Origin of the sequence: Paenibacillus auburnensis (genome assembly GCF_927798115.1) — a bacterium.
In the GTDB taxonomy this organism is placed as follows: domain Bacteria; phylum Bacillota; class Bacilli; order Paenibacillales; family Paenibacillaceae; genus Paenibacillus_AQ; species Paenibacillus_AQ auburnensis.
This window is the reverse complement of sequence record NZ_CAKMMG010000018.1, coordinates 1-47,340: the sequence shown is the minus strand read 5'-3', so window position 1 is coordinate 47,340 and position 47,340 is coordinate 1. Positions and strand designations below refer to the sequence as shown.

Sequence of the window (47,340 nt, the reverse complement as noted above, 5' to 3'; positions counted from 1 at the left end):
CGGAAGGGTTCCACGCGTACCCATCCCGAACACGACCGTTAAGCCTTCCAGCGCCGATGGTACTTGGACCGAAGGGTCCTGGGAGAGTAGGACGCCGCCAAGCACATGAAGCCATTGTTGAGTCATCGACAATGGCTTTTTTTGTTGTCCATATGGAGATTGTGAAATGATCCTAATGTCCACCCCGTACGGACTTTCGTCCAAGAATTCGCTTACTCTGTGGCCTTTTTCTGAATACCTCCTCTGATGATGTAATATTCTTGACAGGCCAAAAAGCCTTTGCTAAGATGGCAATAATATATTTTTGGACAAGCATCTCAAACCGTAATTGAAGATCTCAATGTGCCTAACTTCGTTGTGATTGTCTGTGTCTATCGGATATGGACTTTAGCCGGAGTTTCTTCATTTATAAAGTTTGCGGACGTTTAGAATAAAGACATTCGAGGAGGAATGACCCAGGTGTGGGAAGATAAGTTTGGTAAAGAAGGACTGACTTTTGATGATGTGCTGCTGGTGCCGCGTAAATCCGAGGTACTGCCGAAGGAAGTGGATCTGTCTACAGTTTTGAGTAAAACAGTGAAGCTTAATATTCCGCTTATGAGCGCAGGGATGGATACCGTAACTGAAGCCGCAATGGCAATTGCAATTGCCCGTGAAGGCGGAGTGGGCATTATTCATAAGAATATGTCCGTAGAGCAGCAAGCTGAAGAGGTAGACCGCGTTAAACGTTCCGAAAGCGGCGTTATCACCAATCCTTTTTCCCTAACACCTGATCATCTGGTGTCCGATGCCGAACGGCTGATGGGCAAATACCGGATTTCGGGCGTTCCGATTGTAGACGATAACAATAAACTGGTCGGCATTATTACCAACCGTGACATGCGCTTCATTCATGACTATAGCGCTCCGATCAGTGAATATATGACCAGAGACAACCTGGTAACAGCTCCTGTAGGAACTACACTCCAGGAAGCGGAAGTGGTGCTACAGCGTCATAAGATCGAGAAGCTGCCGCTAGTGGACGATAATAAGATTCTTAAAGGTCTTATTACTATTAAAGATATCGAAAAAGCCATTCAGTTCCCTAACGGTGCTAAGGATGCCCAAGGACGTCTTTTGGTAGGTGCAGCTATCGGTATCTCCAAGGATTCACTGGAACGGACAAAAGCTTTGGTTGAAGCCGGTGTCGATCTGATCGTAGTGGATTCCGCGCACGGACACCATATCAATATTATTGAAGCAGTACGCAATCTGCGTGCCCAGTATCCTGACCTTACCATTGTGGCCGGTAATGTAGCAACAGGAGAGGCTACGCGGGAGCTGATTGAAGCAGGTGCTTCGATTGTTAAAGTCGGTATTGGTCCAGGCTCGATCTGTACCACCCGTGTTATTGCCGGTATCGGTGTACCGCAGATTACAGCAATCTACGATTGTGCAACGGTTGCCCGTGAGTATGGAGTGCCGATCATCGCCGACGGCGGGATCAAATACTCAGGTGAGATTACCAAGGCTATCGCAGCTGGTGCTTCGGCGGTTATGATGGGAAGCTTGTTCGCCGGTACCGAAGAAAGTCCAGGAGAATCGGAAATTTATCAAGGACGTAAATTCAAAGTATACCGCGGCATGGGCAGCATGAGTGCGATGAAGCAAGGCAGTAAGGACCGCTACTTCCAGGACGATGATAAGAAGCTCGTTCCTGAGGGGATTGAAGGGCGTGTTGCCTTCAAAGGATCACTGTCCGATACGGTTCATCAGCTGATCGGCGGACTCCGCTCAGGTATGGGGTACTGCGGTACGAAGACATTGACTGAGCTGCGTAACGATACCTCCTTCATCCGGATTACCGGTGCCGGACTGCGCGAGAGTCATCCGCATGACGTACAGATTACTAAGGAAGCACCTAACTATTCCTTATAATCGGCCAAATTCGCTAAATTACGGACAGACAGGGCGAAATTCGTCCTGTCTGTCTTTTTTTGCAGGTACCCCTGTGTTAGAATAGAACAAGCAATGGATATGAACCAAAGGAGAGTAGTAATTTTGAAGCACAAGCGGAAGTTCAGCAGTAAACAATTTGTGATCAAGACAGCGACAGTAGGTCTGCTTTTAAATATGTTAGCTTCTCCTGCAAGTTCAGTACTGGCCGATGCGGTGAAGACTCCGGCTACAACAGAAGCAGGTACTACTGCCACAGGCACTGCAACAGCCAAAGCAGCTGTAGCAAAAATACCATCTGTAGAATCGTTAGGACTTAACGTGAGTTCGGCAGTATTGATTGAACCTACTACCGGTGAGGTGCTGTTGTCTTATAATGCAGATCAAGCTCTGCCCCCGGCGAGTATGACGAAGATGATGACGGAGTATCTTGTAGCCGAAGCCGTGAAGAATGGACAGCTTACCTGGGACCAGAAGGTCATTGTGCAGGAGAATGCCTCCCAGCAAATCGGTTCCCGGATCTTTTTGGCACAAGGTGATGAACATACAGTTAAAGAGCTGTACATAGCTATGGCAGTGGGCTCAGCCAATGATGCTACAGTTGCTCTGGCGGAACTGGTTTCCGGTTCTGAACAGCAATTTGTGACACTGATGAACGAAACTGCCCAGAAGATGGGGATGAAGACAGCGTATTTCATCAATTCCACCGGTCTTGACCGGGCAGATATGCCGTCTAAGTACCGTCCGGAAACGGACCGCGAAACGGTTATGTCTGCGATGGATGCGGCTATTCTTGCGAAATATATTGTAACTGACCATCCTGATTTCACTGAATTTACAACCATACAGTCCTACAAATTCCGTGACCGGGATACCAAACCTATGGTTAACTACAACTGGATGCTTGAGGCCAATAAGGATATTGCCAACTTTAAGGCATACGCCTACCCGGGTCTTGACGGACTGAAGACGGGACATACTAGCAATGCCGGCAACTGCTTCACGGGTACGGCCGTGCGAGACGGCATGCGTCTGATCAGTGTAGTTATGGGTGCCGATTCAGAAGCGCATCGGTTTACCGAAACTAAGAAAGTGCTTGATTTTGGCTTCAATAACTTTGAGATCAAGCAGGTCGTGGCCGCTAAGTCGGTAATCACCGGCAATGAAACCGTACCTGTACAAAAAGGCAAGAACGAAAGTGTATCCGTGGTTACGGATGCAGGTGTAACTTTCATGGTACCTAAAGGAACGGTTACTCCACAAATCGAAACTGCCGTTACAGTTAATGATCCATCAACTCTAGTGGCTCCAATCCCCAATGCTACAGCAGTCGGTAAGGTAACCTACACTTATAAGGTTGAAGGCATGTCTCAGGTCCAACAGAAGACCGTTAATTTGATTACAGCTGAGGAAGCAGAGAAAGCCGGATGGTTCAAACTGCTGATGCGGGCAATAGGCGATTTTTTTGGTGATCTGTTTACAGGAATTAAAGATCTGTTCTAAAGGCAGCAATGACTTTAGGCAGACAGAAATCCGAGTAAATGGGTTGTATATATAACCGCCCTGCGGTAGAATTATTATTTAGATTCAGTCAGATTATTCGGGAGGCTTGGACATGGAAACTGGTACATCGAGAGTTAAAAGAGGCATGGCAGAAATGCAAAAAGGCGGCGTCATCATGGACGTCATGAATGCAGAACAGGCAAAGATTGCTGAGGCTGCGGGTGCAGTAGCCGTAATGGCTCTGGAACGGGTTCCTTCCGACATCCGCGCAGCAGGCGGTGTAGCACGGATGGCTGATCCTACAATTGTAGAAGAAGTTATCAAGGTAGTTAGCATTCCCGTAATGGCAAAAGCACGTATCGGCCATTATGTAGAAGCTAAGGTTCTGGAGTCGCTGGGCGTTGATTATCTGGACGAGAGTGAAGTTCTGACTCCTGCCGATGAAGTTTTCCATATCGACAAGCGTGAATTTACAGTTCCTTTTGTATGTGGCGCAAAAGACCTCGGTGAGGCACTTCGCCGTATTAATGAAGGGGCTTCAATGATCCGTACCAAAGGCGAACCGGGAACAGGCAATATCGTTGAAGCTGTTCGTCACATGCGTTTCATTAACAGCCAAATCCGCAAGGTGACTAACCTGTCCAAGGACGAGCTGTACCATGAAGCCAAAACACTGGGAGTTCCTTACGAGCTTCTGCTTGAAGTCCACGAGCTTGGCAAACTGCCGGTTGTTAACTTTGCTGCAGGCGGTGTAGCTACTCCTGCCGATGCAGCCTTGATGATGCATCTGGGTGCGGATGGTGTATTCGTAGGTTCCGGTATTTTCAAATCGGATAATCCGGAGAAGTTTGCCCGTGCGATCGTTGAAGCAACCACACACTTCACTGACTATAAACTGATTGCTGAAGTATCCAAGAACCTCGGCACCCCGATGAAGGGGATTGATATTGCAACTCTGGCTCCGTCAGAACGCATGTCGGAGCGTGGCCGTTAATAGAGAGAAGGTTTCCCGGATGAAAATAGGAGTGTTGGCGCTTCAAGGCGCTGTAACAGAGCATATTGTCAGTATAGAGAAAACCGGAGCCGAGGGCCTTCCCATTAAGCGCGTAGAGCAGCTTGAGGAAGTTGAAGGACTGATCATCCCTGGCGGAGAAAGTACTACGATCGGCAAGCTGATGCGCAAATACGGCTTCATTGATGCCATTCGTGATTTTTCAGCCCAGGGCAAGCCTATTTTCGGTACATGTGCGGGAATGATTGTGCTGGCGAAGAGAATTGCCGGAGGCGAACCTTCACATCTTGAGCTGATGGATATTACCGTTGCCCGGAACGCTTTTGGCCGCCAGCGGGAAAGCTTTGAGTGTGATCTGGATGTAAAAGGGATAAATGAGCCGGTACGTGCCGTCTTTATCCGTGCTCCGCTCATTAACGAAGTGGGCCCGGATGTTGATGTTCTGACGGTCTATAATGATGAGATCGTAACGGCTCGCCAGGACAACCTGCTGGTATCCTCTTTCCATCCGGAGCTGACCGATGATTACCGCCTGCATCAATATTTTGCCGATATGGTGAAGGCTAGTGTAGAAGCTAAACAATAGAACTGCATACAAGAACATCCTGACTCTTTCAATGCTGCACCAGCAATTTGAAAGAGTTTAGGCTGTTTTCAGGAGGGAAACTTTGTGCTAGATGTAAAAGTATTACGCAGTGATTATGCCAAGGTAGAAGAGGCGCTTAATAAACGCGGGAAATCACTTGATTTGATTGCAGGCTTTCCACAGCTTGACTTGCGCCGGCGTGAACTGCTGCAAGAGACTGAAGGGCTTAAGAACCGCCGTAACATCGTTTCCGGCGACGTGGCTAAGAAGAAAAAGAATGGCGAGCCGGCGGAAGATTTGATTGCTGAGATGCGTACGGTTTCCGACCGGATCAAGGAGCTGGATGATGAAGTCCGCGATCTCGAAGCACAAATCGATGAGCTGACCATGAGCATTCCGAACATTCCTCATGAATCGGTGCCAGTAGGCAAATCCGAGGAAGAGAACGTTGAAGTGCGGCGCTGGTCGCAGCCAAGAGAGTTCGGATTTACACCCAAATCCCATTGGGAGCTGGCACAGCAGCTGGATATCCTTGATTTTGAAGCCGCTGCCAAGGTTACAGGTTCCAGATTTGTATTCTATAAGGGTCTTGGCGCCCGACTGGAGCGCGCCCTGATCAATTTCATGATGGATCTTCACAGCGGAGAGCATAACTATGAGGAAATGCTGCCGCCATATATCGTAAATAAGGACAGCTTGTATGGTACAGGTCAGCTGCCGAAGTTTGAAGAGGATCTGTTCAAGCTGCGGGACACCGAATATTACCTGATTCCTACAGCCGAAGTACCGGTAACGAACTACTACCGTGAAGAAATTCTGACAGCTGCAGATCTGCCGAAATACCATGTTGCTTACAGCTCCTGTTTCCGTTCTGAAGCGGGTTCTGCAGGCCGGGACACCCGTGGGCTTATCCGTCAGCATCAATTCAATAAGGTAGAGCTTGTAAAGCTGACGACACCTGAGACTTCATACGAAGAGCTAGAGAAGATGACGGCTGATGCTGAACGCGTGCTGCAGCTTCTGGAGCTGCCGTACCGGGTGCTGGGCTTGTGTACCGGAGATATGGGCTTCACAGCAGCTAAGACGTATGATTTGGAGGTCTGGCTGCCTGAGAGCGGCATGTACCGTGAAATCTCCTCCTGCTCCAACACAGAGGACTTCCAGGCGCGCCGCGCTAATATCCGTTTCCGTAAGGAGCCTAAGGCAAAGCCTGAATTCGTTCATACCTTGAATGGTTCCGCATTGGCAGTCGGACGGACCGTGGCAGCTATTCTGGAGAACTACCAGCAGGAAGACGGCAGTGTGCTGATTCCGGAAGCACTCCAGCCATACATGCGTAATGTGAAATCGATCAGTCCGAAAATTTCTCAATAATATGCTTGCGTTTTATTAGGATCGTGTGATACAATTTCTAATGCATGTGAAATTTTGATGCACTGGAGAGGTACCGAAGCGGTCATAACGGGGCGGTCTTGAAAACCGTTAGGGTGCAAGCCCACATGGGTTCGAATCCCATCCTCTCCGCCATATCCTTTTAAACTAATGAATTGCAGATAGAAGCCGTCTTCTCCGGAAGGCGGCTTTTTTTTTTGTGCTCTTCTGCCCCTTCAAATATGCGAATATGGTTGGTTGTGGAGTATGTGACCAGCAAGCAGGAATAAAAAAACCCATTTCTCCGCAATGTATTAGGGAAGGAGGGTGATTATAACAATGAACCGAGAAATGCAATTGGACCAGAATAGTCTGGTATCCGCGTGGCAGGAACGTTTGCCTGCTCTGATGGACAACGGGGACAGCTTTAGCCTGCAGGGGGATGCAGCAGACCCGAAGAGTCTGTTGATTCATTTTAACGCTGCCGGCCATCAGGCCTATTCCCTTGATTTCCGTTGTACCTATGTGGACAGCCGTGAGGTTGCCGTAGATTTGGTTGATGTGGAGCAGGGAGGGCGCCATACTGACGAACGTACTGATGCTGTACAGCAGCTCGCCCAGCAATATACTAGACAGATTCATGAGTGCGCCCAGGCGTTACAGAATCTGACCAATCCATAGGAGGAATAGTGAGATGAGCAAACCCAAAAGTATGCCGGTTCCCGGCGTAGAGACTAACCATGAGCCTAGGGAGGAGCATCACTCCTCCGGGCCTAAACCATTATCCGGTTCTAAAAAGGTAAAGCAGGCTAACCATGTGGATCATCACAACCGGCAGGGATAAGATTGAAACCAGAGGCGCGAATGAAACGTAATGTTTCTCGTATTTGCGAAATGGTTTATCATTAGGAGGGGAAATAATTTCTTTACATGGGAGAGGAGAACAATAATGATTAAAAAATGGGGGTTGTCTGCTGCTGCATTACTGCTTACAGCTGCAGTTATTTTGCCCGGATGTGCCAGTAAAGAACAGGCGCCTAAGGAGGCGTTGAAGTCAGCTGCAACCAAAGCCATGACAATGACTTCTTATGAAATGCAGAGCAAGCTCACAGTGAATAATCTGACTATTGATGCACCTGCAGGGGAAACCGATGGAACTACGGGCATGGTGCTAAATATGCTGAAGAATGCGGATATTTCCGTGAACGGAGTTTATCAGGCTGATCCGAGGCAGACTGAATTAACACTGGTGCTGAATCTGAAGGGCGATATGGCAATGACCTTCAATATCCCGATGGTGATGACCGGGGAAACTCTGTATGTCAAAATACCTTCAATTCCGCTTTTACCGCTTCCTGAGACGATTGTAGGCAAGTTCCTGAAGATGGATCTGAAGGAGTTAGCGGAACAGGAAGGTGTAGAGTTCAACCCTGATTCACTGGATACTAAGAAAGCGCAGGATCTCACCAATGAAGTGCTGAGCACGCTCCTGGGTGAGTATGATGAGAAGACCTATTTTTCAGACGTGAAGCCTAAGGATGCCGCATTGCCTGAGGGTGTAGAAGCCAACCAGGTTGTCCGGTTCGAGGTGACTAATAATAACGTCAAAGAAGCGATCACAATTCTTGTGAATAATGCATTGCCTAAGATTATTGATATCCTGAGTAAAGAAGAATACAAAGAAATGCTGCAAATTGACGAGGCTGATCTGGCCAAAGCCAAGGAAGAGCTGCAATCCAGCGAGACCCGGGCAGAATTCGATAAAAGTTTGGCGGACCTGGGCAACTATCTTACAGTTAACAAGTTCCAGCTGAACACTGCAGTCAACAAGGATGATTTCCCGGTGTATCAAGACCTGCTGATGGACATTGTAGTTAAGGATCCGGAGCAAGGCCAGAATGTCAGCTTGTCACTAACCGGAAGCAATCAATACAGTAAGATTAATGAGAAACCAACCTTCACGATTGGTATACCTGAGGGTGAGAATGTTATTACAATGGAAGAGCTGCAGCAGCAGTTTGGCGGAATGAGCACTTACTAATCTTTTAAAATGAGAAAAACCTGCAGGAATGCGAACCGCTCGCACTCTTGTAGGTTTTTTGCGTGTTAAGGTTGAACTTTTTCTGCTAGGAAGTCGTCTGCCAGGATGGCATAGGTCCGGTGATCCTGCCATTCCCCGTTGATCTTAAGGTAGCGGCGGGCGATACCTTCAGCCTGGAAGCCGTTTTTCTCCAGCACCCGGCGTGAGGCATCATTGTGAAGCAGGATAGCTGCCTGCACCCTATGAAGCGCAAGGGCCCGGAAGGAATAGTCCAGAATAAGCCGGGCGGCAGCAGTTGTATAACCCTTGCCCTGGACGGTATGATCTATAAAATAGCCGAGGTCGCCATATTGTGCTACACCGCGTACGATATTGGAGATAGTGATCTGTCCGGCCAGTTGCCCGTCCAGCAGGAAGATACCAAACATATAGGCCCTATCCTGGTCTGCATCGTTCATACGCTGGCTGATCAGCAGTTCCTGGCTTTCAAGTGTAAAATAATCGGCTTCACGCAGCGGTTCATACGGCTGATGCTGTTCCCTGTTGCGCAGACGCAGCTGGAGCAGATCATTTGCGTCCTGTTTCTGCAGCAGGGCTAGGTAGATGCCCTGAGCATTATTGTACAGCTTAAATGACATGGTGAGCCTCCTTTTATCCGCAAGTGGCAGCGTAGATGATGGACTTTATAGCCTTTTGTACCAAAACAGGCTAGAGCTTCGACGGCCTCTGCCGCAACCGGCGGAAGAAGGAAGTCAGCAGCTCTGCGCATTCTTCCTGCAGGACACCTTGAATAACCTCGGTCCGGTGGTTGAATCTCGGTTCCTCCAGCAAATTCATAAGTGTGCCGGCGCAGCCCGCCTTGGGATCTGTGGTGCCGTATACAGTAAGCGGCAGCCGCGACTGAACCATCGCTCCTGCGCACATGGGGCAAGGCTCCAGCGTCACATACAGCTGGCAGTCAAGCAGCCTCCAGGAATTCAGCGCGATGCTGGCTTCCCGGATGGCCACCATTTCGGCATGTGCAGTAGAGTCCAGCGTAGTTTCCCGCAGATTGTAGCCGCGTCCGATAATCTCGCCGTGACGTACAACGATTGCACCGATTGGCACCTCGCCCAAGCTTTCAGCTTTGCGGGCTTCCGCAATGGCCTCTCTCATCCATAATTCATGAATCGCCAGCTCTTCCGCCGACAGTTCACCGGTTTGAATATTCAAGCTCATCTTCCCTTCTAATAACACTCTTTGTACAACGAACAAATATTCGTTCTTAACAAATTGTGCATAACTCTGTGGATAACCGCCGACTTATACACAATATTGTGCACATCGCCATTTAATAAATTGTTTATATGTGAATAGCCTGTGGATGGTTTTCACCTTTTCTTCTTGCTATTGTAGAGAAACCGCCTTTAAAATTCAATGTTTTATGGAGGAGAGCCGCATTTGAAATGTCTTTTCAAATGGTTAGGCAAAAGGTATGATATTCATGAACACTCCGCTTGATTTTTTTACCAGCGGATAAGAGGTGAAAAAGCAGCTTGTCCATAAAAACTAAATTATCAGCTATTATTTTTGGTTCGGTATTGTTAATCCTGGCGCTCAATTTAACGCTGAACCTTTATACAGCCCGTAATAACCTGCGTAGTGAAAGCGAAAATAATATGAAGATGACCGCTATGCAGATCGCGGTCTCTGTCGAGCAGAGCAGTTACAGCTCCAATTATGTACAGCAACAAATGGCCCAGAATCTTCGGCTGGCTGCCATACTTGCCGCTGAGGAGCTTGATCCGGATATCAAGAATGTGAATAACAACCAGCTGAAGAGCCTGGTAAAAAAACTTGGTGTGTCTAATATTTCCCTTCTTGTCAAAACTGAAGATGACATTGTAGTGGCTAAATCCTCCGATCCTGCCGAGCTTGGGCTGTCTACCAGGGGCATGGATTATTGGTATGTAGCTTTGCTTGAGCTGTTTGCAGGTCAAAGAGTATCGGTTAAGCAGGGCCAGACCCTTGAGAATTTCTGGTCAGGGCCCTTTGAATTCTCTACCTCCACTCCCAAATATATTGAGAAGTGGGGATATTACCGCGATCCGTCGAGAAACTATATCATCGATCCTTATATCCGCAGTACGGCAGTGAGTGACTATGTGAGAATTATGGAGCCCGAGGAACTCATCAAGCGCTCTAAGGAAGTCAATTCGGGACTTTTAGAGATCACAGGAATTAACCCCAAAAGCTTTGCTTCGGAGAGCATGCAGCCTGATGGCTCGGACAGTGTCAATTATAAGCTGCAAAACCGTCCGATTCAGTATGGAACCTATATTTATGGTAATGTTGAAGAAGATAGGGTGGCGATCATGACGGCGCTGAGCAAGGATGCCCCAGTTACACTGGATACAGAAGCGCTGGGCAAAAGAGTGCTCAAAAGCTTTATCCCGATCAGCCAACCCGGCATCGATGACTATGTCATATGTGTGGTAATGGATTATTCGGTAATCTCATCGGTAATCAAGAAGGAACTGGTAAATAATATTACGACCTCGGTGCTGCTGTTAGTCATCTTTTTCATATGCAGCTATGCACTGGCTGGCGTTGTCACCCGTCCTATTCAGCATATCCTGCGAAAGGTCAGTGATGTTGCTGTTGGCAAGTTTGAGTCCCCGCTGGATGTGGACAGCCGTGACGAGCTGGGGCAGCTGGCCAGCCGGATTAATGCCATGACCTCACACTTGCTTCAGCACACGAATCAGCTGGGCAAAACGCTCGAAGAGAACAGGGCGGTTAAAGAGCATCTGGAGTCGGTGATCAACGGCACTTCGGATGCGATCCACACCGTAGACATGGAGGGCCGGATCACTAGCACCAACAGGGCTTTTGAAGAGCTGTACGGCTGGAATGCGGCTGATGCACGAATTAAGATGCCTTATCTGGTGCCGGCTACGGCGCAGAAGCAGGAAGAAGCGAGGCTGCAGGAGCTGAAGAATGGAGCTGTTCTGCCACCGATAGAGACGTTCAGACTCAAGCGCGACGGATCGATTGTGGAGGTCAGCGTAAGTACATCGATTATTCGTGATGAAGATGGCCGTCCGCAATCGTTTGTACATGTCTCCAGGGATATGACCGAACGCAACCGGATTGAAGAACTGCTGAGACGCTCCGAAAAACTGACTACTGTTGGCCAGCTTGCGGCTGGGGTAGCCCATGAAATCCGCAATCCGCTTACGACGCTCCGCGGATTCCTGCAGCTCCAGAAGGAGAAGGGTCTTCTCATACCGCTCCATATTGATCTGATGCTCTCAGAACTGGAACGGATTAATATGATTGTGAGTGAATTTCTGATTCTGGCCAAGCCGCAGGCTGTCCACTTCCAGGAGAAGGATGTACGCTACATTCTAAATGATGTAATTTCCCTGCTGGGCAGCCAAGCCCATCTCTTCGGTATCGAATTTGAGTCGCAGTTCTCTGAGCAGCCTGCAATGGTACATTGTGAGGAGAACCAGTTGAAGCAGGTATTTATAAATATCGTTAAAAATGCAATTGAAGCTATGCCTGAAGGCGGCACAATCACTGTTAAGCAGCAGACGAAGGAGAATTCTGTTATCATTGTACTCTCGGACGAAGGCGAGGGAATCCCTGAGGATATGCTGCCGAAGCTGGGTGAGCCTTTCTTTACGAATAAGGAGACAGGAACAGGTCTTGGGCTGATGGTCAGCCAGCGGATCATCCAGGCCCATAAAGGCAGTATGGAAATTCGCAGTGAATACGGCAGCGGGGCTGAAATTACAATTATACTGCCTGCAGCACGTGAGCCGGGGCCCCAGTCAAGGATTGATTAAAGAACGGAGTGAAGACAGAAGTGAGAATTAATAAATTCATCAGTGAGACAGGATACTGTTCACGCCGTGAAGCAGACAAGCTGGTTGAGAGCGGAAGGGTGACCATCAACGGAGAGCGTGCTGTGCTTGGCAGCCAGGCCTCTACGGGGGATAAGGTGCTGATCGATGGGAAAGAGCTTGAAACGGGCAGCAAGGTCGTTTATATCGCTCTAAATAAACCGGTGGGCATCACTTCCACCACAGAAGCCCATATTCAGGGCAATATCGTTGATTTTGTGGGACATCAAGAACGTATTTTTCCGATAGGCCGGCTCGATAAAGATTCTGAAGGCCTAATCCTGCTTACGAATGACGGCGATATCGTCAATAAAATATTGCGTGCTGAAGGTAAACATGAAAAGGAATATGTTGTAACGGTAGACAGACCGGTAACACCGTCCTTTATCACAGGGATGTCGAGTGGAGTAAAGATCCTAGGTGGCAAGACGCTTCCTTGTGAAGTGACACGGATAAGTGAGCGGGTGTTTCGCATCATTCTGACCGAAGGCAAGAACCGGCAGATCCGCCGTATGTGCAGTGCCTTTGGCTATGAGGTTAGAAGCCTGCAACGTATCCGTATTATGAACATTCGCCTGGGCGCTTTGCGGACCGGTGAATGGCGCGAATTATCGGCACAGGAGAAGCAGGAGCTGGGAGCCATGCTGAATTATGAACTACAATAGCTGCCAGAAAATGGGCATTAGCACAAAAAAAGAGCTGTTCCGGCGGGGAGACCCGAAGAACAGCTCTTTTTTTGCATATTGGCACTTATTTGCCGGAAGGAGCAACGGTGGTGGTATTCGTTGCCTCCTGATATTTACGAAGGATGGAGACCTCCACACGGCGGTTTTTGGCCCGTCCGGCGGCTGTAGTATTAGGGGCGATCGGATGATATTCCCCGTAACCGATCGGACTGAACTTGACGGGATTCAGGTTCGGGTTCAGAAGCAGGATTTTCATGAAATGAAGGGCACGGTCTACGCTGAGATCCCAGTTAGACGAGTAACTGCTGTTGGATATTGGGATGTTATCCGTATGCCCTTGCACCAGTACCTCATAATCAGGAAATTGCTGCAACATGGTTGAGATTGACTTGGCCAGCTGGCGGGAATCATCCTTTACCTCAGCCTGTCCGGACGCGAACAGGGCGTTGTCGCTGATCGTAATCATCAGCTGTGACTGATTCAGCTTGGTGCTGAGCAGATCGCTAAGCCCGTTTTTATCAATATACTGATCGAACTGTTTCTTCAGCTTCCCCAGATCCTCTTGTTCCTGTTTACGCAGCTTTACGAGCTCTGATTCTCCAGTATTTTTGGCAACAACGCTGTCCATCTTATCATTCTTGCCCTGGTCGAGCTGGGACTTAGTGGGAGTCGCTGATCGCTGATCGAGAATACCGGTTCCGCCGTTCAGCGCGCTGCTGAACGCCTGACTCATTTCCTCGAATTTCTTAGCGTCGGTAGCACTCATGGCATACATAACCAGGAAGAGGGCAACCAGAAGTGTCATTAAGTCCGAATAAGGCAAGAGCCAGGATTCATCGGCATGCTCTTCGTGTTCCTCATGTCTAGTCTTTTTGCTCACTCGAGCCGCCCTCCTTATCGTTCAGCTTGGCACGTTCCGCCGGGGTCAGGAAGACAGAGAGTTTTTGGTTAATGGCGATTGTGGATACTCCGGACTGAATGGACAGCAGGCCCTCTACCATCATCAGCCGAATCTGAATTTCACGTTTGGACAGCCGTTTGAGCTTATTGGAGATCGGATGCCACAGTACATAACCGGTAAAGATACCGACGAGTGTTGCAATGAAGGCGGCCCCGATCGCATGAGCCAGCTTTCCCATATCACTCATATCCGCAAGTGCGGCGATAAGTCCGATAACGGCACCGAGTACCCCCAGTGTAGGGGCGTACATACCTGCCTGGGAGAAGATCAGCGCTCCGGCCTTATGTCTTTCTTCAGTGGCGTGAATATCTTCCATTAATACATCTCGAACGAACTCCTGGTCGTTTCCGTCGATAATCATCCGCATTCCGTTTCGCAGGAAGTCGTCCTCAATTTCGTCTACCTTGGATTCCAGCGCCAGCAGACCTTCGCGGCGGGTAATGGAGGCCCACTCCATAAATGTAGTGATAAGGTCTGTTTTGCTAACCAGTTTTTTACTGACAAAAATCATTTTGAACAGCTTGGGCACATTCTTGATCTCGGAAAAAGGAAAGGCCATGAACAGAGAGGCGGCAGTACCTAGCAGGATAATAACGTAAGCGGCAGGCGTTTCCAGAGCGTGGATTGGCGCCCCTTTCAGTAACATCCCCCAAAGTACAGCAACCAAGCCTAAAACTAATCCGATTATTGTTGAAATTTCCATTTATGCACCTCGTCCATGAGAATTAAGAAGTGATCCGTTTATAGCCGCATATATCATCCGTGAACAGCGGCGGGACACCCTGTGTGTAATAAAATCACGTATATTCTTATTTATCGTCAGCATTCCCTTTTTTGTGAAGTCATTTTTTCGGCTATAATGGGTAAGGTAAGTTATTATTCATCTGTGGAGAAAACGGAGTGATAGATGTGGGTGTTAAGCACGGAAGAGATTACAGCGAGATTTTAAATGAACTGACGGAAGCCGTTGGGCGTATTTCGGACGGGTATCTATTCTTTGAAATGGAGCCGGACGAATGGCAGGAGCTGCCGCAGGAATCGAAGATGGAAGTATGGGAAGCGCTGGCAGAGGATCTGTTTTACGCGCTTGGCAATGAGCCTATGATTCAGGTGGGCAGCGGTGTTGTGATTTACGATAAGGAGACGCACCGGATCAACATTTTGCTTGGTGAGGAAGATTTGGCTTCGGTAGTTCTTGTCTAGAATGGCTGCGGCGGCAGGCAGCAAGTTTGCCCGGCGGCTGCGGCACGTGGTAAAATTGAGGCTGACGAGTGCTATTTGCCGGGAATTGAGAATACATTAAACCGAAAAAAAGCCTTCATCCTGGCGCATCCCTTGGTCTTTTAGAAGCTGAGGGATGTTTTGTTTAAGGCTTCATAGAGTAGGTAAAGAACTGGGCTGTACGGACTTTACTGCTAATTTAGTAAGGGAGGAAGCAAATTGCAATTTACAGAGGAAGAACTGCGTGAGCAGATAAGTAAGCTGGAGGGGTGGAAGCTGGAGCAGGGAGGTGTGGTGCGCAAATATATGTTCAACGAATATATGAAGGGCATTGCCTTTGTGGATGAAGTAGCCGCCATATCTGAGGCCTTCGATCATCATCCGCATATTACCATTGACTACAAGACCGTGATCCTGCGCTTATCGGCAAAAGAAGAGAGCGGCCTCGGAGCGCTTGATTTCCGCCAGGCCCATGAATTTAATGAAGCCTTTGAGAAAAACCGCTAGGACACTGTTCAATATATTGCATATAAAAATGCCCGTGTTCAGGATAATCATTTTATCCTCACACGGGCATTTTGTATTGTGGGCTAGTTTACTTCTTCTCTGCAAGCCATAGGGCCACGTTTGCGATTTCCTCAGGAGCCAGCTTATCCTTAAAGGAAGGCATTTGCCCGCGTCCCTTGGAGACGATACTGTAGATGCCTTCAGCATCGTGTTCGCTGCCCTCATGCTGCAGACTCGGTCCTACATTACCCTGAAGCTGATCGCCATGGCAAGAAATACAATTGGCTGTAACGATTGCTTCTGCACTTGCGGCATCCAGTGTGACTTGTGGCATCGTTGGCTTACTTTCTTCTGCAACCTCTGCTTTGCCTGGCAGTGTGAACAAGAGCACTACCGCAAAGGCGCAGGCGGCGAAAAACAAACCGCTCATGATCCATTTCTGCATCTCCATCCGTCCCCTCCATGTAAGCTGCTTTCTTCATTATACCGAATGGTAAAGCGTTGTCATAGAGTTTGTGTCAAAAAAAGGAACGATTTTCGCTGCATAATTTAAAAGTTACCTGTATTTGGTGTTATTTATCATAGACCATGCAATAAAAAGGCCTGTCGCCACTTGGTGTGCGACGTTCATACGTGTCAGTGATGGTGAAGCCGCATTTCTGGTATGTTCGAATAGCCCGCTGATTCCAGGTCAACACCTCCAGATCGATTTCCCGTTCCGGGTAACGCTTCAAGGCAGCCTGTACGATGGCTTCCATGAACAAATGGCCCATTCCGTGACCGCACAAGTCCGGCCGCATGCCGATCCCTAGCCTGACCACACCCTCCATCGGGAACAGCTGTGCGAAGCCGCAAAGGTCTCCTTGCTCGTTCACTACGGATACATACTGTTGACTGCGCAAAACCGGATCTCCGAATTCAATACCGAGCGCCTGCATTTGCTCCCAGGGCATCCATCCGTAGATATTATAGGGCGGCTTGTAATTCCACTCACAAATATTCTCGGCATGGCTGGGCTCCATAGGAACAACATGAAAGGTAACAGGGGAACTGATCATAAGGCACAGGCCTCCTTTCAAGAGGACAATACTCTATCCATATACTTAATTATATACAAAACAGGCACCAGTCAACTCAGCTATTTTTCAAAAACAGGAGAAACTTGACAAACCCAAAAAAATATTTTATGAAATGGCGAAAATTAAGGGGAATAGGTGTTTTACAGATGAGGGGAGGGGTAAGTAATTTTATAGACAAAAAAAAGGCCTTTCCCAAGATTTCGGCAAAAATCCTGGAAAAGCGCCTCTCTCATAACCTTTTATTGCACATCATCATTATCTTGGGAATCTGCTGCTACAGTCTGATAAGCATCCGTGCTCATGATGCGTTTGGCGCCAACGTAGCGGTTGACGTAGTAGCTGTCACTCAGCGAGCTGATGGTTACGCCGCGGGAGGATGAAGCGTGTGCGAATTTGCCATCACCGACATAAATGCCTACATGGGATACACCACGGCCGCTTGTATTAAAGAATACAAGATCGCCTTCCCGCAGATTGTCACGGGAGATGGCAGTGCCCATCTGGTATTGGGAGCCGGATTGATGCGGCAGGTTAATGCCGATCTTGTCAAATACGTACATGGTAAATCCGGAGCAATCAAAGCCGTTTGTCGATACACCGCCGGATACGTATTTAGTTCCGATGGCTTTGTCGATAACTTTATCCATTTTGGAATCGGCGAAAGCGCTTCCTGCTCCAATGGTAAGAATGATAGAAAAACTTAATAATGCGGCTGCTAACTTCTTCTTCAAAAGTAAATACCCCTTCCAAATGCCTACGAGGTTAGCTTAAGGGTTCGGTTGAAGGTCCCCTATGACCCCTCTGTGAATAGGAGGTCAATTCACCCAAAAATTGGTTCCCCCGTTCCCCTTATGAATAAGGGAACTCGGCACGACTGTTGATTAGGATTAGCTGATCAATCAATATGACAAAACTTTTGTAAAACCCATTTGAATAATTACAAAAATGTTACTATAAGTTCACTGCGATAATTGTAACAAAGACAGAGCCAGTTGGCAATCACTTAAAACATATTAATGCATATTATTTGCACATTTTAAGAGTCATATCTGCTAAAAAAGGCGCATATTTACGCCCGGCGTAAGCTATTTCTCTGAATAGGTTGGAATTTTTAGTAAAAAGGTGTTTCATGGACCCTGAATCTGTGTAAAAGGTAGAATAAGGAAATAAAAAGGAAAGACCCGAAAATGATTACGGCAATAATCAGTTTCCGGGCCTGTATAAGTTACAATTAGTTGTTAGAGGCGAAATTGAGGGGAAGAATCAATCGTAAGCGACAGCCTGGTAAGCTGTTGTGCTCATTACACGTTTGGCGCCAACGTAGCGGTTGGCCCAGTAAGAATTGCTCATTGAAGTGATAGTAACGCCACGGGAACTGGATGATTGTGCAAACTTCCCGTTTCCGACATAAATACCGACATGGGATACCCCACTGCCCAAGGTATTGAAGAATACCAGGTCGCCGGAACGGAGATTACTCTTGGAGACGGCGGTTCCTACGCTGAATTGCGCTTTAGAAGTGCGCGGCAAGGTAAGACCGACGCTCTTAAATACGTATTTGGTGAATCCAGAACAATCGAAGCCGGCAGTGCTTGTGCCCCCGGTTTTATACGACGTTCCCAGCGTTTTTGTAATAACAGTATCCATTTTGGAGTCGGCAAATGCGCTTCCTGCCCCCAGTGTGAATACCATCACAAGACCTAGCGCTGCTGCGGTGCATTTCTTCTTTAAATTGGTACGGAAAATATTGTGACTTTTCAAAAGATGTACTCCTTCCAAGGCCTGCGAGGTTAGCTTAAGGATTCGGTAGAAGGTTCCCCTATGACCCCTCTAAAGCGAGATCAATTCACCCAAAATATGGTTCCCCCACTTCCCGGTGCTGGGAATTTGGCGTTTTATGCACCAGAAACAGTGACTGCGTATCGACAATGTTGAAGTGATTAAGGTACATACATTTTGTCAAAATAGTTTCAAAAGATTACAAAGTTGTTACCAGTGCTACAGGCATCATTGTATCAAAGGTTTTATAGTTTTGCAAATCCCCCGAAACCTTCACTGAAATCTTCAATAACGGGCAAAAGAGTCACACCCCTGTGTTAGGGATAGTGACTCTTTTAATATGCCGATTTAACAGCCGAATTATTGTGGGAATGTTTTACTGCTCCAGAGGTGGTATTGTGCGGCGATTCCCCACATTTTGAACAGCGTAGAGGGGAGCGGTGAGAATTGCCGGAACAGCAGGGCTGACATACCGGGCCACAGCAGTGAGGTTGCAAAACCCAGCAAAAGGGTAACCAGTCCGCCGGAACCAAGCAGGAGGGAAGCGCCGGTAGAGGGGAGCAGCACCTTCAGACAAGCCAGCACTGCGGAGAACATGCCGGTTCCGGCGGTGTAGCCGAACTGCATGTACAACAGAACTAGGCGGATGAAGTACAGATAGAGCAGCCAGGCGAGCAGATACGGAACCAGCTTCAGCAGCAGCTTGTAGTCAAAAATACCGCTTAACAGCAGCGTGTACATTTTGGGCAACAGCCAATAGAGCGGCAGCGCTGAGAGAAACCATTCGGACAGGCTGAACACCAGTACCGGCAGCCCGTATAGCTTCATACCGGGGAAAAAGAACAGTCCGCGTTCTCCTTTACGCTCCTGATGCAGCTCATGCAGCAGTCCGGCACGGATGAACGGGGAGAGCAGCAGTCGAAGCGCGGATAATGCCAATAGCATCCAGAGCCAGCGCTGGACACCGGGATCGCCGCTGAGCGCGAACTGCCCCTCGATATAATACAACAGCCTCCCGATACCGCTGCCTCCGGCGTGGATATCAGGATAACGCAGAAGCACCGGGATGATAGCTGACCTGATGAACCTGTACAAAAAATAGCCCCAGAGCAGCCGGTAGATAAATAGCAGAATCAGAATATAAAATTGCTCCTTCATGCTGATCCAGCCGCGGGATATCGCTCTTTTCACAATCCTTCACCTCACCAGACAAGAGTTCCGAGCAGAGTTTCAAGCAGTTTAGTTGATACTAGCGTCCAGCGGGAGAGTGTCTTCGGCGCAAGCTCCGCCAGCATGAAATTATTAAGGTGCTTGCTCTCCAGCAGAATGGAGTGGTCAGGATCAATCTCTACGGACATAAGAGGCGCTTTGTAGGTTAGCTGAAAATTGGCCGCCTTCTGCCCGCCATTCCAAATTTTCCGTACCGTGTATCCGTCCGAGAAGGTGAATTTTATGGGTACATCAGCATACTGGCTGCCTTTGTTGCTCACCTTTACCGTGAATTTATAGTGCCCGTTCTCTCCCTCTGTGCTACTCTTGGCGATCCCAGTTTTTATATTGTCTACTGAGAAATCGGGAGACCCGCCGCTGTATACATATTGGTCGAAATAAGCCTGCCATGATTTTTGCGTTACCTTCTCTACGATCTTTTGGAAATCCTCTGTAGATGGGTGATGAAACCTGTACTTGCGGGCATACGCCAGCATAATAGCGTCCATGGCTTTCGTTCCGGTCTGCCGTTCGATATCCTTAAGCACCAGCTTGCCGCGGATATACACATTGCGGGTATACCCGTCGGCGGTCGTGTATTTCCAGGTTTCCAGATTAAGCGGCTGCGAGGTGGACACGAGACTGGCCTGCAGGGCGATATTGGAGGAGACACCGTATTCCTGTTCCATCAGGCGGTCTTCCGCATAGGAGGTGAAGCTTTCATCCAGCCAGGCCTCTTCAAACTCGTTGTTCGCCACCATGCCGTAAAAATATTGATGGCCAATTTCATGGATGACGGTGCGCTCCAGCGAGGTGCCTGGGGAGCTTTCGGCTGCGCCGAAGGCGGTAATCAGGGTCGGATACTCCATTCCGCCTGCACCATTCCCCTCTTTGGGCGGTACGATAATCGATAATGTGGAATAAGGGTACGGCCCGTACCATTTGCTAAAAGCGGTCAATGCGGCCTTGGCGGCCTGGAAATAACGCTCCTTAAGATCCTTGTGCAGCGGGTCCAGATATAGCTTGATGCGTACACCCGGTACGTTCGGGGCGGAGAAGGCCTCCTCAGCAACCACGAAGTTCGGGGAAGCGGCCCAGGCGAAGTCGTGAACATCATCTGCATAAAATTGATAGATCTTCCGGTCCTGCTTGATCTGGGCAGCCTTTACCGGAAAGCCGGTTGCCCCAACGGTGTAGCTTGCGGGGACTGAAATGGTAACGTTGTAAATACCGAAGTCACTGTAAAACTCGGAAGTGCCGTGGTACTGGTGTAAATCCCAGCCTTCCGCCTTTACCCCCCTCGTCCCTTTAGGCTCGTAGACGCTAAGCTTGGGAAACCACTGCCCTGCCATTACGAAGTCTCCTGCAGTTCCCATGCGTGCGAATATTTTCGGAAGCTTGACCTCAAACCGGATTTTGAGGGTTACGCTTTCTCCGCCGTTCACCGGCTGGGGAAGATGGACCTTTACAAGCGTCTTGTCGTTTACATTTCCGTCATCGGGCTGCACATACTGCAGACGCTGCATAAGTGAGACTCCTTCGGTGGTCCGAAGGTCGGTAATGGTCATGCTGCCGAATCCGTCCGCTGGCATTGTGTCCCCGCGCAGCTCGCCTCCGGATTCCTTCATAAACGTAGTTTTTTCAGAAGCAAAGGCATTGGGATAGAGATGAAAATAGAGCTCTTGTACGGGCTTTAGACCCGGGTGGGTCCAGGTTACCGTCTCGGAGGCCTCAAGTAGGGCTGTATCCGGGATCAGCCGTACATCGATATGATACTCGGCAACACGCTGGCTTAAGGCCTCAGAAACCGGAAGCGGCTTACTCTCGGGAAGATGTGGCTGCGCAGCTTTGGACTGGGGCGCGGCAGCGGGGGACTTGGCCGCTTTTGGCGCAGCAGCGGACAGAGCGGCAGGGCTGTGCCCTGAAAGAACCCATATGGCGCCTCCCAGCAGGGCGAGGGCGGCCAGGGTCGCAGAGATGATCATGTACTTTAATGACAGTGGCTTCATAACTGTGATTCCTCCCGTGACAAGCATCTACGGGATGTATATGTTTGCATTCGCCGCATTATTAGCTAAAATTAAATTATTAGTGAAAGGGAAGGATGTGCACATGTGGATAACGTACAACCGGAGGGCAAGAAGCAGATTGCTTTGAATATTGTGAACGCGAAGAGCAAGCATAAGGGCTTCGGCGCCGGGTCCATTGATCTGAACAACGTATCGCCAGTTATCATTGACGGCGGTGAAGCAGTTATCGATATCGGTGCCATGCATGCCAAGAGCAAAGTGGAGAAGGGAATTAAATTCTCTACAAACCGTGAGGATGTTCCGGCGGGAAGACAGGTTTGGGTGGTGTGGGTAGCGGTGGACCGTACGCCGGAGGGCCAGCTCTACGGAGGCATTACCGCCTGCGAGATGTGGATTGACTCTGAGGCGCGCCGCGGCTGGAAGATCCTTGCCGATCATGTGAATAAGCTGGACGCCGCCCTGAAGCGCAAGATTATTCTGGATGGACTGGGTGCAGCGGAAAAGGTAGCGCTGAAATCACTGCTGATCTCCCACAATGAGGAATGGTGGGCAGCCACCTCCGATGAGTTGAAGTCTGCACTGGCTGAATAATAGCAGGCAATATCCTGCAAGGTTTAACATGAAAAGGCTTGGACCTTCGTGATCAGAAGGTCCAAGCCTTTGTTATATTGGATGAGGGATCAAGGATGTTGTAACAGAACGCTATTTGCCTGTCGTACTGATCTTACGCTTGAGCTGGCTTACTCTGGCCTGGCTGATGCCAAGCACCCCGGCGAGCTCCTTCTGGTTGGCGTACGGGTGCTCCACCATAGCCTTCTCCAGACGCTGGCTCATTTCTTCGGTTTTCGTTCTCCGGCTGTTACGGATAGATTCATCTTCAGCAGGGTCTTCAAGCGGTTCGGCTTCCGCAGAGAGGCGGCCCGGATCTCCCAGCTCCTTGAGGCAATTATTGCAGATAAACTGATCCTTGTAGTAGGTCACGTGGTCGAGGCTCCGGCAGAAAGTGCATTCCGTTGATGTGTACTTACGGAGAACGATGATCTCCTCATTCAGTATGAAAAACTCAATAGGGTCCCCAATGTCGATATTTCGTGTCATGCGGATTTCTACGGGAACCACAATTCTGCCAAGACTGTCTAAACTCCGGATCATGCCTGTATCCTTCATCTCATGTCCCTCATTTACATCAATATATTTTTTTGCGGATATATACGATTATAGCAGTTATTGTAAGTTTAGAGAACGGGGAAAGCGCATTCATTTATAACATTGAAGAAACGCAGGAAAGGCCTCCCGTTTTGGAATTCCAAGGCGGGAGGCCTATTAGGGTTCTCTTCTTTTTACCCAATAAATCGGTGCAGAAACCATAGAATACAGGCGTATCTTGCTTACCTCAGGTTGAAGGGCTGCTCCAGCTTATCTTTTACTGAAACGTAAGGGTTATTCCTGAGATAGAAGCGCCAGGGAAGCTGTGCGTATTCTTCTGCGTAAGGAATATTAATGCGCGGAGCCTGGACAATATCCAGGCTATCCGCCGGGTCGCCCTGTTCCAGCCACAGGGGGCTGCCTTGTACATCCAGCCGGCGGCCGTTAAGGCTTTTGTCGATCCGGAGAGCACGGCATAGCTTACCCGGTCCTCCTGAGAGCCCGGAAGGGTTCCTGTAAGCAATGCCGCGGTAGGCCGACATCTGCGCGGCATCACCGGGTGTTAGCGGCTCCACCGCCCGGATCAGCACGGCATGCGGGTCGCCTTCGCCGGCAGTAACCACATTGAGGCAATGGTACATGCCGTATATAAGGTAGATGTAGATTGTTCCGCCGGAGCTGAACATTACCTCCGTCCGTGCGGTTCGGCGGCCTCCAAAGGCATGGCTGCCCTTGTCTTCTATCCCTCCGTAGCTTTCCGTCTCAACGATTCGGCAGCGGATCTCCCCGTCTTCTGTGCGCCGGACCAAATGCTGGCCCAGGAGTAGAGGTGCAGCCTGCAGTGCCGGTAGCCTGTACAGATCGGGTGATAGCAGACGCCGAGGGCGGACGGTTTCCCGGCTCGATCTGTCCTCGTATTCATTGCAGTCCATAGTTGGAAAGCCCCTTTCCTGGCAAAGCGGGCTCTGAGGCATTACGCCATGCCGGTGATGTTCCAATCGTATACCCAGAATCATTGGGGCTGCAACAGGGGTCAGTTCATCCACCACCGTTTGATATCATTCCACAGGGAATGCTCTTCCTTGCCCGGGTCAGCTGTACCCGGGGAGCCTTCAGCCGGAGCAGTTTCTCCGCCGGTACCGTGCTGGTCACAGTACTCCGTGGGCTCTGTACCGCTGATGAAGGTCTCCAGCTCTTTCTCAGGACAAGCGGCTGTCGCGAGCTTGCCGGACTGCGGATTGACGTAAACACTGACCACCCCGTCGGGAATGGGGAAAATTTTTGGAGGCACGTTGGCCAGCGCTTTTTCTGTGAATTCAGCAAAGATCGGTGCGGCCCGCCGCCCATCGGACGTAGCGATATCACGGCCCTTGTCATATCCTACCCAGACTGCGGTGGACAGCTCCGGCGTAAAACCGACCATCCAGCCGTCGGTATCAGTCGTTCCTGTCTTGCCGGCCACAGGACGCTTGATAATGGATGCTACGCGGTTACCTGTGCCGCCGCTCTCAAAGACACCTTCCATCAGGCGGGTCAGGACATATGCTGCAGCCGGCTCCACAACCTTTTCTCCCTGACCCTGCGGAGCTTCATAGATCAGATTACCTTTAGAATCGGTGATTTTGAGGATGGCGGTTGCCGGCTGTCTGATGCCTCCGCCGCCGATCACAGCGAAGGCAGAGGCCATCTCCAGCGGACTGACCGGAGAGGTGCCGAGCGCCAGGGAAGGCACGCTTTGCAGCGGGCTGTCGATTCCCATCCGGGCCGCCATTTCTGCGACTTTTTCTGCGCCTATTTTCATAATAGTATTTACCGCATAAATATTGTCGGAAGCGGCGATAGCCTGGCGCATATTGATCTCCCCAAGGTATTTGTCACCGAAATTTTTGGGCTGGTAGGTTTTGCGGTTATTGTCATAATGGAACAGCGTCGGCTGGCTGTTGAATACCGACAGGCCGGTCATCGTCTTTGAAGAGAGAGCAGTTAAATACATGATTGGTTTAAAGGATGACCCCGGCTGGCGGGTCGTCGCCAGAGCATGATTGAACTGGTTGGTGCGATAGTTTTTCCCGCCCACCATTGCCTTGATATAGCCGGTGCGGGGATCAATGGATACCAGCGCTGTCTCCAGTTCACTGGCGGCATCCATTTCTTTATCAACGGCCTCTTCAGCAGCCTGCTGCATATCGGGATCAAGGGTGGTATAGACATTCAGTCCGCCAAGCTCCAGCTCATCACTGCTGATATGGAGTGTATCCAGGACAAGCCCACGCACATAATCACGGAAATAAGGGGCGAGAACGGTGGTATTCTTCTGGCCCTGCGGTTTGAAGCTTAAGGTCTCCTGGGCCGCCACCCGGGCCTGTACCGCTGTGATATCACCCACCTCTACCATGGCTGACAAGATGATGCCTTGCCGTTTCTTGGCATTCTCCAGGTGGGTATAAGGTGAATAATAGGTGGGGCCTTTAGGAATTCCGGCAAGCATTGCACTCTCAGCCAGATTAAGATCTGCAGCTGCTTTGCCAAAATACATCCGGGCCGCTGCTTCAATTCCATATGCGCCATGACCATAATAGATTTCATTTAAATACATGTTCAGAATTTCGTTTTTGCTGTACTTCATCTCAAGCTGCATCGTGTAAAGGGCTTCCTTGGATTTGCGGGTCCACGTCTTTTCATGGGTAAGATACAGATTGCGCGCGAGCTGCTGGGTCAAGGTGCTTGCTCCCTGCGTGCGTTTTCCCGCTTCCACATTGGCAAGTACTGCACGTGCCATTCCTTTCAGGTCAAAGCCGGAATGATCATAAAATTTCCGGTCCTCCACGGCTAGCGTAGCCTGGATAAGCTGCGGAGCTATCTGGCTCAGTGTAACGGGGTCCCGGCTGCGTCCGTCAGTGGTAAAGGTGGTCAGTACATTGCCCCGGGAATCGAGCAGCTTCGAGCGGATATCATCGCCGATCGGCGGAAGCGGTTTGTTGTATAAATAGCCTAGTAGTGCTCCGGCAGCCAGCAGGAACAGCACGGCCGTAGCGGCCAGCAGCCGGACCAGCCGGCGGAGGCGGTGGCTCTTGACTTTGGGATTAGCGGAATCACGCGGCATGGCTTCAGGCTCCTTGATTTCAAAATTACGAAACGGCCATGGGTATCTTGGCTAAGATTTGGCTGGTTAGTTTTCATTATGGGGAAGGTAGGGCCCAGATATTCAAGGCAGCGATACTTTATGCAAAAAGGAAGCCTATCAAGCGGACCTGGCAAAACGGTAACCAAATTGTTTTCTTTTTGTGATCTTCTCCGGGTAGATAGAGGAGCGGGCGGGGAGTATAACAGAGTAGTGTCAGTTTTAAAGGGTATATATACCACAGGAGGTGTCATCATGAATTGGACCAAAAATATACGCTTAAGAGTGCTAACTCTGCTCTCATGCGGGCTTCTGGCTGCCTCAGTCTGGGGAACAGGAGCGCCGGCTCAGGCAGCAGCGGCACCTGCCTGCGGCAGCGGGGACCATGGTTTGCTGCAGCAGCTGCAGGCCAAGCATTCCGCTGCAGAGGAAACGCCGCTTAGCTTCACGGATATCCAATTTCTCAGCGGAGATACAGGGCGGGCTGTCGGCAACGGCTTTATGATCGGTACATCAGATGGCGGCTGCCATTTCCAAAAGATCTATGAAGGCCAGTGGAATTTCCGGCAAATCACTTTCCCGGATAATGTGCATGGCTGGGCTCTGGCTTCCGTTAAGGAGGGTACCGATGCCTACCTCATCGCTACGGCTGACGGAGGTTCAACCTGGAAGAGAATCTCTGAAACGGCAGTAGGGTTTGAAAGAATTGCTTTTACGGACAGCAAGCACGGCTTCGGATACGTCCGTGCCTTTACGTATTACACGGAAGACGGGGGGCTCAGCTGGAGCCAGATCAAGACCCCGGCGAATACACGCGGCGCAGAGTTCAGCAGCCGGAGTAACGGCTGGGCGGTGGTGGTAGCGCCTGGAGAAGGCTACCGGATCATGAAAACCACGGATGGCGGGGCATCATGGAAGCTTTCCCTGAAATCAGCCTTTGCCTACCCGGAGTACGGAAGAGTATATGCCAAAGGTGATCAGGTGTACGCGCTTCTGTATGGCGGAACAGGGATGTCCCAGACTTCTTATTCCCTGTACGCCAGCAGCAATCAAGGGAAGAAGTGGAGCCGTGTAATTGCTGAGGATACTGCAGGCGGCGGACCGGCACCGGGCAGCGGCACAGCATTGCTTAAGAAAGGTCCTGCTTCAGGCAAGCCTGGCAATATGCAGCTGGTCGGCAACAGCACAGCCTTTCTGGTCGGTTACTCTCCCGCAGGCGAAAAGGTCGCCGTCGGCCGTACCTTTACGGGGGGCAAACAGTGGGCTAATCTTTCGCCTATTGCCGGTTTTGACGGGATTATTTCCTTCCCGGGCAGCAAGGATGGCTGGATGGCTGTCCGGGGTCAGAATACCTCTTCCCTATACGCCACTAAAGACGGCGGCGCGACCTGGAAGGTTAAGTTTACTTTTAAGGGAACAGGACAGTAGGATATTAACTAAACTAAATCGGCATGGGCTAAGGAAGGCGGCTCCTTTAGGGGCCGCTTTTTTCTGTAAAATGTCAGCACCCCGCACTTTGTCGCTATAATCCCGGCTGAGTGTGATTTTGGCCGCCAGTATGGTAAAATTTTAGTTACTTTATCAGGACTGTCGTGTGTAAACGCAGAACCTGCAGACGAACCTTAGGAGGACTGGAGAATGGCTTTCCGCGTATCCGCCGTTCAATATCATTTGCATACGATCTCCTCGTTTGAGGAATTTGCCGCCCAGTGCGAGCACTATATAAAGACAGCCGAAGAATATGGCACGGACTTCATTCTGTTCCCGGAATTTCTTACGACCCAACTGATGTCTATCGGTGACGGCCAGGGAAAGGCTTCAGGAATTGAAGACCTGCCGCAGTTCACTGAACAATACCGGGACATGTTCGCCGGGTATGCCCGGAAGTACAACGTCCATATTATTGGGGGAACCCATGTGCTGCGCCGGAATGACAAGCTCTATAATGTAGCACATCTCTTTTATCCGGACGGAAGAATCGCTGAGCAAGCCAAGCTTCATATTACACCCGCTGAAGTAGAGGGCTGGAATATGGGTGCAGGAGATGGGCTTGAGGTATTCCAGACGGATAAAGGAACCATAGCCATGCTGACCTGCTACGATATCGAGTTCCCGGAGATTGTCCGCATGGCCAGAGCCAAGGGCGCTGATGTGATCTTTTGCCCGTCCTGCACAGATGACCGTCATGGATTTCACCGGGTCCGCTATACCAGCCATGCCCGTGCCATTGAGAACCAGATTTACGTTGTGCTGACAGGAACTGTCGGATCACTCCCTACCGTGGATCTGATGCGCGCGAACTTCGGCCAGGCTGCGGTAATTACACCGAACGATATTCCCTTCCCGCCAAAAGGGCTGCTGGCCGAAGGCGAAATTAATGATGATATGATCATTACAGCCGATCTGGATCTGGAGCTGCTGTACCGTGTCCGGGAACGCGGGTCCGTGACCACCTGGCGCGACCGTAGAACAGACCTATATACGGACTGGACGTAAAGGGAGGCAGGGGAAGAGATGTATTGTAAGACCTTTTATGCCTTTGACGGCACAATGCCCGTCCCGGCAGTCGTACGTAATTACACGGCAGCGGATTTTGATGACCTGATCACCATTCAGTCCGAGGCCTTTCCGCCCCCCTATCCTGCCGAGTTATGGTGGAACCGGGAGCAGCTCAGGAATCATGTGGAGTTTTTTCAGGAGGGCGCGCTATGTGTTGAAGTGAACGGAGAGCTGGCCGGCTCGGTCACGGGCCTGAAGATTCATTTTGATCCGGAAAAACCGCAAGTCCATCATACCTGGTCCGAAGTTACAGCGGATGGATACATCACTACGCACCAGCCGGACGGAAACACGCTGTATATCGCCGATCTGTGTGTGCGTCCCAAATACCGCAAGCTTGGGCTTGGTAAAGAGCTGGTGCAATCGCTGTATCATGTGGTGGTAGAGCAGGGGCTGGAACGGCTGCTTGGCGCAGGACGGATGCCGGGCTACCATACAGAAGCATCCCGGATCTCTGCGGAGGCGTATCTTGCAGAGGTTACTGCCGGCAGGCTGACTGACCCGGTGATTACCTTTTTGCTGCGCTGCGGGCGGACACCGCTCGGTGTAGTGGAGGGATATCTGGAAGATGAGGAATCCTGCAATTATGCTGCACTGATGGAGTGGCGCAACCCTTTTCAATAGAAGACAGTACTGGAGGAGACATGAAGATGGAGTATATAAGAATTACTGACATTTCCGATCCTTTGTTCAGACAAGTACATAATCTGCTGAGTGAAGTATTTCCGCCGGAGGAAGTGCTGGAATTCAGCCTGTGGCAGGAGCCGCTGGAAGATCCGGGAATCCGCGTATTTGCAGCGGTTCATCAGGGAAAGGTTGTCGGCACCACGGAATACCGCTATTATCCGGACTGGAATGTGGCGATGACCGACTTCACCATCATTGGCCGCGAAGGCTTGGGAATCGGGCGTTTTTTGGCCCAAAGCCGTTTAAAAGACCTCAGGAGCCTTGTTGCGGATAACGGGGGTAAAGAGCTGTTCGGTATGTTTGCAGAAATATACGACCCTTACCGGGTAGCGGATTTCGCCTTTGGCGGCGTCAAGCCGATGGACCCGTTTGTCCGGCGCGAGGTACTCTCCCATCTCGGTTATGAACGGCTTGATTTTCCTTATGTGCACCCTTCCTGGAAAGGCGACGGCGAAGCGGTGACAGGGCTGGATCTGTGCTTTATGCCGGGACATGAGGGGCTGGAGGCGGTAGAGGCCTCTTTGGTTGCTGACTTTCTGACCCGCTATTATGCAGTGCTGGAAGATAAACCGGAAGCCTGGCACTCCATGGTCGATCAGCTGCGCCAGAGAGATACATTGCGGCTGTTGCCGCTGTAATTATCTGCTATATAGAATGAACATAAAAAATACAGTAGGCGAATTCTCCATTGAATTGCTCTCCGGAACTGGATATAGTGTACAATGGGTAAGCGAATATGCCTTTGATGCATGAATAGAAAGAATAGAAAGAGTAAGCGAGGAACATGTGATGTCTGAATTACAGTCCGACAAATACGGTGCTTCCGTTACGCTGGAGAGCCTGCAGGGCGGACAGAGGAATGTGATGAAAGCAGCCGGGGAAGTTATTGCCAGAGGGCCGCAGCTGTATATCCGCTATGAGGAAGCAGAGCAGGGCCCTCAGGGAGAAACGGTTTCCGTCCGCACCACTATAAAGATTTCAGGCAGTGAGCTGAAGCTGATCCGCCACGGCAACATTGAGTCCGAGCAGTCTTTTGTCCTTGGGCGCCGCCTGCCGGGATTCTACCGCTCGCCGTACACACAGTTTAATCTCTCTACCGATACGAGGAAGCTGGATATTTCGCGCGAGGGACGTTCGCTGAATGTCTCGTGGGAATACGACTTGTACGTTTACGGGGAGCTATCAGGACAGTTCGCTATCAGTTTGTATATACAGGAGGAACCACAATCATGACACAAAGTCAAAATCCGCTTCAGCTTGCCAATGAACGGGTGAAAGAGGCCATCGCAGGTGCTATTCTATCCGCCGGCCTGGTAACGCAAGAAGAGCTTCCGGCCATTGTGCTGGAAGTGCCGAAAGACAAGGCCCATGGCGATCTGGCTACCAATGCTGCCATGCAGCTGACCAAAATTGCCAAGCGCAATCCGCGTCAAATCGCCGAGGCGATTATTGAGCATCTGGACACGGCCGCAGCAATGATTGAAAAAGCGGAAATCGCCGGCCCCGGCTTTATCAACTTTACCCTCTCCAAGAGCTATCTTTATCCGGTGATTGCGCTGGTTGCCGAGCAGGGCGACAATTACGGCCGCATCGAAGCCGGTAAGGGGCAAAAGGTTGAAGTGGAATTTGTCAGCGCCAATCCTACTGGCAGCCTGCACCTTGGACATGCCCGCGGGGCAGCTGTCGGTGATGCCCTGTGTAATGTGCTGGATTTTGCCGGCTATCAGGTGACCCGGGAGTATTACATTAATGATGCCGGTAATCAGGTGAACAATCTGTGCAAGTCGATTGAGACCCGTTATCTGCAGGAGCTGGGCCAGCCGGCGGAAATGCCGGAAGACGGCTACCATGGCGAGGATATTAAGGGATTTGCCAAGGAGCTTGTAGCCGAGAAAGGCGATGCGCTGCTGGAGATGACACCGGGAGACCGCGCCGCCTTCTTCCGCACTTACGGTCTTACGAAGGAACTGGACAAAATCAAACGCGATCTTGGCCGCTTCCGCGTAAACTTCGATATCTGGTTTAGCGAGACCTCGCTGTATGAGAACGGCCAGGTGCTGCGCTCACTGGATGAGCTGCGCGACCGCGGCGAAGTGTACGAGCAGGACGGGGCAACCTGGCTGCAGACGACCAAATACGGCGACGACAAGGACCGCGTGCTGATTAAGAATGACGGAACCTATACCTACCTTACGCCGGATATCGCCTATCACAGTGATAAGTATAGCCGGGGCTACGATAAAATGATCAATATCTGGGGAGCCGACCACCATGGCTACATCCCGCGGATGAAAGCGGCCATGTCTGCACTCGGCAATGATTCCGAGAAGCTGGTTGTGCTGATTGCCCAGATGGTCAGCCTGTTCCAGAACGGCGAGAAGGTCAAGATGTCCAAGCGTACCGGCAAAGCCGTGACGATGGAAGACCTGATGGAAGAGGTCGGCCTGGATGCCATCCGCTACTTCTTCACGATGCGCAGCATGGATTCCCATCTTGATTTTGATATGGACCTGGCAATTTCCACGTCCAATGAGAATCCGGTGTTCTACGTTCAATATGCGCATGCCCGGATCTGCAGCATCTTCCGCCAGGCGGAAGAACAGGGGATTACGGTTCCGGCTGTATCCGAGATTGACTTTGCTAAGCTGACAGCTGTCCATGAATACGATCTGCTGCGCAAAATCGGTGAATTGCCTGCCGAAATCACCGTTGCTGCTGAGAGCTATGCGCCGCATCGCCTGATCCGCTATGTATACGATCTGGCTGCACTGTTCCACAGCTATTACAAGGCAGAGCGCGTCATCACCGAGGATGCCGCTCAGACTGTAGCGCGTCTCGCCCTGCTGGGTGCAGCACGCACGACTATCGCTAACGTACTGCGACTGGTCGGTGTTACCGCACCTGACCGGATGTAACTTACACAAACAGAAGCTCCGCCCCCCTGCTACGGGGAGGCGGAGCTTCTTTGTGCCGGGGGCGCAGCGGGTGCTGCCGCCCGCTGCCATGCCGGCCCGGCCCGCCCGCAGCCGGGCTGAAGCCCTTGCCACCGGGGCGGTGCGCAGCACGCCCTGCGGCAAGAGGCGGGCCTACGCCTTCGCGGCAGCGGCAGCGGCGGCGGCCCGCTTGGCCCGCGCGCCTGCACGCAGCAGGCGCAGGGCATCGGCTGCGCCGCCGCCGAGGGCCGCGCGGCGCTGGCCTTTGCGCAGCCGCACCGGCATGGCCGTGCGGCGCAAGAGCAGCTTCAGCTCGCGTGGCGTCAGCGCCGGGCGCAGCGCGAGCAGCAGTGCCGCGGCACCGGTGACATGCGAGGTCGCCATAGAGGTGCCGCTCATTTCTTTGTAGCCCTCCCTCAGCCAGCAGGAGGGCACGCTTTCGCCCGGGCCGTATACATCGATATAAGGCCCGCGGTTGCTGAAGGCCGCTACGCGGTGCCTCCGGTCCAGAGCACCGACGGCAATCGTCTCAGGATAGCGGGCGGGGTAATCCCCGCCGCGTTTACCGTCATTGCCGGAGGAGGCGATGATGGCGATCCCGGCCCGGTAGGCCTTGATCACCACATCATGCAGCGCTTTGCTCCGGGTCTTCATGCCGAAGCTCATATTAATGATGTCGATCTTGTTCTGCACGCACCAGTCGATGCCGAGTACTATATCGGAGACATAGGCAGAGCCGCTGTGGTCAAAGGCCTTGACCGGATAGAGCAGGGCCCGCGGAGCTACGCCCATCATGCCGCGTGTACCGCCGGCTGCCGCCAGCGTACCGGCAATATGTGTGCCGTGTCCATTATCATCGAGCGGCAGCATGCCGCGGTGAAGCAGATTTACACCCGAAGCGAGGGAATGCCTTAAATCGGGATGCCGGTAATCGGCGCCAGTGTCGATGACACCGATCTTCACGTGGACGCCGGTGGATTTGGACCAGGCCTGCGGGGCATGAATCGCTTTCACGCCCCATGGCAGCATGGCAGTGCCGGTTTTTTCCCCTGGGACAGAGTGAACCTTTATCCGCAGGTCTTCTTCTATACTTAGAGCGGAGGCGAATTTGCCCATCAGCTTTTCCGCCCCTGCGGCAGGCACAAAAAAGGCTTTGATCAGATTAGAAACCTGAACCTGCCGGAGCCCCGGCCGCTTCGCTTTCAGCGACTTCCACTGTGATAGCGCTCCGGCATACTGACGGTCATCATTGAAGGTCACAATACGCCGCTCCGTATTTTTGGGGGCAGCCGATATCTCCTCAAGCAGCAATTGCCAAAATCCGTAATAATCCATAGGTTACGCCGTCCCCCTCCTTGCTGCCGTGCTGCCATATTGTATGAGAGGAGGCGGACGTCCGAATGGGAACTTGCCCTTTTTTAGCGAAATGGGCTGCCCATCGTGTCAAAAGGCGGAGCTTCACATAAAATAAACAGAAGAGACTTTAGCTCTCTTTGCAACATCCCGTAAGGAGCCGATCCTTGGCGTGGATACAGTCATGCGCGGAGGGATTTCCTCCGCCTTTTTTAATATAAATAAGCATTCGTATGTTTTACATAATAAATGACCGTGCTCATTCCCTCCGGACGGAGCTATCCTGTTGAGGAAGGCGAAGCTGACTCTGCCGGGCTCCGGCCCCCCTCTACCTGTTGCACCGCGGGAATCTTCCTGCCTCTTGCTGCATTTGACTTGCATTTTGCCCTCAAATAGGTTTTACTTAGTTTTGTTAATGGATATTATGAAATAGAAATTAACGGTAATGTGAACAATGCGTGAGAGGAAGTGTCCTTTAGTGAGTACGCCACTCAATTTAAAGCTGGACCCTGAGAAAGTTAAAGAAATGCCTATGGTGGACCTGGCTTTCCTGGTGCTCAAAGCAGCCAATACACCTTATTATTATCGTGATCTGATGGTCGAAGTGGCCAAGCTGCGCGGTATGACCGATCAAGAAAGCCAAGATACTATCGCTCAGTTATATACCGAGATTAACATCGACGGACGGTTTGCCTGTGTCGGAACCAACCTGTGGGGACTGAAACGCTGGTATCCGCTGGAACGCTCTGATGATCCTGTTGGCAATACCAAACGCGTGCGCATCATTAACGATGAGGACGACGATCTGGAAGACGACGACTTCACGGAAGAAGAAGAGAATTATGCTGCTGAGGAAGAGGATTTCGACGCTATCGACGAAGATCGCGACGACCTCTATTCCGACGACGACAGCGAAGAAGAAGTGGACGAAGATGTTGTCATTGATGAAGATGACGACATTGACGAAGACGACGCTGATGAAGATTCCGAAGACGGCGATAATGAGGATGCCGACGAGGACGAAGACGACGATTATTAGAATCATAAGCCGGGCGTAATTCCTCCCTTGACATGGGTGGGATCGTCAGAGTAAACTATTGCATGGGCTTCTAATGAAAGTTAATATGTTTTCTAAAATAAAAAGTGCCCCGGCTCTACGGGTGTCACTTTTTTTATTTTTTTAGATGGTTTTTCCGTGTTTTGCAGGAGGATCGCCTTTCATTTTGGGCGGCGGAAGTAACTTTGGTTTCCCCCGGTTTGATGATGGAAAAAAGGGTTACGATAAACAAAAGCGTCGCCTGAATTTCTGGACTTTATTTAGGAGGGTTTTACAGTGACAAAGTATATTTTTGTAACGGGTGGCGTTGTGTCTTCCCTTGGCAAAGGCATTACCGCCGCTTCGCTGGGCAGGCTGCTCAAAAACAGAGGTCTGAAGGTGACGATCCAGAAATTTGATCCTTACATTAACGTAGACCCTGGAACAATGAGTCCGTATCAGCATGGGGAAGTATTTGTAACCGACGATGGCGCGGAGACTGACCTTGACCTTGGACACTATGAGCGGTTTATTGACATTAATCTGTCCAAGAACAGTAATGTAACGACAGGGAAGATTTATTCCTCTGTGATCAGCAAAGAACGGCGCGGCGAATACTTGGGCGGAACAGTTCAGGTTATCCCGCATATCACGAATGAGATCAAAGAGCGCGTATTCCGTGCGGGCCGCGAGACAGGTTCGGATGTGGTGATTACTGAAATCGGCGGTACTGTAGGCGATATCGAGAGCTTGCCGTTCATGGAAGCCATCCGTCAGATCAAAAGCGACATTGGCCGGGAAAATGTAATGTACATTCACGTAACCCTGATTCCATATATCAAGGCTGCGGGAGAAGTGAAGACTAAGCCGACACAACACAGTGTGAAGGAGCTGCGCAGCATTGGGATTCAGCCTAATGTGATCGTATGCCGTACGGAGTATCCTCTGACCGAAGATATGAAGGCCAAGCTTGCGTTGTTCTGCGATATTGATGCGAATGCCGTTGTGGAATGCCGCGATGCCTCAACGCTGTATGAGGTTCCGCTTAACCTTCGCGATGAAGGATTGGATGAGATTGTAGTCAATCACCTGAAGCTGACCACACCTGCACCGGATATGCGTGAATGGGAGAGCATGCTGGAGCGGATCCAGAAGCTGGAACGCACGGTTGAAATCGCCATTGTCGGCAAGTATGTAGCTCTGCATGATGCTTACTTAAGCGTAGTGGAGTCTCTCTCGCATGCAGGTTTTGCTGCCAATGCGGAAGTGAAGATCCGCTGGGTTGATGCGGAACAGGTTACAGATGAGAATGTGGGCGAACTGCTTGGCGGAATCGGCGGGATTCTCGTTCCTGGCGGCTTCGGAGACCGGGGGATTGAAGGAAAAATCTCCGCAATCCGTTATGCCCGTGAGCAGTCCATTCCTTTCTTCGGTATTTGCCTCGGAATGCAGGTATCCGTAATCGAGTACGGCCGTTCCATGCTGGGACTGGCTGGGGCGAACAGCTCGGAGATTGATCCGGCTACACCGCATCCGCTAATTGATCTGCTGCCTGAGCAGAAGGACATCGAAGACATGGGCGGCACGATGCGTCTTGGCCTGTATCCTTGCAAGCTTTTGCCTGATTCCCTGGCAATGTCCTGCTATGATGATGAACTGGTCTATGAACGTCACCGTCACCGGTATGAATTCAACAATGCTTACCGCGATGAGATGGAAAAAGCAGGCCTTGTGTTTTCTGGAACATCGCCGGACGGGCGTCTGGTAGAGATCGTGGAACTTCCGGGACACCCGTGGTTCCTGTCGGTACAATTCCATCCGGAATTTACTTCCCGTCCGAATCGTCCGCAGCCGCTCTTCCGTGAATTTGTCAAAGCTTCACTGACCCATTCCGAGCAGCTGTAACCAATAAAATAAACAGATCCGGCAAGGATCTTTAGAAAGCCTCCATCTGGAGGCTTTCTTTTAAATGTGGAAATTCAGCTGTCAGTAATTCCTTAGAATAACCGCACCCGCCGCCCACCATTATATGGAATGTATTTACCCTTTTTATCAAATTAGCAGGATTTTGACTATAAAGCACGAATAATAGGTTTCGTATAGATTTAATTATTGTGAGCCGTTAGCTGTGAGAGGGCGCGGTATAGACAATCTGCCTTAAATCTGGGAGGGTATGATATGGAAAAAGGGAAAGTTTTAATTGTCGATGATCAGAACGGAATCCGAATTCTCCTCATGGAAGTGTTTAATAGCGAAGGGTATACCACCTATCAAGCTGCTAACGGTAAAACAGCAATCGAAATTGTCCAGAAAGAATCCCCAGACTTGGTTCTGCTCGATATGAAAATCCCGGGAATGGATGGGCTGGAAATCCTTAAGCATTTGAAGGAGATTAATCCGGCTATTAAAGTGATTATGATGACGGCATACGGTGAGCTGGACATGATTAAGGAAGCGACAAAACTTGGGGCGCTTATGCACTTTACCAAGCCCTTTGACATTGATGAGATGCGGGTGGCAGTAAATATGCATCTTCAGGACAAGTCAGTGGACCACTTCGGCTAACCTGAGATTTATGGTTTGGCAAAGTCCTGTTATGGATAATATAAGAAGGTTGAGTTTGCCCGCAGCATAGGCTGGCTGAATATCGTCCCACCGGGACATTTTTTTGTGTATCCTATTTAGTATTTGACACAGGATGTGCTATAATAAGCCTGTATGTGATGTCGGTTTAAATATAAGCAACCCAACATTCTTAGGAGGATTGAAACCATGCCATTAGTATCTATGACAGACATGTTAAACAAAGCACTTGAAGGAAAATATGCAGTTGGCCAGTTCAACATCAACAACCTGGAGTGGACTCAGGCGATTCTTGGTGCAGCAGAAGAAGAAAAGTCACCAGTAATCCTTGGTGTTTCCGAAGGCGCAGCCCGTCACATGGGCGGATTCTATACTGTAGTGAAGATGGTTGAAGGACTTATTCACGACATGAAGATCACCGTTCCTGTAGCGATTCACCTGGACCACGGTTCCAGCTTTGACAAATGTAAAGAAGCTATCGATGCCGGCTTTACATCCGTAATGATCGACGGTTCCCACCATCCAATCGCCGAAAACATTGAAATGACTAAAAAAGTTGTTGAATATGCACATGCCAAAGGCGTTTCTGTTGAAGCAGAAGTTGGTACTGTAGGCGGACAAGAAGATGACGTTATCGGCGGCATCCAATATGCAGATCTTAACGAATGTGTAAGCATCGTTAAAGAAACTGGCATCGACACTTTGGCTCCAGCACTTGGTTCCGTACACGGTCCTTACCTGGGCGAGCCAAACCTCGGATTCAAAGAAATGGAAGAAATTCGCGATGCAGTTAAGCTTCCGCTCGTGCTTCACGGCGGTACAGGCATTCCATTGCATGATATCCAGAAGTCCATCTCCCTGGGAACTTCCAAAATCAACGTAAACACTGAGAACCAAATCGCATTTGCTAAAGTGGTACGTGAAGTTTTGGCTGCTAAACCGGATGCTTACGATCCTCGTACATTCATCGCACCAGGCCGCGAAGCCATCAAACAAACCGTTATCGGCAAAATCCGCGAGTTCGGTTCCAACAACAAAGCGTAAATTTAACGCTGCTGCAGTTGGACAGGTTATTTCAGGCTGTCCGGCTGCATAGTTTGATATGGATATATTCTTCTTGAAACGTGTGCCGTCCTTACTCTAAGGACGGCGCAGCCGTTTCTTCTTCTTAAACATTTAAACACCAAAAAAAGCCACAGCAGGTATTGCCAGGGCAAGCTGCAATACACGTAGGGGGAACCAGATAAATTTATGGAAAAATTAATGATTGGCGGTGGACGTCCGCTAAAGGGCGTTGTGACCATCAGCGGAGCGAAGAATAGCGCGATCGCGCTTATTCCTGCGGCTATTTTAGCTGAATCTGAAGTTGTTCTGGATAATTTGCCGTCCCTTAGTGATGTAGCCGTTTACTCCGAAATTCTCGAAGAGCTTGGCGGGGCTGTCTCATGGTCAGGCAGCCAGATGAGAATTGACCCCTCCCGTATCGTATCCATCCCTATGCCTAACGGACCAGTCAAGAAACTTCGTGCTTCTTATTATATGATGGGAGCGCTTCTTGGAAGATTTAAAGAAGCGACGATAGGCCTTCCCGGCGGCTGTAATTTTGAGCCCCGTCCGATTGATCAGCATATCAAGGGTTTTGAAGCACTAGGAGCAACTGTGACCAATGATCATGGTTCTATTCACCTGTATGCCAAGGAACTGCGCGGTGCGAAGATTTATTTAGACGTATCCAGCGTAGGTGCCACTATTAACATCATGCTGGCGGCTTCACGGGCCAAAGGCTCTACAATTATCGAAAACGCGGCTAAAGAGCCTGAGATTATAGATGTAGCTACCCTTTTGAACTCTATGGGCGCTGTTATTAAAGGCGCCGGCACAGAAACGATCCGGATCGAAGGCGTTACAGAGATGCATGGCTGCCGCCATTCCATCATTCCTGACCGGATTCAAGCAGGAACATATATGATTGCTGCAGCAGCAACGCGCGGCAATGTATTAATAGATAACGTTATCCCCAAACACTTGGAGGCTTTGACCGCCAAGCTGCTGGAAATGGGCGTTGAAATCGAAGAACTGGATGAGAGCATCCGGGTCATCGGCAGGGCCAGATACGAGCATGCCGATGTAAAAGCGCTGGTATACCCGGGCTTTGCCACCGATCTGCAATCCCCGATGACAAGCATGCTGACCCAGGCTGAAGGGGTCAGTGTATTAAGTGATTTTGTGTACAGCAACCGGTTCAAGCATGTGCCGGAACTGGTGCGGATGGGCGCCAAAATCCGTGTTGAAGGACGCTCGGCAATCATTGAAGGCAGCCGGCTTAATGCTGCCAAGGTTAAAGCTGCCGATCTGCGGGCCGGTGCGGCGCTGGTCATTGCCGGACTGACTGTCGGAGACGGAATTACTGAAGTCACGGGTGTGGAGTATATCGACCGCGGCTATGATAACTTAGTAACTAACATGCGCGATCTGGGCGCTGAGATTTGGCGCGAAGAGGAATAGGATTCAGATTATCTGCTATTTGGAGGGAGCGAATTTGCGGGATTACTGCATATCTCCTTCCAAATTGGGTAATCCTATCCTAATGAGCATTTTAATAGACTTATACTTATATAAAATTGAATAGGTGGTTATTACATGGATCTTCAAATTTCCGATCTGGAAGAAATGAAGCTGACCGATCTGTATAAGCTGGCCAAGAAATACCAGATTCCATACTACGGACAGCTGAAGAAACGGGAGTTGATCTTCGCCATCCTGCGGGCGCAGGCGGAGCAGAGCGGGCTCATGTTTATGGAGGGCGTGCTTGAAATTTTGCCTGAAGGCTACGGTTTCCTAAGGCCGATTAACTATTTGCCCAGTGCGGAAGACATTTATATTTCAGCTTCTCAAATTCGTAAATTTGATCTTAGAAGCGGCGACCTTGTATCAGGAAAGTGCCGCACACCCAAAGAAAATGAACGTTACTTCGGTTTGCTTCAAGTCAACGCCGTCAACGGCGAGAATCCTGCCAGCGCAGCGGAGCGCTTGCATTTCCCGGCACTAACGCCTCTTTATCCGCAAGACAAGCTGCCGCTCGAAACATCCCCTACTCATTTGTCTACCCGAATAATGGATTTGCTCGCTCCTGTAGGCTTAGGGCAGCGCGGTTTGATTGTAGCACCTCCCAAAGCAGGGAAAACGCTCCTCCTAAAAGAAATTGCCAACAGTATCTCCACTAATAATCCCGAGATTGCACTGTTTGTATTATTAATTGATGAACGTCCTGAGGAAGTAACGGATATGCAGCGTTCGGTAAAAGGCGAAGTGGTTGCATCAACCTTTGATGAGCTTCCCGAGAACCATATCAAAGTTGCAGAGCTTGTATTACAGCGGGCACTCCGTCTGGTTGAGCATAAAAAAGACGTTGTCATTCTGCTGGACAGCATTACCCGGCTGGCACGCGCTTATAACCTTGTAGTTCCTCCATCCGGACGTACGCTTAGCGGAGGGATTGATCCTGCAGCTTTCCATCGGCCGAAGCGGTTTTTTGGATCTGCACGGAATGTGGAAGAGGGCGGCAGCCTGACGATACTCGCTACAGCGCTGATCGATACCGGGTCACGTATGGATGATATTATTTATGAAGAATTTAAAGGTACGGGCAATATGGAGCTTCATTTGGACCGTAAGCTGGCGGAACGCCGGATTTTCCCGGCTATCGATATCCGCCGTTCGGGAACACGCCGCGAAGAAGTGCTGCTGAGCAAGGAAGAGCTGGATACGATTTGGTCTATCCGTAAGAATATGAACGAATCGTATGACTTCGTTGAAGGTTTCCTTAAGAAGCTCCGTGACAGCAAGACTAACGCAGAGTTCCTCGCTTCATTTGATGTGGCCGGAAGTAAGGATTCCTCATCAGCGAGCGGAACTGCCAGCAGTGGAGGGACTTCTAACAGCGGCTCATCTGCGCGCCGGACCCCGCGTCCCAAGACACCTACTGTCCCTACAACCTGAGAATAGATAACAAGAGGAGAATAACATGTATTTGGTATATGCCGATGAACAAGGTAACGTATATGATCATCCTGAGCTGTACGGCCTAGCCCGCAGCGGGGATATGATTGTTGAGATGCTGGAAGAAGAATTAATCCCTCTGCCGGAAGGGGCTACCCTAGTTGGCCTACCAAGCACACGGGCAGTGGGTATGAATCCCGAGACAGGTGAAATGTTGCCGCTGCCGGAAGGGTCCCAGGCTGTTGGGGCACTGCTGCCGCAAGGCTTTACTAGATTATGCCTGCCAGGCTATGTCAAGACAGACAAGTCGTATAAGCTCCCGCTTTTTGGCTATTCCGCTGTGGTGTGGAAGGATGGCGGATTCTACGTCGCTGCAGATCTGACAGATGATCCGGAGCAATGGAATCCTCTCAACTGTGACCGCGAGGATGTAGAAGTAGGCGTCGGTGCCTTAACGGCTAAGTATCCGGAAAACAGACTATACGACCACCTTTCTAACTGTGCGCTGGGTTATGAATGCCTTACGTCCTCCAATACGTTTCTTGGACGTTGGGAGGGTGCCGTTCCTGTTTCTTATTCGTGTAATGCCGGATGCTTCGGCTGTATATCAGAACAGCCTGACGATAGCGGATTTGTCTCTCCTCAGACACGGATGAACTTCCGTCCTACGGTTAGCGAGATCACAGAGGTGATGCTGGAGCATCTGAAGACACCGCAGTCGATAATCAGCTTCGGCCAGGGCTGCGAAGGCGAGCCTTCTACCCAAGCTAAGCTGATTATCGAGTCGATCCGCGAAGTGCGCTCAATAACCGATATGGGCTATATCAATATCAACACCAATGCCGGACTGAGTGACCATATCCGCGGGATCGTGGATGCAGGACTTGATCTGATGCGGGTCAGCACGATCAGTGCGCTGGACGATCACTACAATGCCTATTACAAGCCGCGGGGCTATACCCTCGCCAATGTGGAGAAGTCGCTGAAATATGCTGCTTCACAGGGGGTGTATACCTCCATTAACTATCTGATTTTTCCTGGAGTAACAGACCGGGAGGAAGAGATTGAAGCGATGGTTGAATTTTGTCGGCGCACTGACCTCAAGCTTATTCAGATGCGCAACCTTAATATTGACCCCGAGAGCTATCTGGAACTAATCCCTCCGGCCCGAGGAGAAATTCTGGGGATGAAGACCATGCTTGATATCTTCCGCGAGGAGCTGCCGGAGGTAATTATTGGTTCGTATACACATGTGCCACCTGCCGATTTAGCACGGGCCAAAGAGCGTCGTGTACGGCTCTAGCCGGTACCCGATTTAAATTTATTGCAGAGACTATTATTTCGTGCTAGAATGTCGTTGTATGTTTAATAACTCTGGGTCCGCATGAGTCCTAGGGCATGAGAGGTGAAATTCAAATGCAAGAAGCTATTCAACCAAAGTATAATATCACTAAGGTAACCTGCGCATGTGGCAACACTTTCGAATCCGGTTCTGTTAAACAAGAGCTGCGCGTCGAAATTTGCTCTAACTGCCATCCATTCTTCACTGGCAAGCAGAAGTTCCTTGATGCCGGTGGTCGCGTTGATAAATTTAAGAAGAAATACGGTATCTAATCGCCCCTGCCGCTTTGCGGCTTAAAGATTGGACTGCTCCCCGGATGGTATATCCGGGGAGTTTTTTATTTACCTGAATAAACAGGATGCGCGTATCCCCGGCATGTTTTCAATCAGGGGAGATATCGGGTAACCCATATATTACCAAAATTTAAGGCGGTTTCTTGTGGACGGGTTGATTTTTAATGGGGTGTGAGCTATACTTATCTTCGCCGTGCTAGACGGGGAGGTAGCGGTGCCCTGTAACTCGCAATCCGCTGTAGCGAGGTTGAATTCCTGTTAGAGGTGCTGTCGATGTGAGGCCTTGGTCCCTATGGGCTGTGTTGACGGTTGGGTCCTCCGCAATGAGTGCTTGTGAACCTGGTCAGGTCCGGAAGGAAGCAGCCATAAGCAAGTTTACTCTTGTGCCGGAGGGTGGCCTAGCCCGAGCAGTCTCGTAGGGTTGCCGCTTGGATCGCAGCCATCAATAACAGGTGCACGGTTTATATTTGGTTAATGATAGCATCTTTGCCACAAGCGAAGATGCTTTTTGTTTTTGGTCAAAGCCTGGGGAATATAGTATAATAAATTAGCGACAAATGCCGGAAAGCGGCAGCCTAAGAGAGGGTAATGCATAGTGGAACATATCGCGCTGTACCGTGCTTGGCGGCCGCAGTCGTTTCAGGACATGGTAGGGCAACAGCACATTATCCAGACGCTGCAGAATGCAATTCGAGAACAGCGGGTTTCGCATGCCTACCTGTTCAGCGGCCCGCGCGGGACCGGTAAGACGAGTGCTGCTAAAGTTTTGGCCAAAGCAGTCAATTGCGAGCGGGGACCCGGCCCGGAGCCATGCAACGAATGTCCTTCCTGCCTGAGGATTACCGCGGGCAACGTTATGGACGTGCAGGAGATTGATGCGGCGTCAAACCGCGGGGTAGAAGAAATACGCGACCTGCGGGATAAGGTGAAATATGCACCTACCGAAGTGCGCCGTAAAGTGTATATTATTGATGAAGTGCATATGCTGACAACAGAAGCGTTTAACGCTCTGCTTAAGACGCTGGAGGAACCGCCGCCGCATGTCATGTTTATACTGGCGACGACAGAACCTCATAAATTGCCGGCCACGATTATTTCACGCTGCCAGCGCTTTGACTTCCGCCGTGTATCTCTGGAGGAGCAGAGCGGTCGGCTCGCTGAGATCTGTCAGAAGGAGGGCATTACTGCGGATGCAGATGCTCTGCAGTACATCGCCCGTCTCTCTGACGGGGGGATGCGTGATGCGCTGAGTATTCTTGACCAGATCTCCTCCTTTACAGACGGTAATGTAACTTATCAGCAGGTGCTGGGCATGACCGGTGGGATCCCTTCCGAACAGTTTGCCCGGCTTGCAACAGCCATTCTGGAAGGTGATATGGGCCGGCTGCTGGAACTGGTAGAGCAGCTGATGCAGGAAGGCAAGAGTGCAGACAAATGCCTGGAGAACCTGCTTTATTATTTCAGGGATTTGCTGATGATCAAAATGGTCCCGGGGGCTGATCAATTAACAGACCGGGTACTGAATCCGGCTGAATTCCGGGACATGGCGGCTGCATTCTCACGGGAGCGGTTGTTTCAGATTGTAGAAACTTTAAACCGCTATCTTGGAGAAATGAAATATGCGACACATCCGCAGACATTGTTTGAAGTAGCGCTTATGAAGCTGTGCAGCATGCAGCAGGAAGCAGCGCCATCCTTGCATGCGGCTGCGGCGGCAGCCAGTGCTATGCGTGGTGAACCGTCAACCAGCGTTCAGGCCGATGATGCGGGAGAATTAGAGGCTTTGAAGCGGCAGATTGCTGCTTTAGAGAAGAAGCTGGAACAGGCCATACAGTCGGGGGGAGTCTCGGGCGGTGGACGCGATGCGGCACCTGCACCTCGGGCAGCAGCAAGCTCCGCTCCGCGCATCTCATCTCCTTCCAAGCTGCCTCCGCAGCTTGATAAATTTATCGCCGGCAAGGATAATCCTGATTTTGCGGCGGTTTATAAGCAGTGGAGTCTTGTGCTGCAGGGAGTGAAAGAGGAGAAAGTAACTGTACACGCGTGGTTTGTTGACGGCGAGCCGGTATCCGTTATGGAGGATGCGGTGCTTGTGGCTTTTAAGAACACTATTCACCGCGATACTACCGAGAAACCGGCTAACAGGCAAGTAATCGAGAATGTGTTTGCTGCACGCCTCGGCAAGCCTTACCGGCTGGTGACAATCATGCAGCGCGACTGGAATGAGGCCGCCCAGAAGTCTGCTGCCCAACCGGGCACAGAGGAATTACGTCTGGAGCATGAGCATGAAGAAGCAGGGGCGAAGACCGAACCATGGATTGACGAGGCCATCCAGCTCTTTGGAGAAGACCTTGTTGTCATAAAAGAGTAATGCTTTTAGTCTATTAGCGCATACAGCGCATTTCAAAGGAGAGAGTAACTATGAATAATATGAATCAAATGATGAAACAGGTTAAAAAAATGCAGGAACAAATGCTCAAGGCACAGGAAGAGCTGGGCAGCAAGACCATTGAAGGATCATCCGGCGGCGGTGTAGTTACAGTGCAGGTTAATGGCCACAAGAAATTGTTATCTATTCAGATTAAGCCTGAGGCCGTTGACCCGGAAGATATTGAAATGCTGCAGGACCTCGTGATCACAGCAGTGAACGATGCGCTTACCCAAGCAGAAGAACTGGCTAACAATGATATGGGGAAATTCACTGGCGGAATGAAAATCCCGGGCTTATTCTAGGCCGGCAACACTCTAGCCCAAAGGAGAATCATCACTTTGTATTATCCAGAACCGCTAGCCAAGCTGATTGATGCTTTTACGCGTTTGCCCGGAATAGGGCCGAAGACAGCAGCCCGGCTGGCTTTTCATGTGCTCAACATGAAAGAGGACGAAGTTATTGATTTTGCCAAGGCGCTGGTCAGCGTCAAACGAAATCTTCATTATTGCTCTGTCTGCTGTAATATCACTGATACTGATCCATGCCGGATCTGCCAGGACAAAACCCGTGATACCTCAGTGATATGTGTGGTCCAGGATTCCAAGGATCTTGTTGCCATAGAGCGCACTAAGGAGTTTGACGGTTATTATCATGTCTTGCAGGGAGCAATCTCTCCAATGGAGGGTATAGGTCCGGATGATATCCGTCTTAAGGAGCTGTTGACCCGTCTGAGCGACGAGAGGGTGAAGGAGCTTATAATGGCGACTAACCCGAATATTGAGGGTGAAGCTACTGCTATGTATATTTCACGCCTGGTCCGGCCCTTCGATATTAAAATCACTAGAATAGCCCATGGCTTGCCCGTAGGCGGCGATTTAGAGTATGCGGATGAAGTAACTCTCTCCAAAGCGCTGGAAGGCCGTCGCGAGCTGTGAGCTGTCTTGAAACGGATATACCATAACCAGTTATGCTAAAAGAGGCCCGGTAGGGCTTCTTTTTTTGCCCGTTTCTTTTTCCATCACCTGTGCCTCGGGATGAAGCTGATTTTAGTTCTAAGTTTGTCCCTACTCCGATATGAATGAGAATATGTAGCGATGCAGAGGCAGCGCATAGTAATAAGGTTCATAAGGGGGAGTCTTTATGGGATGGTGGAGTAGAAAATGGCAATGGGGCAGCGAGAAAAGCCTCAGAGAGGCTAAGTTAGACGAGGATTGGCATGTGTTCCTGGACGTGCGTAAGGCGCAGGCCGAATGGGAAAGAGCGTATCTAATGTTCGATGAGGCTCTGGGGCAGGATCAGATTGATTATGCCATTTATATTCTAGAAGCGGCTGAGCGTAAATATCAGATTCATCTTAAGCATGCGAAGAGTTTGGGAATCAACCGCAGTCAGATGTAAGCCCGCTTTGGTAAAAGTGAAGGAGGATCGGTATGCTAAGAACGATTGCAATGGGTGTTCTGGTTGGATCGGCAATTCTGCTTACCCTGATTGTATTCCGGAAAAAGTTGGGCTGGGCCTGGCTCAGTTTATTTGGCACTCATCTAATTCTTGCTGCACTCGGTATTTATATAGTCAATTTCTCCGGACTGCTCACAGAAATCTACATTCCTCTGAATCCTGCAACCATAGGCGCAGTAACGGTTTTGGGGCTTCCGGGAGTTATTATGCTGCTCGGTTTAAAAATAACTTTGTTTTAATGGTTGACGGGGCTCAGAGATTTATGATACATTAAGTCTCGGCCCTTTGGACAAGCTATTCATTAATAACTTGTTCGGAAGACGAGCGAAAAAAGAAATTAAAAAAACGCTTGACTTAAACAAAGGTGCTGTGATATATTATAAAGGTCGCTGCTGACAAGCGACGACAACGAAAAAAGAGACATTGATCTTTGAAAACTGAACAACGAGTGAGTGGGAGATCACGAAAGTGAGATCCAAAATTAGAGAATGCAAATTCTCGTCAGATGTTTCAAAATGAGCAATCGCTCTTTCTAAATACCAATTTGGAGAGTTTGATCCTGGCTCAGGACGAACGCTGGCGGCGTGCC

47 protein-coding genes, 1 tRNA gene, 1 rRNA gene, 1 other RNA gene and 2 riboswitches are annotated in these 47,340 nt (G+C 50.2%); of the genes, 35 read left to right on the top strand and 15 right to left on the bottom strand.

Annotated elements, in window-relative coordinates; translation table 11 throughout:
- The 10 genes from rrf to L6H70_RS28540 all read left to right on the top strand — a co-directional run.
- A 5S ribosomal RNA gene (gene rrf, locus L6H70_RS28585) occupies positions 1 to 103 on the top strand; the annotation flags it as partial.
- Between the two features lie 356 nt (positions 104 to 459).
- Positions 460 to 1,917, top strand: coding sequence for an IMP dehydrogenase (gene guaB / locus L6H70_RS28580; RefSeq protein WP_236337596.1), 1,458 nt, complete (start codon positions 460 to 462; stop codon positions 1,915 to 1,917).
- Between the two features lie 120 nt (positions 1,918 to 2,037).
- Positions 2,038 to 3,438 (top strand): D-alanyl-D-alanine carboxypeptidase family protein, encoded by a 1,401-nt coding sequence (locus tag L6H70_RS28575; protein WP_423802889.1) that lies wholly within the window; start codon positions 2,038 to 2,040, stop codon positions 3,436 to 3,438.
- A 112-nt stretch (positions 3,439 to 3,550) separates the two neighbouring features.
- Positions 3,551 to 4,432, top strand: a complete 882-nt coding sequence (pdxS, locus tag L6H70_RS28570; protein WP_054944095.1) for a pyridoxal 5'-phosphate synthase lyase subunit PdxS — start codon at positions 3,551 to 3,553, stop codon at positions 4,430 to 4,432.
- Positions 4,433 to 4,451: 19 nt separating this feature from the next.
- Positions 4,452 to 5,036 (top strand): pyridoxal 5'-phosphate synthase glutaminase subunit PdxT, encoded by a 585-nt coding sequence (gene pdxT, locus L6H70_RS28565; protein WP_236337592.1) that lies wholly within the window; start codon positions 4,452 to 4,454, stop codon positions 5,034 to 5,036.
- An 84-nt stretch (positions 5,037 to 5,120) separates the two neighbouring features.
- A complete protein-coding gene (gene serS, locus L6H70_RS28560; RefSeq protein WP_236337591.1) occupies positions 5,121 to 6,410 on the top strand; it encodes a serine--tRNA ligase in 1,290 nt (429 codons plus the stop codon).
- Positions 6,411 to 6,474: 64 nt separating this feature from the next.
- A tRNA-Ser gene (locus tag L6H70_RS28555) sits at positions 6,475 to 6,563 on the top strand.
- Between the two features lie 183 nt (positions 6,564 to 6,746).
- Entirely contained in the window at positions 6,747 to 7,088 is a 342-nt protein-coding gene (locus L6H70_RS28550; protein ID WP_236337590.1) for a hypothetical protein, read from the top strand.
- A gap of 13 nt (positions 7,089 to 7,101) precedes the next feature.
- Positions 7,102 to 7,251 (top strand): small acid-soluble spore protein P, encoded by a 150-nt coding sequence (locus L6H70_RS28545; RefSeq protein WP_206102674.1) that lies wholly within the window; start codon positions 7,102 to 7,104, stop codon positions 7,249 to 7,251.
- Positions 7,252 to 7,356: 105 nt separating this feature from the next.
- Positions 7,357 to 8,448, top strand: a complete 1,092-nt coding sequence (locus L6H70_RS28540; protein WP_236337589.1) for a hypothetical protein — start codon at positions 7,357 to 7,359, stop codon at positions 8,446 to 8,448.
- Positions 8,449 to 8,513: 65 nt separating this feature from the next.
- Here the strand turns inward: L6H70_RS28540 and L6H70_RS28535 are convergent, their stop codons facing one another.
- Positions 8,514 to 9,086: a GNAT family N-acetyltransferase gene (locus tag L6H70_RS28535; RefSeq protein WP_236337587.1), complete on the bottom strand. Its 573-nt coding sequence runs from the start codon at positions 9,084 to 9,086 to the stop codon at positions 8,514 to 8,516.
- A gap of 70 nt (positions 9,087 to 9,156) precedes the next feature.
- Positions 9,157 to 9,660 (bottom strand): tRNA adenosine(34) deaminase TadA, encoded by a 504-nt coding sequence (tadA, locus tag L6H70_RS28530; protein ID WP_279306807.1) that lies wholly within the window; start codon positions 9,658 to 9,660, stop codon positions 9,157 to 9,159.
- Between the two features lie 323 nt (positions 9,661 to 9,983).
- Here tadA and L6H70_RS28525 point away from each other — a divergent pair, with 323 nt between their 5' ends.
- The gene (locus L6H70_RS28525; protein ID WP_236337585.1) at positions 9,984 to 12,281 is read left to right on the top strand and encodes a HAMP domain-containing sensor histidine kinase; all 2,298 of its coding nucleotides are present in this window, start codon (positions 9,984 to 9,986) and stop codon (positions 12,279 to 12,281) included.
- A 20-nt stretch (positions 12,282 to 12,301) separates the two neighbouring features.
- Positions 12,302 to 13,003: a 23S rRNA pseudouridine(2604) synthase RluF gene (gene rluF / locus L6H70_RS28520; RefSeq protein WP_236337583.1), complete on the top strand. Its 702-nt coding sequence runs from the start codon at positions 12,302 to 12,304 to the stop codon at positions 13,001 to 13,003.
- Between the two features lie 85 nt (positions 13,004 to 13,088).
- Here the strand turns inward: rluF and motB are convergent, their stop codons facing one another.
- Entirely contained in the window at positions 13,089 to 13,904 is an 816-nt protein-coding gene (gene motB / locus L6H70_RS28515; RefSeq protein WP_236337581.1) for a flagellar motor protein MotB, read from the bottom strand.
- Positions 13,888 to 14,688 (bottom strand): flagellar motor stator protein MotA, encoded by an 801-nt coding sequence (gene motA / locus L6H70_RS28510; RefSeq protein ID WP_236337580.1) that lies wholly within the window; start codon positions 14,686 to 14,688, stop codon positions 13,888 to 13,890. Before motA ends, motB begins: the two co-directional genes overlap by 17 nt.
- 206 nt (positions 14,689 to 14,894) lie before the next feature.
- Here motA and L6H70_RS28505 point away from each other — a divergent pair, with 206 nt between their 5' ends.
- Positions 14,895 to 15,188 (top strand): hypothetical protein, encoded by a 294-nt coding sequence (locus L6H70_RS28505; RefSeq protein WP_206104919.1) that lies wholly within the window; start codon positions 14,895 to 14,897, stop codon positions 15,186 to 15,188.
- A 237-nt stretch (positions 15,189 to 15,425) separates the two neighbouring features.
- A complete protein-coding gene (locus tag L6H70_RS28500; RefSeq protein ID WP_236337579.1) occupies positions 15,426 to 15,713 on the top strand; it encodes a 4a-hydroxytetrahydrobiopterin dehydratase in 288 nt (95 codons plus the stop codon).
- Between the two features lie 88 nt (positions 15,714 to 15,801).
- Here the strand turns inward: L6H70_RS28500 and L6H70_RS28495 are convergent, their stop codons facing one another.
- The 6 genes from L6H70_RS28495 to L6H70_RS28470 all read right to left on the bottom strand — a co-directional run bounded on the left by L6H70_RS28495 (position 15,802) and on the right by L6H70_RS28470 (position 21,789).
- Positions 15,802 to 16,158 carry a c-type cytochrome gene (locus L6H70_RS28495; protein ID WP_206104920.1) on the bottom strand — a complete coding sequence of 119 codons (357 nt, stop codon included), beginning with the start codon at positions 16,156 to 16,158 and terminating at the stop codon, positions 15,802 to 15,804.
- Between the two features lie 127 nt (positions 16,159 to 16,285).
- The gene (locus tag L6H70_RS28490; RefSeq protein ID WP_236337578.1) at positions 16,286 to 16,771 is read right to left on the bottom strand and encodes a GNAT family N-acetyltransferase; all 486 of its coding nucleotides are present in this window, start codon (positions 16,769 to 16,771) and stop codon (positions 16,286 to 16,288) included.
- Positions 16,772 to 17,031: 260 nt separating this feature from the next.
- Positions 17,032 to 17,523: a C40 family peptidase gene (locus L6H70_RS28485; RefSeq protein WP_423802888.1), complete on the bottom strand. Its 492-nt coding sequence runs from the start codon at positions 17,521 to 17,523 to the stop codon at positions 17,032 to 17,034.
- 5 nt (positions 17,524 to 17,528) lie between these two features.
- Positions 17,529 to 17,673, bottom strand: a riboswitch (cyclic di-AMP (ydaO/yuaA leader).
- Positions 17,674 to 18,055: 382 nt separating this feature from the next.
- The gene (locus L6H70_RS28480) at positions 18,056 to 18,484 is read right to left on the bottom strand and encodes a C40 family peptidase (protein WP_206104921.1); all 429 of its coding nucleotides are present in this window, start codon (positions 18,482 to 18,484) and stop codon (positions 18,056 to 18,058) included.
- Between the two features lie 72 nt (positions 18,485 to 18,556).
- Positions 18,557 to 18,695: riboswitch (cyclic di-AMP (ydaO/yuaA leader) on the bottom strand.
- A gap of 236 nt (positions 18,696 to 18,931) precedes the next feature.
- Positions 18,932 to 19,762, bottom strand: coding sequence for a hypothetical protein (locus L6H70_RS28475; protein WP_236337577.1), 831 nt, complete (start codon positions 19,760 to 19,762; stop codon positions 18,932 to 18,934).
- An 11-nt stretch (positions 19,763 to 19,773) separates the two neighbouring features.
- Positions 19,774 to 21,789, bottom strand: a complete 2,016-nt coding sequence (locus tag L6H70_RS28470; RefSeq protein WP_236337576.1) for a M1 family metallopeptidase — start codon at positions 21,787 to 21,789, stop codon at positions 19,774 to 19,776.
- 105 nt (positions 21,790 to 21,894) lie between these two features.
- Here L6H70_RS28470 and L6H70_RS28465 point away from each other — a divergent pair, with 105 nt between their 5' ends.
- Positions 21,895 to 22,401 carry a YwhD family protein gene (locus L6H70_RS28465; protein ID WP_236337575.1) on the top strand — a complete coding sequence of 169 codons (507 nt, stop codon included), beginning with the start codon at positions 21,895 to 21,897 and terminating at the stop codon, positions 22,399 to 22,401.
- Between the two features lie 111 nt (positions 22,402 to 22,512).
- On the opposite strand, the gene L6H70_RS28460 is transcribed toward L6H70_RS28465, so the two are convergent.
- From L6H70_RS28460 to L6H70_RS28450, 3 genes are all read right to left on the bottom strand, one after another.
- A complete protein-coding gene (locus L6H70_RS28460) occupies positions 22,513 to 22,977 on the bottom strand; it encodes an AbrB/MazE/SpoVT family DNA-binding domain-containing protein (RefSeq protein ID WP_236337574.1) in 465 nt (154 codons plus the stop codon).
- A gap of 221 nt (positions 22,978 to 23,198) precedes the next feature.
- On the bottom strand, positions 23,199 to 23,888 hold the full coding sequence (locus tag L6H70_RS28455) for a DNA-3-methyladenine glycosylase (protein ID WP_236337573.1): 690 nt from the start codon (positions 23,886 to 23,888) through the stop codon (positions 23,199 to 23,201).
- Positions 23,889 to 23,989: 101 nt separating this feature from the next.
- Complete coding sequence (locus L6H70_RS28450; protein ID WP_236337570.1) at positions 23,990 to 26,059, bottom strand: transglycosylase domain-containing protein; 2,070 nt, start codon at positions 26,057 to 26,059, stop codon at positions 23,990 to 23,992.
- A 273-nt stretch (positions 26,060 to 26,332) separates the two neighbouring features.
- Between L6H70_RS28450 and L6H70_RS28445 the strand changes: the two genes are divergently transcribed.
- From L6H70_RS28445 to argS, 6 genes are all read left to right on the top strand, one after another.
- Positions 26,333 to 27,505 carry a beta propeller repeat protein gene (locus tag L6H70_RS28445; protein WP_236337567.1) on the top strand — a complete coding sequence of 391 codons (1,173 nt, stop codon included), beginning with the start codon at positions 26,333 to 26,335 and terminating at the stop codon, positions 27,503 to 27,505.
- A gap of 210 nt (positions 27,506 to 27,715) precedes the next feature.
- On the top strand, positions 27,716 to 28,573 hold the full coding sequence (locus L6H70_RS28440) for a carbon-nitrogen hydrolase family protein (protein ID WP_236337565.1): 858 nt from the start codon (positions 27,716 to 27,718) through the stop codon (positions 28,571 to 28,573).
- A gap of 18 nt (positions 28,574 to 28,591) precedes the next feature.
- The gene (locus L6H70_RS28435) at positions 28,592 to 29,260 is read left to right on the top strand and encodes a GNAT family N-acetyltransferase (RefSeq protein WP_236337563.1); all 669 of its coding nucleotides are present in this window, start codon (positions 28,592 to 28,594) and stop codon (positions 29,258 to 29,260) included.
- Positions 29,261 to 29,286: 26 nt separating this feature from the next.
- Positions 29,287 to 29,961 (top strand): GNAT family N-acetyltransferase, encoded by a 675-nt coding sequence (locus tag L6H70_RS28430; RefSeq protein ID WP_236337562.1) that lies wholly within the window; start codon positions 29,287 to 29,289, stop codon positions 29,959 to 29,961.
- Positions 29,962 to 30,112: 151 nt separating this feature from the next.
- Positions 30,113 to 30,556 carry a YwiB family protein gene (locus L6H70_RS28425; RefSeq protein ID WP_236337561.1) on the top strand — a complete coding sequence of 148 codons (444 nt, stop codon included), beginning with the start codon at positions 30,113 to 30,115 and terminating at the stop codon, positions 30,554 to 30,556.
- Positions 30,553 to 32,238 carry an arginine--tRNA ligase gene (gene argS / locus L6H70_RS28420; RefSeq protein WP_236337559.1) on the top strand — a complete coding sequence of 562 codons (1,686 nt, stop codon included), beginning with the start codon at positions 30,553 to 30,555 and terminating at the stop codon, positions 32,236 to 32,238. The genes L6H70_RS28425 and argS overlap by 4 nt, the downstream gene beginning before the upstream one ends.
- 171 nt (positions 32,239 to 32,409) lie before the next feature.
- Here the strand turns inward: argS and L6H70_RS28415 are convergent, their stop codons facing one another.
- A complete protein-coding gene (locus L6H70_RS28415; protein ID WP_236337558.1) occupies positions 32,410 to 33,591 on the bottom strand; it encodes a S8 family peptidase in 1,182 nt (393 codons plus the stop codon).
- Positions 33,592 to 34,087: 496 nt separating this feature from the next.
- Here L6H70_RS28415 and rpoE point away from each other — a divergent pair, with 496 nt between their 5' ends.
- The 14 genes from rpoE to L6H70_RS28345 all read left to right on the top strand — a co-directional run bounded on the left by rpoE (position 34,088) and on the right by L6H70_RS28345 (position 46,990).
- On the top strand, positions 34,088 to 34,648 hold the full coding sequence (rpoE, locus tag L6H70_RS28410; RefSeq protein WP_054944068.1) for a DNA-directed RNA polymerase subunit delta: 561 nt from the start codon (positions 34,088 to 34,090) through the stop codon (positions 34,646 to 34,648).
- A gap of 294 nt (positions 34,649 to 34,942) precedes the next feature.
- On the top strand, positions 34,943 to 36,550 hold the full coding sequence (locus tag L6H70_RS28405; RefSeq protein WP_054944067.1) for a CTP synthase: 1,608 nt from the start codon (positions 34,943 to 34,945) through the stop codon (positions 36,548 to 36,550).
- A 273-nt stretch (positions 36,551 to 36,823) separates the two neighbouring features.
- Positions 36,824 to 37,210 (top strand): response regulator, encoded by a 387-nt coding sequence (locus tag L6H70_RS28400; RefSeq protein WP_236337557.1) that lies wholly within the window; start codon positions 36,824 to 36,826, stop codon positions 37,208 to 37,210.
- A gap of 207 nt (positions 37,211 to 37,417) precedes the next feature.
- Positions 37,418 to 38,272: a class II fructose-1,6-bisphosphate aldolase gene (gene fba, locus L6H70_RS28395; protein ID WP_236337556.1), complete on the top strand. Its 855-nt coding sequence runs from the start codon at positions 37,418 to 37,420 to the stop codon at positions 38,270 to 38,272.
- Positions 38,273 to 38,479: 207 nt separating this feature from the next.
- Positions 38,480 to 39,733, top strand: a complete 1,254-nt coding sequence (locus L6H70_RS28390; protein ID WP_236337555.1) for a UDP-N-acetylglucosamine 1-carboxyvinyltransferase — start codon at positions 38,480 to 38,482, stop codon at positions 39,731 to 39,733.
- A 135-nt stretch (positions 39,734 to 39,868) separates the two neighbouring features.
- On the top strand, positions 39,869 to 41,227 hold the full coding sequence (gene rho / locus L6H70_RS28385) for a transcription termination factor Rho (RefSeq protein ID WP_236337554.1): 1,359 nt from the start codon (positions 39,869 to 39,871) through the stop codon (positions 41,225 to 41,227).
- Positions 41,228 to 41,252: 25 nt separating this feature from the next.
- A complete protein-coding gene (locus tag L6H70_RS28380; RefSeq protein WP_236337553.1) occupies positions 41,253 to 42,530 on the top strand; it encodes a radical SAM family protein in 1,278 nt (425 codons plus the stop codon).
- A gap of 113 nt (positions 42,531 to 42,643) precedes the next feature.
- The gene (gene rpmE / locus L6H70_RS28375) at positions 42,644 to 42,841 is read left to right on the top strand and encodes a 50S ribosomal protein L31 (RefSeq protein WP_206102702.1); all 198 of its coding nucleotides are present in this window, start codon (positions 42,644 to 42,646) and stop codon (positions 42,839 to 42,841) included.
- A gap of 212 nt (positions 42,842 to 43,053) precedes the next feature.
- An RNA gene (gene ffs / locus L6H70_RS28370) (signal recognition particle sRNA large type) lies at positions 43,054 to 43,322 on the top strand.
- A gap of 135 nt (positions 43,323 to 43,457) precedes the next feature.
- Positions 43,458 to 45,233, top strand: coding sequence for a DNA polymerase III subunit gamma/tau (gene dnaX, locus L6H70_RS28365; protein ID WP_236337552.1), 1,776 nt, complete (start codon positions 43,458 to 43,460; stop codon positions 45,231 to 45,233).
- 50 nt (positions 45,234 to 45,283) lie between these two features.
- Entirely contained in the window at positions 45,284 to 45,595 is a 312-nt protein-coding gene (locus L6H70_RS28360; protein WP_054944059.1) for a YbaB/EbfC family nucleoid-associated protein, read from the top strand.
- A 36-nt stretch (positions 45,596 to 45,631) separates the two neighbouring features.
- Positions 45,632 to 46,228, top strand: coding sequence for a recombination mediator RecR (gene recR, locus L6H70_RS28355; RefSeq protein ID WP_054944058.1), 597 nt, complete (start codon positions 45,632 to 45,634; stop codon positions 46,226 to 46,228).
- A gap of 205 nt (positions 46,229 to 46,433) precedes the next feature.
- On the top strand, positions 46,434 to 46,691 hold the full coding sequence (locus L6H70_RS28350) for a hypothetical protein (protein ID WP_236337551.1): 258 nt from the start codon (positions 46,434 to 46,436) through the stop codon (positions 46,689 to 46,691).
- Positions 46,692 to 46,723: 32 nt separating this feature from the next.
- Complete coding sequence (locus L6H70_RS28345; RefSeq protein ID WP_236337549.1) at positions 46,724 to 46,990, top strand: pro-sigmaK processing inhibitor BofA family protein; 267 nt, start codon at positions 46,724 to 46,726, stop codon at positions 46,988 to 46,990.
- Positions 46,991 to 47,128: 138 nt separating this feature from the next.
- Here L6H70_RS28345 and L6H70_RS28340 read toward each other — a convergent pair.
- Positions 47,129 to 47,340 (bottom strand): hypothetical protein (locus L6H70_RS28340; RefSeq protein WP_236337546.1); only part of this gene is annotated, 212 nt, incomplete at its 5' end.

Excerpts from the sequence above, each read along its gene's own strand:
- pdxS (WP_054944095.1), top strand. The coding sequence starts at position 3,551 with ATGGAAACTGGTACATCGAGAGTTAAAAGAGGCATGGCAGAAATGCAA.
- pdxT (WP_236337592.1), top strand. The coding sequence starts at position 4,452 with ATGAAAATAGGAGTGTTGGCGCTTCAAGGCGCTGTAACAGAGCATATT.
- L6H70_RS28550 (WP_236337590.1), top strand. The coding sequence starts at position 6,747 with ATGAACCGAGAAATGCAATTGGACCAGAATAGTCTGGTATCCGCGTGG.
- L6H70_RS28545 (WP_206102674.1), top strand. The coding sequence starts at position 7,102 with ATGAGCAAACCCAAAAGTATGCCGGTTCCCGGCGTAGAGACTAACCAT.
- L6H70_RS28540 (WP_236337589.1), top strand. The coding sequence starts at position 7,357 with ATGATTAAAAAATGGGGGTTGTCTGCTGCTGCATTACTGCTTACAGCT.
- L6H70_RS28535 (WP_236337587.1), bottom strand. The coding sequence starts at position 9,086 with ATGTCATTTAAGCTGTACAATAATGCTCAGGGCATCTACCTAGCCCTG.
- motA (WP_236337580.1), bottom strand. The coding sequence starts at position 14,688 with ATGGAAATTTCAACAATAATCGGATTAGTTTTAGGCTTGGTTGCTGTA.
- L6H70_RS28495 (WP_206104920.1), bottom strand. The coding sequence starts at position 16,158 with ATGCAGAAATGGATCATGAGCGGTTTGTTTTTCGCCGCCTGCGCCTTT.
- L6H70_RS28490 (WP_236337578.1), bottom strand. The coding sequence starts at position 16,771 with ATGATCAGTTCCCCTGTTACCTTTCATGTTGTTCCTATGGAGCCCAGC.
- L6H70_RS28480 (WP_206104921.1), bottom strand. The coding sequence starts at position 18,484 with ATGGTATTCACACTGGGGGCAGGAAGCGCATTTGCCGACTCCAAAATG.
- L6H70_RS28470 (WP_236337576.1), bottom strand. The coding sequence starts at position 21,789 with ATGAAGCCACTGTCATTAAAGTACATGATCATCTCTGCGACCCTGGCC.
- L6H70_RS28460 (WP_236337574.1), bottom strand. The coding sequence starts at position 22,977 with ATGAAGGATACAGGCATGATCCGGAGTTTAGACAGTCTTGGCAGAATT.
- L6H70_RS28455 (WP_236337573.1), bottom strand. The coding sequence starts at position 23,888 with ATGGACTGCAATGAATACGAGGACAGATCGAGCCGGGAAACCGTCCGC.
- L6H70_RS28450 (WP_236337570.1), bottom strand. The coding sequence starts at position 26,059 with ATGCCGCGTGATTCCGCTAATCCCAAAGTCAAGAGCCACCGCCTCCGC.
- L6H70_RS28445 (WP_236337567.1), top strand. The coding sequence starts at position 26,333 with ATGAATTGGACCAAAAATATACGCTTAAGAGTGCTAACTCTGCTCTCA.
- L6H70_RS28440 (WP_236337565.1), top strand. The coding sequence starts at position 27,716 with ATGGCTTTCCGCGTATCCGCCGTTCAATATCATTTGCATACGATCTCC.
- L6H70_RS28435 (WP_236337563.1), top strand. The coding sequence starts at position 28,592 with ATGTATTGTAAGACCTTTTATGCCTTTGACGGCACAATGCCCGTCCCG.
- L6H70_RS28430 (WP_236337562.1), top strand. The coding sequence starts at position 29,287 with ATGGAGTATATAAGAATTACTGACATTTCCGATCCTTTGTTCAGACAA.
- L6H70_RS28425 (WP_236337561.1), top strand. The coding sequence starts at position 30,113 with ATGTCTGAATTACAGTCCGACAAATACGGTGCTTCCGTTACGCTGGAG.
- argS (WP_236337559.1), top strand. The coding sequence starts at position 30,553 with ATGACACAAAGTCAAAATCCGCTTCAGCTTGCCAATGAACGGGTGAAA.
- L6H70_RS28415 (WP_236337558.1), bottom strand. The coding sequence starts at position 33,591 with ATGGATTATTACGGATTTTGGCAATTGCTGCTTGAGGAGATATCGGCT.
- L6H70_RS28400 (WP_236337557.1), top strand. The coding sequence starts at position 36,824 with ATGGAAAAAGGGAAAGTTTTAATTGTCGATGATCAGAACGGAATCCGA.
- fba (WP_236337556.1), top strand. The coding sequence starts at position 37,418 with ATGCCATTAGTATCTATGACAGACATGTTAAACAAAGCACTTGAAGGA.
- L6H70_RS28390 (WP_236337555.1), top strand. The coding sequence starts at position 38,480 with ATGGAAAAATTAATGATTGGCGGTGGACGTCCGCTAAAGGGCGTTGTG.
- rho (WP_236337554.1), top strand. The coding sequence starts at position 39,869 with ATGGATCTTCAAATTTCCGATCTGGAAGAAATGAAGCTGACCGATCTG.
- L6H70_RS28380 (WP_236337553.1), top strand. The coding sequence starts at position 41,253 with ATGTATTTGGTATATGCCGATGAACAAGGTAACGTATATGATCATCCT.
- rpmE (WP_206102702.1), top strand. The coding sequence starts at position 42,644 with ATGCAAGAAGCTATTCAACCAAAGTATAATATCACTAAGGTAACCTGC.
- L6H70_RS28360 (WP_054944059.1), top strand. The coding sequence starts at position 45,284 with ATGAATAATATGAATCAAATGATGAAACAGGTTAAAAAAATGCAGGAA.
- L6H70_RS28350 (WP_236337551.1), top strand. The coding sequence starts at position 46,434 with ATGGGATGGTGGAGTAGAAAATGGCAATGGGGCAGCGAGAAAAGCCTC.
- L6H70_RS28345 (WP_236337549.1), top strand. The coding sequence starts at position 46,724 with ATGCTAAGAACGATTGCAATGGGTGTTCTGGTTGGATCGGCAATTCTG.